Annotated in this window: 56 protein-coding genes and 2 riboswitches (1 of these 58 only partly in view); of the genes, 22 read left to right on the top strand and 34 right to left on the bottom strand. The window is 69.7% G+C overall.

Going from position 1 to position 57,069, the window contains the following annotated elements; translation table 11 throughout:
• From Aco03nite_RS44625 to Aco03nite_RS44610, 4 genes are all read right to left on the bottom strand, one after another.
• Window positions 1-232: the start of an AAA family ATPase gene (locus Aco03nite_RS44625; RefSeq protein ID WP_203807727.1), read on the bottom strand. Its footprint begins 866 nt before the window's first position; the window shows 232 of its 1,098 coding nt (coding positions 1-232); its start codon is at window positions 230-232; the stop codon falls past the left edge of the window.
• Complete coding sequence (pnuC, locus tag Aco03nite_RS44620; RefSeq protein WP_203807725.1) at window positions 229-855, bottom strand: nicotinamide riboside transporter PnuC; 627 nt, start codon at window positions 853-855, stop codon at window positions 229-231. The genes Aco03nite_RS44625 and pnuC overlap by 4 nt, the downstream gene beginning before the upstream one ends.
• Window positions 856-888: 33 nt before the next feature.
• Entirely contained in the window at window positions 889-1,245 is a 357-nt protein-coding gene (locus tag Aco03nite_RS44615) for an Atu4866 domain-containing protein (protein WP_203807723.1), read from the bottom strand.
• Window positions 1,246-1,362: 117 nt separating this feature from the next.
• The gene (locus Aco03nite_RS44610) at window positions 1,363-1,962 is read right to left on the bottom strand and encodes a TetR/AcrR family transcriptional regulator (protein ID WP_239145945.1); all 600 of its coding nucleotides are present in this window, start codon (window positions 1,960-1,962) and stop codon (window positions 1,363-1,365) included.
• 187 nt (window positions 1,963-2,149) lie between these two features.
• Here Aco03nite_RS44610 and Aco03nite_RS44605 point away from each other — a divergent pair, with 187 nt between their 5' ends.
• A complete protein-coding gene (locus Aco03nite_RS44605) occupies window positions 2,150-3,046 on the top strand; it encodes an ABC transporter permease (protein WP_203807722.1) in 897 nt (298 codons plus the stop codon).
• Between the two features lies 1 nt (window position 3,047).
• Window positions 3,048-3,815: an ABC transporter ATP-binding protein gene (locus tag Aco03nite_RS44600; protein ID WP_203807823.1), complete on the top strand. Its 768-nt coding sequence runs from the start codon at window positions 3,048-3,050 to the stop codon at window positions 3,813-3,815.
• 23 nt (window positions 3,816-3,838) lie between these two features.
• On the opposite strand, the gene Aco03nite_RS44595 is transcribed toward Aco03nite_RS44600, so the two are convergent.
• Complete coding sequence (locus tag Aco03nite_RS44595; protein WP_203807720.1) at window positions 3,839-4,879, bottom strand: coiled-coil domain-containing protein; 1,041 nt, start codon at window positions 4,877-4,879, stop codon at window positions 3,839-3,841.
• Window positions 4,878-5,014: riboswitch (cyclic di-AMP (ydaO/yuaA leader) on the bottom strand. It overlaps the preceding gene by 2 nt.
• 207 nt (window positions 5,015-5,221) lie before the next feature.
• A riboswitch (cyclic di-AMP (ydaO/yuaA leader) is annotated at window positions 5,222-5,354 on the top strand.
• A 154-nt stretch (window positions 5,355-5,508) separates the two neighbouring features.
• Here Aco03nite_RS44595 and Aco03nite_RS44590 point away from each other — a divergent pair.
• Window positions 5,509-6,402, top strand: coding sequence for a VldE C-terminal domain-containing protein (locus Aco03nite_RS44590; protein ID WP_373872688.1), 894 nt, complete (start codon window positions 5,509-5,511; stop codon window positions 6,400-6,402).
• A gap of 60 nt (window positions 6,403-6,462) precedes the next feature.
• Here the strand turns inward: Aco03nite_RS44590 and Aco03nite_RS44585 are convergent, their stop codons facing one another.
• From Aco03nite_RS44585 to Aco03nite_RS44565, 5 genes are all read right to left on the bottom strand, one after another.
• Window positions 6,463-8,826, bottom strand: a complete 2,364-nt coding sequence (locus Aco03nite_RS44585; protein WP_203807716.1) for a glycoside hydrolase family 65 protein — start codon at window positions 8,824-8,826, stop codon at window positions 6,463-6,465.
• A 52-nt stretch (window positions 8,827-8,878) separates the two neighbouring features.
• Complete coding sequence (locus Aco03nite_RS44580; protein ID WP_203807714.1) at window positions 8,879-9,619, bottom strand: beta-phosphoglucomutase family hydrolase; 741 nt, start codon at window positions 9,617-9,619, stop codon at window positions 8,879-8,881.
• A 67-nt stretch (window positions 9,620-9,686) separates the two neighbouring features.
• The gene (locus tag Aco03nite_RS44575) at window positions 9,687-10,148 is read right to left on the bottom strand and encodes an ATP-binding protein (RefSeq protein ID WP_239145944.1); all 462 of its coding nucleotides are present in this window, start codon (window positions 10,146-10,148) and stop codon (window positions 9,687-9,689) included.
• A 104-nt stretch (window positions 10,149-10,252) separates the two neighbouring features.
• Window positions 10,253-11,536, bottom strand: coding sequence for an ABC transporter ATP-binding protein (locus Aco03nite_RS44570; protein WP_203807710.1), 1,284 nt, complete (start codon window positions 11,534-11,536; stop codon window positions 10,253-10,255).
• Between the two features lie 404 nt (window positions 11,537-11,940).
• Complete coding sequence (locus Aco03nite_RS44565) at window positions 11,941-13,809, bottom strand: DUF5941 domain-containing protein (RefSeq protein WP_203807708.1); 1,869 nt, start codon at window positions 13,807-13,809, stop codon at window positions 11,941-11,943.
• Between the two features lie 378 nt (window positions 13,810-14,187).
• On the opposite strand from Aco03nite_RS44565, the gene Aco03nite_RS44560 reads away from it, so the two are divergent.
• The gene (locus Aco03nite_RS44560) at window positions 14,188-14,385 is read left to right on the top strand and encodes a PspC domain-containing protein (RefSeq protein ID WP_203807706.1); all 198 of its coding nucleotides are present in this window, start codon (window positions 14,188-14,190) and stop codon (window positions 14,383-14,385) included.
• A gap of 139 nt (window positions 14,386-14,524) precedes the next feature.
• On the opposite strand, the gene Aco03nite_RS44555 is transcribed toward Aco03nite_RS44560, so the two are convergent.
• Genes Aco03nite_RS44555 through pdxH form a run of 7 tightly spaced genes read right to left on the bottom strand, consistent with a single transcriptional unit; the run spans window position 14,525 to window position 20,353 of the window.
• Window positions 14,525-15,310: a DUF4230 domain-containing protein gene (locus Aco03nite_RS44555; RefSeq protein WP_203807704.1), complete on the bottom strand. Its 786-nt coding sequence runs from the start codon at window positions 15,308-15,310 to the stop codon at window positions 14,525-14,527.
• 50 nt (window positions 15,311-15,360) lie between these two features.
• Window positions 15,361-16,530 carry an acyl-CoA dehydrogenase family protein gene (locus Aco03nite_RS44550; RefSeq protein ID WP_203807821.1) on the bottom strand — a complete coding sequence of 390 codons (1,170 nt, stop codon included), beginning with the start codon at window positions 16,528-16,530 and terminating at the stop codon, window positions 15,361-15,363.
• A gap of 30 nt (window positions 16,531-16,560) precedes the next feature.
• Window positions 16,561-16,857, bottom strand: coding sequence for a type II toxin-antitoxin system VapB family antitoxin (locus Aco03nite_RS44545; protein WP_203807702.1), 297 nt, complete (start codon window positions 16,855-16,857; stop codon window positions 16,561-16,563).
• 35 nt (window positions 16,858-16,892) lie between these two features.
• Window positions 16,893-17,510 (bottom strand): nitroreductase family protein, encoded by a 618-nt coding sequence (locus tag Aco03nite_RS44540; protein WP_203807700.1) that lies wholly within the window; start codon window positions 17,508-17,510, stop codon window positions 16,893-16,895.
• A gap of 5 nt (window positions 17,511-17,515) precedes the next feature.
• The gene (locus Aco03nite_RS44535) at window positions 17,516-18,430 is read right to left on the bottom strand and encodes an aldose 1-epimerase family protein (protein WP_203807698.1); all 915 of its coding nucleotides are present in this window, start codon (window positions 18,428-18,430) and stop codon (window positions 17,516-17,518) included.
• Window positions 18,431-18,440: 10 nt separating this feature from the next.
• Entirely contained in the window at window positions 18,441-19,691 is a 1,251-nt protein-coding gene (locus Aco03nite_RS44530; RefSeq protein WP_203807696.1) for an MFS transporter, read from the bottom strand.
• A gap of 29 nt (window positions 19,692-19,720) precedes the next feature.
• Window positions 19,721-20,353 carry a pyridoxamine 5'-phosphate oxidase gene (gene pdxH, locus Aco03nite_RS44525; protein WP_203807819.1) on the bottom strand — a complete coding sequence of 211 codons (633 nt, stop codon included), beginning with the start codon at window positions 20,351-20,353 and terminating at the stop codon, window positions 19,721-19,723.
• Between the two features lie 215 nt (window positions 20,354-20,568).
• Here pdxH and Aco03nite_RS44520 point away from each other — a divergent pair, with 215 nt between their 5' ends.
• The 5 genes from Aco03nite_RS44520 (at window position 20,569) to Aco03nite_RS44500 (ending at window position 25,504) form a co-directional block, all read left to right on the top strand.
• Entirely contained in the window at window positions 20,569-21,675 is a 1,107-nt protein-coding gene (locus Aco03nite_RS44520; protein WP_203807694.1) for a citrate synthase 2, read from the top strand.
• Window positions 21,672-22,799: a phosphoserine transaminase gene (gene serC / locus Aco03nite_RS44515; RefSeq protein WP_203807692.1), complete on the top strand. Its 1,128-nt coding sequence runs from the start codon at window positions 21,672-21,674 to the stop codon at window positions 22,797-22,799. The genes Aco03nite_RS44520 and serC overlap by 4 nt, the downstream gene beginning before the upstream one ends.
• 218 nt (window positions 22,800-23,017) lie before the next feature.
• Window positions 23,018-24,070, top strand: a complete 1,053-nt coding sequence (sepH, locus tag Aco03nite_RS44510) for a septation protein SepH (protein ID WP_203807690.1) — start codon at window positions 23,018-23,020, stop codon at window positions 24,068-24,070.
• A complete protein-coding gene (gene thpR, locus Aco03nite_RS44505) occupies window positions 24,019-24,540 on the top strand; it encodes an RNA 2',3'-cyclic phosphodiesterase (RefSeq protein ID WP_203807817.1) in 522 nt (173 codons plus the stop codon). The genes sepH and thpR overlap by 52 nt, the downstream gene beginning before the upstream one ends.
• Before the next feature lie 25 nt (window positions 24,541-24,565).
• Window positions 24,566-25,504, top strand: a complete 939-nt coding sequence (locus Aco03nite_RS44500; protein ID WP_203807688.1) for a calcium-binding protein — start codon at window positions 24,566-24,568, stop codon at window positions 25,502-25,504.
• A gap of 240 nt (window positions 25,505-25,744) precedes the next feature.
• Here Aco03nite_RS44500 and Aco03nite_RS44495 read toward each other — a convergent pair whose 3' ends face one another.
• The 4 genes from Aco03nite_RS44495 to Aco03nite_RS44480 all read right to left on the bottom strand — a co-directional run bounded on the left by Aco03nite_RS44495 (window position 25,745) and on the right by Aco03nite_RS44480 (window position 29,820).
• Complete coding sequence (locus tag Aco03nite_RS44495; protein WP_203807686.1) at window positions 25,745-26,287, bottom strand: hypothetical protein; 543 nt, start codon at window positions 26,285-26,287, stop codon at window positions 25,745-25,747.
• Between the two features lie 120 nt (window positions 26,288-26,407).
• Window positions 26,408-27,802 carry an MFS transporter gene (locus Aco03nite_RS44490; RefSeq protein ID WP_203807684.1) on the bottom strand — a complete coding sequence of 465 codons (1,395 nt, stop codon included), beginning with the start codon at window positions 27,800-27,802 and terminating at the stop codon, window positions 26,408-26,410.
• Window positions 27,803-27,865: 63 nt separating this feature from the next.
• A complete protein-coding gene (locus Aco03nite_RS44485) occupies window positions 27,866-28,300 on the bottom strand; it encodes a MarR family winged helix-turn-helix transcriptional regulator (protein WP_203807682.1) in 435 nt (144 codons plus the stop codon).
• Window positions 28,301-28,425: 125 nt separating this feature from the next.
• Entirely contained in the window at window positions 28,426-29,820 is a 1,395-nt protein-coding gene (locus Aco03nite_RS44480) for an NCS2 family permease (RefSeq protein WP_203807680.1), read from the bottom strand.
• Between the two features lie 133 nt (window positions 29,821-29,953).
• On the opposite strand from Aco03nite_RS44480, the gene Aco03nite_RS44475 reads away from it, so the two are divergent.
• Window positions 29,954-30,262 carry a DUF2530 domain-containing protein gene (locus Aco03nite_RS44475; protein WP_373872687.1) on the top strand — a complete coding sequence of 103 codons (309 nt, stop codon included), beginning with the start codon at window positions 29,954-29,956 and terminating at the stop codon, window positions 30,260-30,262.
• A gap of 3 nt (window positions 30,263-30,265) precedes the next feature.
• Here the strand turns inward: Aco03nite_RS44475 and Aco03nite_RS44470 are convergent, their stop codons facing one another.
• The gene (locus Aco03nite_RS44470) at window positions 30,266-31,087 is read right to left on the bottom strand and encodes a DUF3027 domain-containing protein (protein ID WP_203807678.1); all 822 of its coding nucleotides are present in this window, start codon (window positions 31,085-31,087) and stop codon (window positions 30,266-30,268) included.
• 129 nt (window positions 31,088-31,216) lie between these two features.
• On the opposite strand from Aco03nite_RS44470, the gene Aco03nite_RS44465 reads away from it, so the two are divergent.
• From Aco03nite_RS44465 to Aco03nite_RS44450, 4 genes are all read left to right on the top strand, one after another.
• Window positions 31,217-33,286 (top strand): MFS transporter, encoded by a 2,070-nt coding sequence (locus Aco03nite_RS44465; protein ID WP_373872686.1) that lies wholly within the window; start codon window positions 31,217-31,219, stop codon window positions 33,284-33,286.
• The gene (locus tag Aco03nite_RS44460) at window positions 33,283-33,915 is read left to right on the top strand and encodes a futalosine hydrolase (RefSeq protein WP_203807676.1); all 633 of its coding nucleotides are present in this window, start codon (window positions 33,283-33,285) and stop codon (window positions 33,913-33,915) included. Before Aco03nite_RS44465 ends, Aco03nite_RS44460 begins: the two co-directional genes overlap by 4 nt.
• A 286-nt stretch (window positions 33,916-34,201) precedes the next feature.
• On the top strand, window positions 34,202-35,371 hold the full coding sequence (locus Aco03nite_RS44455) for an MFS transporter (protein ID WP_203807674.1): 1,170 nt from the start codon (window positions 34,202-34,204) through the stop codon (window positions 35,369-35,371).
• A 107-nt stretch (window positions 35,372-35,478) separates the two neighbouring features.
• Window positions 35,479-36,075: a TetR/AcrR family transcriptional regulator gene (locus Aco03nite_RS44450; protein WP_203807672.1), complete on the top strand. Its 597-nt coding sequence runs from the start codon at window positions 35,479-35,481 to the stop codon at window positions 36,073-36,075.
• A 4-nt stretch (window positions 36,076-36,079) separates the two neighbouring features.
• Here Aco03nite_RS44450 and Aco03nite_RS44445 read toward each other — a convergent pair whose 3' ends face one another.
• Genes Aco03nite_RS44445 through Aco03nite_RS44435 form a run of 3 tightly spaced genes read right to left on the bottom strand, consistent with a single transcriptional unit; the run spans window position 36,080 to window position 40,634 of the window.
• Window positions 36,080-37,423: a GH1 family beta-glucosidase gene (locus Aco03nite_RS44445; RefSeq protein ID WP_203807670.1), complete on the bottom strand. Its 1,344-nt coding sequence runs from the start codon at window positions 37,421-37,423 to the stop codon at window positions 36,080-36,082.
• 11 nt (window positions 37,424-37,434) lie between these two features.
• Complete coding sequence (locus Aco03nite_RS44440) at window positions 37,435-38,610, bottom strand: MFS transporter (protein WP_239145942.1); 1,176 nt, start codon at window positions 38,608-38,610, stop codon at window positions 37,435-37,437.
• Complete coding sequence (locus Aco03nite_RS44435) at window positions 38,607-40,634, bottom strand: amidohydrolase family protein (protein WP_203807668.1); 2,028 nt, start codon at window positions 40,632-40,634, stop codon at window positions 38,607-38,609. The genes Aco03nite_RS44440 and Aco03nite_RS44435 overlap by 4 nt, the downstream gene beginning before the upstream one ends.
• A 162-nt stretch (window positions 40,635-40,796) precedes the next feature.
• On the opposite strand from Aco03nite_RS44435, the gene Aco03nite_RS44430 reads away from it, so the two are divergent.
• Window positions 40,797-41,606 (top strand): 1,4-dihydroxy-6-naphtoate synthase, encoded by an 810-nt coding sequence (locus Aco03nite_RS44430; RefSeq protein WP_203807666.1) that lies wholly within the window; start codon window positions 40,797-40,799, stop codon window positions 41,604-41,606.
• Window positions 41,607-41,627: 21 nt separating this feature from the next.
• On the opposite strand, the gene Aco03nite_RS44425 is transcribed toward Aco03nite_RS44430, so the two are convergent.
• Window positions 41,628-42,014, bottom strand: coding sequence for a cold-shock protein (locus tag Aco03nite_RS44425; RefSeq protein WP_203807664.1), 387 nt, complete (start codon window positions 42,012-42,014; stop codon window positions 41,628-41,630).
• Window positions 42,015-42,147: 133 nt separating this feature from the next.
• Window positions 42,148-42,348: a hypothetical protein gene (locus Aco03nite_RS44420; RefSeq protein ID WP_203807662.1), complete on the bottom strand. Its 201-nt coding sequence runs from the start codon at window positions 42,346-42,348 to the stop codon at window positions 42,148-42,150.
• Between the two features lie 80 nt (window positions 42,349-42,428).
• On the opposite strand from Aco03nite_RS44420, the gene Aco03nite_RS44415 reads away from it, so the two are divergent.
• The 4 genes from Aco03nite_RS44415 (at window position 42,429) to Aco03nite_RS44400 (ending at window position 48,127) form a co-directional block, all read left to right on the top strand.
• Complete coding sequence (locus Aco03nite_RS44415; RefSeq protein WP_203807660.1) at window positions 42,429-44,798, top strand: helicase-associated domain-containing protein; 2,370 nt, start codon at window positions 42,429-42,431, stop codon at window positions 44,796-44,798.
• A gap of 139 nt (window positions 44,799-44,937) precedes the next feature.
• Entirely contained in the window at window positions 44,938-45,753 is an 816-nt protein-coding gene (locus Aco03nite_RS44410) for an RpnC/YadD family protein (protein ID WP_203807658.1), read from the top strand.
• Window positions 45,754-45,981: 228 nt separating this feature from the next.
• Window positions 45,982-47,646 (top strand): DNA repair helicase XPB, encoded by a 1,665-nt coding sequence (locus Aco03nite_RS44405; protein ID WP_203807656.1) that lies wholly within the window; start codon window positions 45,982-45,984, stop codon window positions 47,644-47,646.
• 19 nt (window positions 47,647-47,665) lie between these two features.
• Window positions 47,666-48,127: a YcxB family protein gene (locus Aco03nite_RS44400; protein WP_203807654.1), complete on the top strand. Its 462-nt coding sequence runs from the start codon at window positions 47,666-47,668 to the stop codon at window positions 48,125-48,127.
• Here the strand turns inward: Aco03nite_RS44400 and Aco03nite_RS44395 are convergent.
• The 6 genes from Aco03nite_RS44395 to ligD (Aco03nite_RS44370) all read right to left on the bottom strand — a co-directional run bounded on the left by Aco03nite_RS44395 (window position 48,117) and on the right by ligD (Aco03nite_RS44370) (window position 53,562).
• Complete coding sequence (locus Aco03nite_RS44395; protein WP_203807652.1) at window positions 48,117-48,986, bottom strand: Ig-like domain-containing protein; 870 nt, start codon at window positions 48,984-48,986, stop codon at window positions 48,117-48,119. The genes Aco03nite_RS44400 and Aco03nite_RS44395 overlap by 11 nt on opposite strands.
• 22 nt (window positions 48,987-49,008) lie before the next feature.
• The gene (locus Aco03nite_RS44390) at window positions 49,009-49,731 is read right to left on the bottom strand and encodes a GntR family transcriptional regulator (protein WP_203807650.1); all 723 of its coding nucleotides are present in this window, start codon (window positions 49,729-49,731) and stop codon (window positions 49,009-49,011) included.
• Window positions 49,694-50,524: a tryptophan synthase subunit alpha gene (gene trpA / locus Aco03nite_RS44385; RefSeq protein WP_307837678.1), complete on the bottom strand. Its 831-nt coding sequence runs from the start codon at window positions 50,522-50,524 to the stop codon at window positions 49,694-49,696. Before trpA ends, Aco03nite_RS44390 begins: the two co-directional genes overlap by 38 nt.
• A complete protein-coding gene (gene trpB, locus Aco03nite_RS44380) occupies window positions 50,521-51,660 on the bottom strand; it encodes a tryptophan synthase subunit beta (RefSeq protein WP_203807648.1) in 1,140 nt (379 codons plus the stop codon). Before trpB ends, trpA begins: the two co-directional genes overlap by 4 nt.
• A 65-nt stretch (window positions 51,661-51,725) precedes the next feature.
• Window positions 51,726-52,631, bottom strand: coding sequence for a non-homologous end-joining DNA ligase (gene ligD, locus Aco03nite_RS44375; protein WP_203807646.1), 906 nt, complete (start codon window positions 52,629-52,631; stop codon window positions 51,726-51,728).
• Window positions 52,621-53,562, bottom strand: coding sequence for a non-homologous end-joining DNA ligase (ligD, locus tag Aco03nite_RS44370; protein ID WP_203807645.1), 942 nt, complete (start codon window positions 53,560-53,562; stop codon window positions 52,621-52,623). The genes ligD (Aco03nite_RS44375) and ligD (Aco03nite_RS44370) overlap by 11 nt, the downstream gene beginning before the upstream one ends.
• A 63-nt stretch (window positions 53,563-53,625) precedes the next feature.
• On the opposite strand from ligD (Aco03nite_RS44370), the gene ku reads away from it, so the two are divergent.
• From ku to Aco03nite_RS44355, 3 genes are read left to right on the top strand one after another with little or no spacing between them, the layout of a single operon-like run.
• The gene (gene ku, locus Aco03nite_RS44365) at window positions 53,626-54,510 is read left to right on the top strand and encodes a non-homologous end joining protein Ku (RefSeq protein WP_203807643.1); all 885 of its coding nucleotides are present in this window, start codon (window positions 53,626-53,628) and stop codon (window positions 54,508-54,510) included.
• A gap of 60 nt (window positions 54,511-54,570) precedes the next feature.
• Window positions 54,571-55,056 (top strand): NUDIX domain-containing protein, encoded by a 486-nt coding sequence (locus tag Aco03nite_RS44360; protein ID WP_203807641.1) that lies wholly within the window; start codon window positions 54,571-54,573, stop codon window positions 55,054-55,056.
• A gap of 25 nt (window positions 55,057-55,081) precedes the next feature.
• On the top strand, window positions 55,082-56,380 hold the full coding sequence (locus Aco03nite_RS44355) for an MFS transporter (RefSeq protein WP_307837677.1): 1,299 nt from the start codon (window positions 55,082-55,084) through the stop codon (window positions 56,378-56,380).
• On the opposite strand, the gene Aco03nite_RS44350 is transcribed toward Aco03nite_RS44355, so the two are convergent.
• On the bottom strand, window positions 56,367-57,069 hold a 703-nt coding region (locus tag Aco03nite_RS44350; protein ID WP_203807638.1), incomplete at its 5' end, for a hypothetical protein. The genes Aco03nite_RS44355 and Aco03nite_RS44350 overlap by 14 nt on opposite strands.

The following is a 57,069-nucleotide window of genomic DNA, read 5'->3' as shown; positions in this document are numbered from 1 at the left end:
GATCGGCGTAGTCCACCGGATGGTCGTCGTGCACCCCCACGAACCGCACCGAGGGCCCGTGCGCGGCTCTCAGCCAGTCCAGCCGGGCCGCCAGCGGGATGCTCTCCCGGGACGACGGCGCCACCACGACGGTGACCCGTTCGCAGGCGGCCGCGGCGGTGTCGATCAGCGCGTGGTGACCCGTGTGCGGTGGATAGAACTTCCCGACGATCAGACCGTGCCGGTACGTCATGGGGTCACCGCCGCTCGTTGCGCGCGCCGGACGGCCCGCCAGGAACGCAGGCCGAGCACGCAGAGGATCAGGAAGGCCACGTAGAGGATCGCGGTGAGCCACAGGTCCTTGTAGCCGTACAGCGGGATGTAGATCACATCGGCGGCGATCCACAGCCACCAGTTCTCCACCAGCTTGCGGGTCTGGCCGTACGTCGCGAGCAGGGAGAGTGCCGTGGTCAGCGCGTCCGCCAGCGGCACCGTGGAGCCGGTCAGCCGGTCCAGGAAGAGCCACAGGCCACCGGTCAGCAGCACCCCGGCGCCGGCCAGGGCGAGCCATTCGCCCCGGGTGGTGGACCGGACCACCAGGCGGGTCCGGTTCTGCCCGCCGTAGAGCCAGGACCACCAGCCGTAGAAGCCCAGGATCACGTAGACGATCTGCAGGCCGGCGTCGGCGTACAGCCCGGCGGTCCAGAAGACCAGCATCAGCAGCAGGACGTTGAGGATGCCGAGCGGCCAGTTGAGGATGTGCCTGCGGACCAGCAGGCCGACGGTGAGCAGGCCGGTGCCGAAGCCCAGCGCCTCCGCCCACGAGGTGGGTGCCCCGAACGCCACCACGGCCGGGCTGTTCAGCCAATCGATCATCGGAACAGCATCCCGCGCGGCACGCTCCCGGGGCTATCCCGCCGGGCGCAGCCGGTGCCCGGCCATCTCCAGTTCGCCGTCGTGGACGTGCACCGGGGTGTGCAGGCCGGAGTCGTCGCGCAGCACGACCGACGCGCCGTCGACGTCGTAGGTGCCCCGGGCCGGACGCCGGCGGCCGGCCACCTCGCCGGCGAACGTGCCGTCGGTGTGCAGCCGGAGCCGTACCACCCCGTCCGGGCTGCGCCAGGTCCCGATCACGGACATGGCGCTCGCCGTCCGGGACCGGGCCGCGGCCGGACCGTGGTGGGCCGTCCCGCCCATCGCGATGGCGAGGAGCGAAGCGGCGTCCAGGACGGTGAAGTCGACGCGCGGGTCGAAGGCAGTCTGCATCAGGCTCGGCTTCCGGCTCGGGGCGTGGTTACGCCCTCTCCGGTCGGCACCGAACGGCCGGGTCGCTGGATTCCGCCGGTTGCGGACCGTAGCGATCCGGTGCTCGAACGGGACCCGTCAGGCCGTGGCGCGCAACGCCGCGGTGACCGCCGCGGTGAACTTCTCCAGGTAGTCCTCCTCGATCGGCTGCCGCGCCACGGCGAGACGCCAGTAGAGCGGGCCGAGGATCATGTCGACGGCGACGTCCGGGTCGGTGCCCCGGGGCAGCTCACCCCGGGTGATCGCCTGGCCGATCAACTTCTCGCCGACGGCTGTCTGGTGGGTGCGCAGGGCCCGCTGGAGGGTCTCGGCTATCTGCGGGTTGCGGGCCGCCTCGGCCATCAGGTCCGGGATGATCTGCGAGGCCATCCGGTGCCGAAGGGCCGTGCTGACGATCAGCAGGAGGAGCTGGAGGTCGCCGGCGAAACTCCCGGTGTCCGGAAGTGGAACTTTTCGTTCCGCGATTTCCGAGACGATCTCCATTACCATTTCGAGTTTGTTGCTCCACCGACGGTAGATCGCGGTCTTGCCGACGCCGGCGCGACGGGCCACGGCTTCGATGGACAACCTGCCGTAACCCACCTCCGCCAGCTCCGTCATGACCGCGTTGCGAATCGCCACGGTGATGTCGCCTCGGAGCACCGCCGCTCCGGCTGGTGCGCGCTTGTTTGTCGCCACCCGGCCACTATAGCGCTACGACGTAACGGTTGCGTTCCGCCGTTTGGTCGGCTACCGTCCACTTCACGTCGATACGAACCCGTTCCATCGACGTCGGCGGGAGCCTGTCATGCTGAATTCCGTGACCTCGCACCAGGCATCGGATTCCGCCGTCCCCAGCGGGCCGACCAGATCGGAGCACGACCCCATGCCAGAGACGGCGGTCGCCCCGGCCGACTCCGGGCTCTCTCTCAAGGAGCTGGCCCGGCGTAACGGCCTGAGTGCCTCCGGACGGCTCCCCAGCCTCCCGGAGTACACCCGGCAGCTTTTGGCCTACCGGCACTTCATCCAGGCGCACGCGAGCGCCAAGATGTCGTCGGCGCTCGGCAACACCAAGCTCGGCGCGGTGTGGCAGGTGCTCACGCCGATCTTCAACGCCGGGGTCTACTACGTGATCTTTGGGCTGGTGCTGCAGACGCACAAGTCGATGGACAACTTCGTCGCGTACCTGTGCATCGGCGTGTTCGTCTTCCAGTTCACCCAGTCGGTGGTGCAGAGCGGGACGAACGCGATCACCAGCAACCTCGGCATGATCCGGGCCCTGCACTTCCCCCGGGCCAGCCTGCCGCTCTCCGCGGCCCTGGTGGAGATCCGCAACTTCCTGGTCGCCACGGTGGTCCTGCTGGGCATCGTGCTGCTGACCGGTGAGCCGATCACCGTCAAGTGGCTCCTGCTCCTGCCGCTCCTGCTGCTCCACTCGTTCTTCAACGTCGGGCTGGGCATGTTCATGGCCCGCTACGGCTCCAAGGTGCGCGACGTCAAGCAGCTGATCCCGTTCATCATGCGGTTCTGGCTGTACGGCTCGGCCGTGCTCTACCCGGTCACCCAGTTCGAGAGCCTGCTCAGCGGCTGGCAGCTGCAGATCGTCGAGGCGAACCCGCTGCTCATCTTCATCGAGCTGGCCCGCAGCGCGCTGCTGGACAACGTGGTGCTCGCCAACCCGCCGGCCGTGCTGTGGATCCAGGCGACAGTCTGGAGCCTGGTCGTCGGCATCGGTGGTTTTGTGTACTTCTGGCGCGGAGAGAAGGGCTACGGCCGTGGTTGAGATCGACAATGACCGCACCCCCACGGTCGTCGCGGACGAGGCCCACATCATCTACCGGGTACAGCAGGGCGGCGGCACGAACTCCAGCCCGCTGGCCAGCTTCAAGCGGATGGTGACCGGCTCCAAGGGCGGCAACATCCGCGAGGTGCACGCGGTCAAGGGTGTGAGCTTCGTCGCCTACAAGGGCGAGGCGATCGGCCTGATCGGCACCAACGGCTCCGGCAAGTCGACCCTGCTGCGCGCGGTGGCCGGTCTGCTGCCGGTCTCCAAGGGCGCGATCTACGCGGCCGGGCAGCCGTCGCTGCTGGGTGTGAACGCGGCCCTGATGAACGAGCTGCCCGGCGACCGCAACGTCGAGCTGGGCTGCCTCGCGATGGGCATGTCGCCGGCCGAGGTGGCGGCGAAGAAGCAGGAGATCATCGACTTCTCCGGCATCAACGACAAGGGCGACTTCTCCTCGCTGCCGATGCGGACCTACTCCTCCGGCATGGGCGCCCGGCTGCGGTTCTCGATCGCCGCCGCCAAGGAGCACGACGTGCTGCTGATCGACGAGGCGCTGGCCACCGGTGACGCCAAGTTCCGCAAGCGCAGCGAGCAGCGGGTCCGGGAGCTGCGCGGCCAGGCCGGCACGGTCTTCCTGGTCAGCCACAGCGAGCAGTCGATCCGGGACACCTGCGACAGGTGCATCTGGCTGGAGGCCGGCACGATCCGCGCCGACGGCCCGACCGCCGACGTGATGAAAGAGTACGAGGCCTACACCCGCAGGTAGTAGGCCTCGCGCTCGTTGCTCTTCTAATTGACCGACAGGTGCACGTGGTTGGTGTGGTCGCTGGACGGGTCTCCGCCCGCCCCGCTGTACGACTTCCAGCCACTGCTCGGTAGCCAGATCCGCCGGTACCAGATCACGTAGAGCACATCCAGCGCGTCCGCGTTGTGGATGAAGTAGTTCGCCAGGTTGTTGCCGTAGGTCTTGTCGCCCCCGGTGGCGTCGCCGCCGAAGGTGCCCTTCTCGGCGGAGAAGTCACAGGCCCGGCCCTTGGGGTGCTCGCCGCTGTTCTGGGTGCGCCAGCACTTGGTGAAACGGGTGAAACCGGCGGCCTTGGCCTGCTTCAGCGCGTGCAGGGTGCGCGGGGTGAGGCAGCCGCCGGTGCCGGTCGGGTCGGTCTCGCTGCAGCCCGAGCCCGAGCCGCTGGGCGCCGGGGTGGCGTCCTCGCTGTCACCGCCGCCGGAGGAACCGCCCGCGTCGCTGCCCTGGTTGGCGGCCTTGAGCGCGGCCTCGGCGTTCTTCTTCTGCTTCTCCATCACGGTGACCTGCTTGGTCTGGTCCTTGATGGTGAGGTCGAGAGCGCTCTTGGCCTTGGTCTGGGTGTCCAGGGTGGACTTGAGTTCCTGGATCGCGGTGTTCTGGTCGGCCGCGACGAGCGCCAGGGTCTCGGCCCGGCCCAGGAAGCCCTCGGCCGATTCGGTGCTCAGCAGGGCGGTCATCGGGCCGGCCCGGCCGGCGGTGTACGCCTGGGTCGCGAGCAGGTCGAGGGTGTCCTGCTTGGGGCCGACCTCGGAGTCCAGTTTCTTGATCTCCGCGGTCAGTTTGACCTGCTGGTCCTTGGAGGTCTTGAGTTGCTTCTTGGCCTTCACGTAACCGCTGGAGGCCTTCTCGAGCTGTTCGATGAGGGTGCCGGAGCCACCCTCGCCGTCGTCCCCGGAGTCACCGGGCGCGGCCAGGAACGCGGGGGCCGCGGAGGCCGCCGTCGGGGCGACGACCAATCCGCACGCGGCAACGAGCAGCGCCAGCGTCGCCGCCCATCGTCGCGCAGTGATCTGCTGCACAGACATTTCCTTCCGTCGGCCGCCGACCGAGTTAGCTGACGGGTTCGGGACGAAGGAAATCCCTACCGCTGGATGCGGATTCACCCCGAGGAAATGTGGATCCCCGGCTCGTCATTGATGACGATTAGGCGGCGGCTCCCGCGCGGGAACCGCACCGACCATACCCACTGGATCCAAGTATCGACAGTTCTCGCACGCGACGCGTTTACGCTGACACAAACGGTGACAGCAATTACGGATAGTCATTGTCCGGTGACAGTTTTGACCCTTACTCGGGCCTGATCCACAGCGATATCTCGGGTAAAGTGGCCTCCGGTCCTGCCAGGACGGCACCGCCCCCGAGTTGCCGGCAGGCCGCCGCCCAATCGTCGACAGACGAACCGGGGAACCAGGTCACTGGGGTGTATCCGCATTTGCGGTAGGGATTGCTTCCGTCCCGAACCCGTCAGCTAACCCGGTCGGCGGAGTCACGGAAGGAACTGTTGATGACAGCAAGTCCCCGCCGGTGGCTGATACTTGCCCTGGCACCGCTGGTGGCTGCCGCGATGCTTCTGGCACCGGCCTCCCCGGCATCCGCCGCGCCCGGCGACGAAGAGAACCCGGCGCCTGCCTCGGAGACGGAGGCGGACGGGCTCATGTCGACTCTGATGGAGTCGACGAACCGCCGATTCGTCTCCGCGAAAGCGGCCGTCGCCGCTTCCACCAAGAACCAGAAGAAGCTCGCCGGCGACATCAAGGCCGCCACGGCCCGCCGCGACGTGTTGATTCCCGAGGTCAACTCGATCGCCCGGCAGCAGTACCTCACGGGCAACCTGAGCACTGTCACCTTCCTGCTCGACAGCAGCTCCTCGGACGACTTCCTGAGCAAGGCGGTCTCGCTCGAGGAGATCAACACGCTGCACGACCGGAAGCTGAGCGAGCTGAACGAGGTGATCGAAGAGATCACCACCAAGAAGACGGCTCTGGACGCCGAGCTCAAGAACGAGCAGCAGCAGCTCAATGTTCTGGCGAAGCAGAAGGAGTCCTCGGACAAGCAGCTCGACCTGGTCGGTGCCAGCACCGGCATCAACCCGACCGTCAACAACGGTCTGGTGGACGCGAAGTCGGACAAGGCGAAATCCGCGCCGCGCAACTCCAGCGGCGGTTTCTCGGCCGAGGGCTGCACCGAGGACGACCCGACCACGGGCGGCTGCATCACCAAGCGCACGCTGAACATGTACAAGGAAGTCAAGAAGGCCGGCTTCGACATGTTCGTCGGCTGTCACCGCACCGGTGGGCCCTTCGAGCACCCCAAGGGCCGGGCCTGTGACTGGTCGTTGCAGAAGAGCGGATTCTCCTCGGCGAGCCTCAGCGACACCAAGAAGATGAAGTACGGCAACAACCTCACGGCCTTCCTGGTCCGGAATGCCGACGAACTCGGGATCTACTACGTGATCTGGTACAAGCAGATCTGGTTCCCGGCTTCGGGCTGGAAGTCGTACCACGGGGTCAGTGATCACACCGACCACGTGCACGTCTCGATGCTTTAGCGGTACGTAGCGAAAAAGTGCCCCCGCCCTTCTCCAGGGCGGGGGCGCTTTTCTTGTGGCTCAGTGCACCGCGCGACGGACCGGAGCCCGCCCGTGCGGCTGGACCGGCGCCGGGCCGGCCGGCACCGCGGCGGGGATCGGCACGGTCACCGGGCGGACCTGGGTGACCTCGATCTCCTTGCCGTGGTGCTGCAGGGTCAGCCGGGCCTGGCCGCCCCCGTTGCGCAGCGAGTAGGTGACGTCGTCCGCGGTCACGCTCACCCGCAGCCGCAGCCCGCGCCAGAGCAGCGCGAACTCCAGGTTGTTGATCCGGCTGGGCAGCCGCGGCGCGAAGCTCAGCTGACCGTTGAAGTCGCGCATGCCGCCGAGCCCGGCGACCAGCGAGATCCAGGTGCCGGCCAGCGACGCCACGTGCACGCCGTCCCGCGCGTTCTGGTGCAGGTCGTGCAGGTCCATCAGGGCGGCCTCGCCCAGATAGTCGTGCGCCAGCTCCAGGTGCCCGGTCTCGGCCGCCAGCACCGCCTGGATGCAGGCGGACAGCGACGAGTCCCGGACGGTCCGCGCGTCGTAGTAGGCGAAGTTGCGCGCCTTCTCCTCCGGCGTGAACGCGTCACCGCGGATGTACATCGCCATCACCAGGTCGGCCTGCTTGATGACCTGCTTGCGGTACAGATCGAAGTACGGGTAGTTCAGCAGCAGCGGGTACCCCTCCGGTGGGGTGTTCTCGAAGTCCCACTCCTGGAGCCGGGTGAAGCCCTCGCTCTGCTGGTGGACACCGAGTTCCTTGTCGTACGGGAGATGCACGGCGGCCGCCGCGTCCCGCCACGACGCCGTCTCCTCGTCGTCCACGCCCAGCTTGCGGGCCAGGTCCGGATGCCGCTGACAGGACTCGACAGCCGTCATCAGGTTCTGCTGCGCCATCAGGTTGGTGTAGATGTTGTCGTCCACGATGGCGGTGTACTCGTCCGGCCCGGTCACGCCGTCGATGTGGAACCGCCCGTGCCGGTCGTGGTGCCCCAGCGAGCGCCACAGCCGCGCGGTCTCCACCAGCAGCTCCAGGCCGACCTCACGCTCGAAGTCGTAGTCGCCGGTGGCCTGCACGTACCGCCGGACCGCGTCGGCGATGTCGGCGCCGATGTGGAAGCCCGCGGTGCCGGCCGGCCAGTAACCGGAGCACTCCTGGCCGCGGATGGTCCGCCACGGGAAGGCGGCGCCCTGCAGCCCGAGGGTCTGCGCCCGCTCCCGGGCCAGATCCAGCGTCGAGTGCCGCCAGCGCAGCACGTCGGCCGCCGCGGACGGCTGGGTGTACGTCAGGGCGGGCAGCACGAAGGTCTCGGCGTCCCAGAAGGTGTGCCCGTCGTACCCCGGCCCGGTCAGGCCCTTGGAGCCGATCGGGCGCTGCTCGGCCCGGGCGCCGGCCTGCAGGGTGTGGAAGAGGCCGAACCGGACCGCCTGCTGGACCTCCGGGTCACCCTCGACCTTGACGTCGGAGTGGTCCCAGAACGCGTCCAGGTAGTCCTTCTGCTGCTGGACCAGACCCTCCCAGCCGTCCAGGCGGGCGCTGGCCAGTGCCGCGCCGACCTGGTCGCGCAGCGCGGGCAGCGAGCGCATGCTGGACCAGCCGTAGGCGGCCAGCTTGACCACCTGCAGCTTCTGGCCCGGCTCCAGCCGGCAGGCGACGGTGGTGCGCAGCCAGTCCGGGTGGCCCTCGGTGGTGATGGCGTGCCGGCCCGGCGTCTCCACCAGGTGCTCCATCGCCGCGGCCATCCGCAGGTCGCTGGCCTTGGTCTTGTGGATCAGGATGCCGCCGGTGCGCTGCTCCAGCATCTCCTCGGCCTGCAACGGGCGGTCCAGGACGGCGGCCACCCGCGGGTCCTTGCTCATCGGCGGCAGCTGCTCGTTGGCCACCAGCTCGGACTGCAGGATCAGCCGGGCCGCGGTGTCCAGCGGCTCCACCTCGTAGAGGAACGCCACCACGGCACGCTGGGTGAACGACACCAGTCGCACGGTCCGGACCCGGATGCCCTGGCCGGACGGGGACACCCACTCGACGACCCGCTCCAGGACACCGCCGCGCAGGTCCAGGCAACGCTCGTGCGAGCGGAGTTCGCCGTACCGCACGTCGAACGGCTCGTCGTTGACGAGCAGCCGCATCAGCTTGGCGTTCGTCACGTTGACCATGGTCTGGCCGGATTCGGGGAAACCGTACCCGCCCTCGGCGTGCGGCAGCGGCCGCAGCTCGTAGAACGAGTTCAGGTAGCTCCCGGGCAGGCCGTGCGGCTCGCCCTCGTCCAGGTTTCCGCGTATCCCGATGTGCCCGTTAGAGAGAGCGAACACCGATTCGGACTGGGCCAGCAGGTCCAGGTCGAGCCGGGTCTCCCGGATGTGCCATGGGTCGACGGGGTAAGCCCGTTCACGGATCACGGTCGTGCCTCTCGTAACTTTTCTGGAGGTCTTTATGAAGAGGGAAACGTAGTCAGCGGGGCAACAGTTCGGACAGGTCGGTGACCACCACGTCGGCGCCGTGTTCGCGCAGCTCGGCGGCCTGGCCGACCCGGTCCACGCCGACCACGATGCCGAACCCGCCGGCCCGCCCGGCGGCCACTCCGGCCTGGGCGTCCTCGAACACGGCACAGTTCGCCGGATCGATGCCGAGCAGTTTCGCACCGAGCAGGAAGGTGTCCGGCGCCGGTTTGCCGGGCAGGCCCTGCTCGCGTGCGACGACCCCGTCCACGCGGGCCTCCAGGAGGTCGGCGATGCCCGCCGCCTCCAGGACGTCTTTGCAGTTGGCGCTCGCCGACACGACCGCACGGCGTAGACCGGCGGCCTTGACGGCCTTCAGGTACTCCACCGATCCGGGGTAGACCTGGACGGCGCCTTCCTTGATCTTCTGTAGCACGAGGATGTTCTTGCGGTTCCCGACGCCGTTGACGGTCTCCCGATCGGGGGCGTCATCGGGGTCACCCTCGGGCAGGGTGATGCCACGGGAGGCGAGGAAGGTCCGCACCCCGTCGGCACGCTGCCGACCATCGACATATCGGTGATAGTCGGCGCCGGAATCGAATGGCACGAATGGCTGATCATGCCGTTCCGACCACGATTCCAAGAACGAATCGAACGTCTGTTTCCATGCGGCCCCGTGGACCAGAGCGGTGTCCGTGAGCACACCGTCGAGATCGAAGAGGCAAGCGGTCACATGTGAAGGAAGTCCGAGCACGCGCCCAATGTAGCCGGAGCCGATCCATGACGAGACCTGAAGGGCAGCTTCACATTTCCACGATGTTTCAGCGGCCGGAATGCCGGACCGTGTCCAGGCTGATCCGCAGGCCTATCGACGTGCCGATCGGGCCGGTGGCCGTGGTGACCTCGTCGCACAGCTGGTGCGCCAGCCACAGACCACGCCCGCCGAGCTCGAACGCCTCCGGAGTGTGCAGGCCGTCCAGATAGGCGCCCGGGATACCCGGGCCGGAGTCGGTCACCACACACCACACCGAACCGTCCTCGATCTTGAGAACGGTCCGCCCCTCGCCACCGGCGTGCAGCACGACGTTGGTGATCACCTCGTTGACCGCGAGAACGAAGCCGTCCAGCCGGTCCCCGCCCAGGCCGGCGGCCGTCATCACCCGGGTCGCCTCGTGCCGCAGAACGGTGATGTCATCGGGCCCGAACGCCCGGTCCAGCAGCACCGGCCACTCCCGTGACGGGGCGGCATCCACCTTCGGCTCCCCGTCGAGAGTCGAGCGCACGCTTTGGCCGATCCTGTCCTCCACCGTCGTGCAGCCTACGCGCTGTGGCCGTTCGGTGGCACTAGGCAGACGGGAACCTGCCCGGAAGTGGTGTGACTCTTTCATCAGCGCCACCCCACGTCGATACGGTCGCCACGTTCGCCGAAGAAGTGCAAGGCATCCATCCGAACCGCCACCGCAAGCGGGTGACCAGGGGAGACTTGTGGATAAGGGGCCAGCCGGACGGAGAGTTCGGCGGGTTTGCGATGGTGCCGGCCGGGATCGTTCAACACGTCGACCTGGCCCTCCGGGGCCGACTCGGTGTGCGAACCCGCACGGGAAAGTCGCTGCAGCGCACGCTTGAACGCTCCGCCGCCCGCCTGCGGCGAGACCGCCGGGGAACCCGCCTCGTCCACCACGATCGCGGTCGCGCCGATGTCGAGGTAGGCCAGCGACTCGTGCCCGTGGTGCTCCAGATAGCGGATCCGGCCCTGGAAGACCGGCCCCCGGGTGTCCGGGGTGACCGGAGTGAGCGCCTCGGCCCGGATGCCGACCACGATCCGCTCGCCGTGGTAGCGGGCCACCGCCCGGGCCCGCGGGTCGTTCCACGGCATGTAGAGCGCCTGCTCGCCGAACTTCAGCGCGATGTACTGGTCCAGGTGCACGTAGACCGCCGCCTCCAGCAGGTTCATCTTCGGCGAACCGAGGAAGGCGGCGACGTAGAGGGTGGCCGGGCGCCGATAGACCTCGGTCGGCGTGCCGAGGTCCTGCAGCACGCCCCGGCGCATGATCGCCACCCGGTCCGCCATGGTCAGCGCCTCGGACTGGTCGTGCGTCACGTACATCGTCGTCACGCCCAGCTCCCGGGTCATCCCGGTGATCTCCGCGCGCAGCTCGGCCCGCAGTCCGCTGTCCAGGTTGGACAGCGGCTCGTCCATCAGGAAGATGCCCGGCCGGCGCACCATCGCCCGGCCCATCGCCACCCGCTGCCGCTGCCCGCCGGAGAGCTGACCGGGACGCCGGGACAGCACCTCGCCGATGCCGAGCGCGCCGGCGATCGTGCCGACCCGGTCCTGCCGGGGCACCGGCTCCACACCGGACAGCTTCAGCGGGAAGCCGATGTTCTCCGCGACGGTCATGTGCGGATAGAGCGCGAAATCCTGAAACACCATGGCGATGCTGCGGTCCCGTGGCGGCAGCTCCAGCACCGGTTCGCCGTTGAGGAGGATGTCCCCCCGCGTGGGATCCTCCAGCCCGGCGATCATCCGCAGCACTGTCGACTTGCCGCACCCCGAGGGGCCCAGCAGGACCATGAACTCGCCGTCCTGCACCTCCAGGCTGACGTTGTCGACGGCATACGTGCCGTCCGGCCAGATCTTGGTGACGTCTTTGAGCGCGACGGTGGACACCGTCAACCTCCCGCATCGAGTGCGATCCCGAGACCCACGACGGTCGGCGATCGGGCCCTAACTGTGCGAGGGGTGTCGATGCTTCACCATCGGGCGAAAGTGCCATTTGCCCATAGTGATCAATCAATTACGCCAGGCTGAACGCCGCAGGTCATCCGTGTGCACGTGCACACCCAAAACCGTATGGATGTACGGTCGGGAACCTGACAAACGCAGTGGCAAATGCCCGCTTCGTCCGCGCGAGGCGGGCGGTCCCTCACGACCGACGACGCGGCCGCCGGGCCGGATGCGACCGTCACCGATCAACGGGCCTTTTCGGTCAGCGGCTTTCCGCGGCCGACTTCTTGGGCAGTCGTCCTCGGGCGGCCTCCTCGGCGACGGCTTCCCCGGGCGGGTTTCCTCGCTCAGCGGCGGCGGGATGCCTTCCAGTCCCGCAGCGCGGTCACCAGGAAGGAACCGGCCACCAGAGCCGCCAGCACCGCCGTGCCGGCCGAAGCCCAGCCGATCAGCCCGGCGAGCACCAGGAGCAGGATCCGCCCGTCCCACCCGAGCAGAGCCCCACCGGCACCGGTCGCCGGCGCGCCCTTCTCCATCCGGGCGGTCAGGTCGTAGTGCCGCAGGGTCAGCGTGAACAGCAGCAGGAAGGTCAGCGCCGGCGGCACCGAGCCGTAGAGCCCGACCGCGACCACCATCAGGTACTCGGCGGCCCGCAGCGCGGCCGGCACCAGCCAGTCCAGGGCGCCGGCGTGCCGGGTCCGCGCCGGGAAGCCGGTGACCAGCACCGGGATCACCACCAGCGCGAGCAGCCAGGGGTACCCGGCGACGTCACCGGTGGCCAGGACCACGACGGTGGCCAGGGCGTAAACCGTGAACAGGGCGGCGAACGGCAACGGCCGACCGGCGTCCACCCGGCTCAGCATGGCCCGCACCAGCGGCCCGTCGTCGCGGTGCCGCAGGGTGTCGACCGTGTTCAGCACCCCGACCCGCATCGACAGCGCCCGCAGCGAGCGCAGCGCCAGCGTGTAGGCCGCCGCCAGCAACCCGAAGCCGACCACCGCGGCCAGCGTGAACCGGCCGTTCGAGACCGCCGCCAGCACCGAGATCAGCGCCCAGCGTTCGCCGATCGGGAAGACCACGATCCGCTTGGCCCAGTAGATCAGCGAACCCCGCTGGCTCTGCGCCTTCACCGAGGCGGCGGTCAGCCGGGCGCCGACCCCACCCGCGGCGGCGGCCGGCGCCACACGGGACGCGGCCTCGTCGTGCAGCGCGCCGTACCAGGTGTCGGTCATGTGCCGGGCGGTCTGCAGCACGATCGCGGTGATCGCCAGCGGCCACGCGTAGGGCAGGCCCATCCGGTCGGCGCCGGCCGCCAGACCGGCGTAGACGGTGTACTCCTTGGCCCGGTCGGCCATGGTGTCCAGCCAGCCGCCGAACGCGTCGAAGTTGCGGGTGTACCGGGCCAGCTGCCCGTCCACACAGTCGAGCACGAACCCGAGGTAGAGCAGGATCCCGCCGAGGATCATCGCGGTCCGGGAGGCCTGCCAGAACAGCAGCGCCGCACCGACCGCGAACAGCACCGACAGCCCGGTGACCCCGGTCGGCGTGAGCCGGAGCCGGGCGGCCAGCTTGGTCACCAGGGGCGACCAGCTGCTCACCGTGTACGTCGTGAAGAAGTCGTCCTGTTCCTTGACCGCGAGCCGGAGCCGCGCGGCGTCCTCGTCCACCGCGGCGATCGCGTCCCGGGCGGCGGCGAGCCGTTCCGGCCCGTTGACCTGCTCGGCGTGCAGCAGCCGCACCCGGGTGGCCACCGGCACGAACCCGTCGGCGAGCATCTGGGCCAGCGGGTCCGGCTGGTCGGCGGCCTTCTCCAGCAGCGGCAGGTCGGCCGGGGCGATGCACATGGCGCCCAGGAACCGCACGGTCCCGCCACCCGGCGGCGCGGGGACCACCCGGCCCCGGTCCTCCTTGAGGTCACCGGCGGCGTCGGCGGCCACCAGCACCGTGCTGCGGCCGGCCGGCTCGGTGGCCAGCGTCCAGAGCAGGCTGCCGTGGGCGACCAGGTTGTCGGCGCAGATCAGCAGCGGCTCACCGGCGTCGCGGGCCCGGCGGGCCAGATCACGCAGGTGACCGCCCTCGTCGGTGCCGGGCACGAACCGGTCGATCGTGGTGATCCCGGCGGCGCGCAGGGCCCCGGTCAGGTCACCGGCGAGCCGGTCGGCCTCGCTGTCCGGTATGTCGCGGCCGGTCCGGGGAGTCAGCACGGCCAGCGTCACCCGATTGCCTCCTTGAACCCCGATCCCCGCACCACGGGTCACCGCTTGAAAAATCAACGAGCCAGCCGTGCCCGGTCCGGCTCGGCGTGACCTAAGCCATAGCCGACCCGGAGTCGATCGGGCTTGCCCCTGACCCGGTCGGGGTATCCCCCAACCGTCATCGGCCGGGCATATCGCCCAGCCGGAGCTGATGGACCCGGACCACTGGGCCCCGAAACCGCCTCAGGTTAACAGTGGGCGTCCAGCGGGTACGGGAGACCCTTACGGGAGCTTGCCCGCCGGCATCCACCCACAGGACGAGGGAAGGCCGGCTTCCCGTGCTTACCGTCGAAGTGGTCCGGGAGAAGACACCGGACCACCGCCGAAGGAGTGGATGAAATGACCAGCCCCCTCAAGAGCCGCTCGTTCTCCCGCCCCCGACACAACCGCAAGATCGCCGGTGTCTGCGCCGGCCTGGCTCAGCGCTTCGGCATGAGCGCCGGCATGGTCCGGGTGCTGTTCGTCGTCTCGTGTCTGCTGCCCGGCCCGCAGTTCCTGATCTACCTGGCGCTCTGGGCGCTGATGCCCAGCGAGTGACCCTGACTCACGCGGGGCCCCGGTGCGGTTCGCACCGGGGCCCCGCGTCGTCTCACCGGCCAGAGCGGCGTCTCACCGGGTCAAAGCGGCGTCTCACCGGCCAGAACAGCGTCTCACCGGGTCAAAGCGGCTCAGCCGGTCAGGGCGCGCTGAACTCGACGGTCACCGTGGTGTAGCCGAGCCGCGTGAACAGGCTCTGCAGCATGCGCTCGGTGTTCTCCCGGGCGCGCTCGTCGAGGCCACTGGACCGGGCCGCCTCGGTGATCCGCTGCTGGGCCAGCTGGTAGACCTGCTGCTCCTTGCCCGGATCCTTGCTGAAGGCGTCGCCGATCCGGTTGAACAGGCCGCGCTCCTCGGCGACCACGTAGCTGCGCTCCATGTCCAGCGCGGCGGTGGACTGCTGCGGTGCGGGCAGGGTCAGCTCGATCGTCTTCTTCTCCTCGTCGATCTTCAGCGCGTCACCGGAGAGGGCGCTGAAGTCGACATAGGTCTCGACGGTGCCGGAGCCGACGAACAGGGTGCGCCGGTTGACCAGGAAGTCGGGGATGTTGTCCTTGTTCTCCTGGAGATCGACGATGACCTGGAAGGTGCCGTCGGCCGCCACGAACCGCTCCAGATCGCGCACCGACTGCAGGAGCACCGGCTGGCTGCGGTCGGTGGTCTGGTTAGCGAACGGGTTGTCGAAGGTGGGCAGCACGTTGAGCGCGCGCAGCCCGAAACAGCTGAGCACCATCAGCGCGAAGACGAAGAAGACGAAGATCAGCAGCCGGGCGAAGGTGCTCGGCCTGTGCTCGACCGGCTCGGCGCCCGGCGTGACCGGCTCGGCGGGCGGAACCGGATCGGGCTCGCGCACGACCGGGAACTCGCTGGTCGGTTCCTGGGGAACGGGCGCCGCGGGGTCAGCGGGGGAAGGCGATTCGGCCATGCCCTAACGGTACGGAGGGGGTGCGACATTCCGCACCCCGAGCGCCGACGTCAGCGTGCGAACGCGTTCAAACCGGTCAATTTCTGCCCGATCGACAGCTGATGAATCTCCGATGTGCCCTCGTAGGTCAGGACACTCTCCAGATTGCTGGCGTGCCGCATCACCGGGTACGACGCGAGGATCCCGTTACCGCCCATGATCGACCGGCACTGCCGCGCGATCTTGAGGGCCTCCCGCACGTTGTTCAGCTTGCCGACGCTGATCTGCTCCGGCCGCAGCGGGCCGCTCATGGTGTCCCGCCGGCGCCCCAGGTGCAGCGCGAGCAGGAAACCCTTCTGCAGCTCGACGGCCATGTCGGCGAGCTTGGCCTGGGTGAGCTGGAAGCCGGCGATCGGCCGCCCGAACTGCTCCCGCGCGGCGGCGTAGTCCAGGGCGGTGTCCAGACAGTCCCGGGCCGCCCCGAGCACCCCGAAGATGATGCTGAGCCGCGCCTCGGTCAGGCAGGAGAGCGGCGCCATCAGACTGCGGGCGCCGGGCAGACGGGCGCTGTCCGGCAGGCGGACCCCGTCGAGGAGGATCTCGCCGGTGCTGGACGCCCGCAGCGACAGCTTGTCGCTGAGGTCCCGGGTGGTGAAGCCGGCCACACCGGTCGGGACCACGAACCCGACCACGCCCTTCTCGGCCTTCGCCCAGATGATCGCCACGTCCGCGATCGGCGCGTTGAAGATCCAGGTCTTCACCCCGTCGAGGATCCAGTCGTCGCCGTCCCGGCTGGCCCGGGTGGACATGCCGGTCGGGTCGGAGCCGTGGTCCGGCTCGGCCAGGCCGAAACAGCCGATCGACCGCCCGGCCGACAGCTCCGGCAGCCACTCGAGTTTCTGCTCCTCCGAGCCGTACCGCCAGATCGCGTACATCACCAGGGAGCCCTGCACCGACACCAGCGAGCGGACCCCGGAGTCGGCGGCCTCCAGCTCCATGCACGCCAGCCCGAGCGAGACGGCCGTCGAACCGCCCAGCCCGTAGCCGCTCAGATGCATCCCGAAGAGCCCGGCCTTGCCGAACTCGAGGGCCAGCTCCCGGATCGGGGCGGCGCCGCTCTCGTACCACCCGGCCACGGCCGGCCGGACGTGATCGTCGGCCACCCGGCGGGCCAGGGCGCGGGTGCCGCGCTCCTGGTCACTCAATAGATCGTCAAGATCAAGCAGGTCAAGAGGCCTCACACCCATGGATTCAAGCTATCGGGTGAGGCCTCAGTCCTCCACAACCAATACACGTGCGTGGATCTGATTCCGCTGTTGCAGGGCCGCGCGCAGCGCCCGGTGCAACCCGTCCTCCAGATAGAGATGCCCCTGGTACTCCACGACGTGCGGGAAGAGATCGCCGTAGAACGTCGAGTCCTCGGCGAGCAGTTTGTCCAGCGCCAGCTCACGCTTGGTGGTGATGAGATCGGCGAGCCGGATCGGGCGTGGCGGAATGTCCGCCCACGCCTTCAGCGTGGTCTGGTGATCGGGGTACGGTGCTCCGTCCCGGACCGCTTTGAAGATCACGGCGGTTGCCCTTTCCGTGAGAACCGTATGTCAGCCTACCCGCGGCCCGGTGAGGCCCATCGGCCATGATGCACCACGTCGGCCACCGGCCGGTGACCGCGCCGGAGTGACGGTGACCTCTTGTCGGTACCCCGATAGCCGATCGTGAGCGCCCCGATCGGGCGGAACTCGGCCGGCACCCCGAACGCTTCCTTGAACGATTCCACCCGGGCGGCGGGCAGACCGAAGAAGCAGGATCCGAGGTCCTCGTTGACCGCGGTCAGGTGCATGAGCAGGGCGGCGAAACCGGTGTCGATGTCCCAGAACGGGGCAGACCACCGGGACTCGTCCCGATCCGTCCAACCCTTGTCCGAATCCGCGTATCGATCAAGATAGGCGGATTTGTTGGCGAGCGCCACGATGATCAGCGGCGCGGTCCGCATCCGGGTCAGCCAGCCGTCGGCCGGGCCGTCGGAGAGCGCGGTGCTCTCCCAGTAGCGGGCCCGGTCGGCCGGTTCGGTCAGGACCAGGAAGCTCCAGCCCTGCGAGAAACCGGCCGACGGCGCGCGCAGCCCGTGCCGAACGATCTTGTCGACCAGCTCGGGCGGGATTGGGCGGTCCGGGTCGTACCCCCGGACCATCCGGCGCCGGCGGACGACCTCGTCGAATTCCATACAGGTCAGTACCGGATGCCCCAGGACGCCGTCCAGGTCTGCCCCGGCGCCAGGACGATCAGGTCCCGGCCGGTCCGGAACGAGTCCGGCGGGCAGGTCATCGGCTCGACCGCGATCGACCGGCGGTGCCGCTCGCCGTGCAGGGTGTCGGCGGTGAAGACCTGCCAGTAGCGGAACTTGTCGTCGGCCCACACGGTGACGGCCCGCTCGCCGCCGGAGAGGGTGAGCGTGCTGACCCCGTCGGCATCGAAGTCGATGTCACCGAAGGCCGCGTCGAGCACCAGGTCACCGATGCGGCGCGGCTCGGAGAAGTCGAACTCGGTGTCGGCGATCTTCTGCGCGCCGATCGGCAGCAGCCGGCTGTCCAGCAGCACCCGGGACTTGGCCGGCACGTGCAGGACGGTGTCGTCCACGGTCACGCCGGGCACCTGTAGGTACGGGTGGGCCGAGTAGCCCCACGGCGCGTTCGACTCGGCCGTGTTGACGACCTCCTGCTCGCACTTCAGCCCCGCCGCGGAGACCGACCAGTGGCTGCGCAGCGTCAGCGACCACGGGTAACCCGGCTGGGCCGGCAGGTCGAACTCCAGCGTCACCGCGTCGGCCGCCTGCGACACCAGCCGCCAGCGGGCCCAGTTGACCAGGCCGTGGATGGCGTTGCTGCGGGCCGCCTCGGTGAGCGCGAGCTGGTAGGCGGTGCCCTCGAACTCGTACTTCCCGTCCCGGATCCGGTTGGGCCACGGCGCGAGGATCTGCCCGGCCGAACCGGGGGAGAACTCGTCCGTGCCGAACCCGTCCACGATGTCGACGCCGTCGACGGAGTACGACCGGAGCGTCCCGCCGACCTCCACCAGGACGGCCCGGTGGCCGTCCGCCTCGATCGACCACTGGACGCCGGACTTGGCGGCTGACTCTGCGCTCATACCCACGACACTATCGGCCATCCGTTTCGCCCTGCTCAGGCCGGTAGCGGATCAGGGCCGGCGAGGCCAGCCCGAGCACCACGGCGAGCCCGGCGGCTACCAGTCCGCCACCCACCCAGGACGTCCCGACGCTGGTCAGGTCGGCTGTCGCCCCGGCTCGAAGATCACCCAGCCGCGGGCCGCCGGCCACCACCACGGTGAACACGCCCTGTAGCCGCCCGCGCAGGTGGTCGGGCGCGAACGTCTGCATGATCGTCTGCCGGTAGACCGCGCTGACCAGGTCGGCCAGCCCGGCCAGGGCCAGCAGCAGCACCATCAGCCACAGGCTGTGCGCCAGCCCGGCCAGGCCGATCGCCAGGCCCCAGCCGACCACCGCGACGATCAGCGCCAGCCCCTGCCGCTTGACCCGGGCGATCCAGCCCGAGGTGAGGCCGCCGACCATCGCGCCGATGGCGATCGCGCTGTACAGCCAGCCGACCGCCGCGCCGCCGCCGAACTGCTCCTCGGCGACCGCCGGGAACAGCGCCCGGGGCATCGCGAACACCATGGCGACCAGGTCGACAGCGAACGAGAGCAGCAGCACCGGCTGGGTGACCAGGAACTTCAGCCCGATCGCGATGCCGCGCAGGCCGACGCTCGGCTTGTCGGCCCCGGGCTCACGCAGCGCGGGCGGGATCGGCGGCAGCCGCCAGGTGGCCCAGAACGTCACGGTGAACAGCAGCGCGTCGAACGCGTAGGCGACGATCACCCCGTCGCTGGTCGACCAGATCCCCATGATCAGACCGGCGGCCAGCGGCCCGAGCACCCCGCCGGCCGTGTTCGCGGTGTAGTTCAGCGTGTTCGCCGACGGCACCAGCGCCTCCGGCACGATCCGCGGGACGATCGCCTGCCGGGCCGGGGAACTCACCGCGAACCCGGCCGCCTGGATCGCGGTCAGCACCAGCAGCAGGTGACCGCTGCGCACCCCGAGCACCGCCTGCACCAGCAGCAGCACGGTGGTCACCCAGGTCACCACCGAGCTGGTCAGTAGCAGTTTGCGGCGGTCGACCACGTCGGCGGCGGCGCCACCCCAGAGCCCGAATACCAGCAGCGGCACCAGCCCGGCCACACCCAGCAGGCCGACCCAGGTGGCCGAGCCGGTGATCGCGAACATCTGCACCGGCACGGCGACCGCGGTGAACTGGAAGCCGAAGAACGACGTGGCGTTCCCGATCCAGGTGCGCCGGAACGTCGGCACACTCAGCGGCCTGGTGTCGATCATCCAGGACCGCGGCTCCCGGGTGCCCTGGCTCAAGGCGCGAGCCGTTCGACGATCCAGCCGTCCCCGGCCGCCCCGGTGTCCCGGAAGCGCAGCCGGTCGTGCAGCCGGCTGCTGCGGCCCTGCCAGAACTCGACCGTCTCCGGGCGTACCCGAAAACCGCCCCAGTGCGGCGGAGCCGCGACCGGCCCGTCGGCGAACCTCGCCACGGCTGCCGCGAGGCCCTGATCCAGCGCCTCCGGCCCGGGCAGCACGGTCGACTGCGGGCTGGCCCACGCGCCCAGCTGCGATCCGCGTGGGCGGGCGGCGAAATACTTCTCGGTCTCGGCCCGGCTGACCCGTTCCACCGCCCCGGCCACGATCACCTGGCGTTGCATCGGAAACCACGGGAAGACCAGGCTGGCGTACGGGTTGAGCGTCGCCTCCCCGCCCTTGCGCGACTCATAATTCGTGAAAAAGACAAAACCCTGGTTGTCGTACGCCTTGAGCAGCACCGTCCGGGCCGACGGCCGCCCGGCCCGATCCGCGGTCGCCACGATCATCGCGTTCGGTTCCGGCAGACCGGCGGCTGTCGCGTCGGCGAACCAGCCGGCGAACTGCCCGGTCCAGTCGGCGGCCAGGGCGTCCTCGGTCAGCGGCGGCCACTCGGTGTAGTCGCGGCGCATGCCAGCAGGTGACGGCGGTTCGGTGACCACATCAGCTCCTTCGCTCACGTGTCGGCTCCGCCCGTGGGGCGAAAACGACGGTAAGTCTCGCGCCTTCAAACGTCAGGTGAATCAGGATGGGTGTCATCCAGAGCACAATCGCGACGGGTCGACCGTGCGGTTACTCGGCGGGCAAGATGAATCACCCACCGCAGTTCGGTTCCACAGGGAGTGCCGTGACCGACTTCAAGCCGGGGCTCGAGGGCGTCATCGCGTTCGAGACCGAGATAGCCGAGCCCGACCGTGACGGTGGCGCGCTGCGTTACCGGGGCGTCGACATCGAGGACCTGATCGGACAGGTCTCGTTCGGCAACGTCTGGGGCCTGCTGGTCGACGGCAAGTTCGGTCCCGGGCTGCCACCGGCCGAGCCGTTCCCGGTCCCGGTGCACTCCGGCGACATCCGGGTCGACGTGCAGTCCGCGGTGGCCATGCTGGCGCCCTACTGGGGGCTGTCCCAGATGTTCGACATCGACGACAAGCAGGCCCGCAAGGACCTGGCCCGGGTGTCGGTGACCGCGCTCTCCTTCGTCGCACAGGCGGCCCGCGGCCTGGGCCTGCCGGCCGTCCCGCAGAAGGACATCGACAAGGCCGAGACCATCGTGGAGCGGTTCATGCGCCGGTGGCGCGGTGAGCCCGACCCGCGGCACGTCAAGGCGGTCGACGCCTACTTCATCTCGGCCTGCGAGCACGGGCTGAACGCGTCCACCTTCACCGCCCGCATCGTCGCCTCCACCGGCGCCGACGCGGCGGCCTGCATCTCCTCCGGGATCGGCGCGCTCTCCGGCCCGCTGCACGGCGGGGCGCCCACCCGGGTGCTGAGCATGATCGAGGCGGTGGAGCGCAGCGGCGACGCCGAGGCGTACGTGAAGGACGTCCTGGACCGCGGCGACCGTCTGATGGGTTTCGGTCACCGGGTCTACCGCGCCGAGGACCCGCGGGCCCGCGTGCTGCGCCGGATCGCGAAGGAGCTGAGCGCCCCCCGTTACGAGGTGGCCGCCGCTCTGGAGACGGCCGCGCTGGCCGAGTTGCGCGAGCGCAAGCCCGGTCACGAGCTGTGGACGAACGTGGAGTTCTGGTCCGCCGTGGTGCTCGACTTCGCCGAGGTCCCGTCGCACATGTTCACGTCGATGTTCACCTGTGCCCGGGTCGCCGGGTGGAGCGCGCACATCCTGGAGCAGAAGCGCCTGGACCGGATCCTGCGCCCCGGCCTCCACTATGTGGGACCGGAACCGCGCAAGCCGCAGGAGGTCGAGGGCTGGGATCAGCTCCCGCATAATGTGTGACCGTGACTGCTGACATCCGGATTCCTGACGCGATCAAGCCCGTCGACGGACGGTTCGGCTCCGGGCCGAGCAAGGTCCGACCCGAAGGCGTCGAGGCGCTCTCCGCGGTGTCCCGCACGTTCATGGGCACGTCGCACCGGCAGAAGGTGGTCAAGGACCAGGTGGCCCGCCTGCGCCGGGGGCTGGCCGAGTTCTTCGCCGCGCCGGACGGCTACGAGGTGGTCCTGGCCAACGGCGGCACCAGCGCGTTCTGGGAGATCGCGACGTTCGGCCTGGTCCGGCAGAAGGCGCAGTTCGCCGAGTTCGGTGAGTTCGGCGCCAAGTTCGTGCAGGCGGTGACGTCCGCCCCGTTCCTGGCCGAGCCGACGGTGCACCGCGCGCCGGGCGGGCAGGCGGCGTTCCTGACCGCCGAGGCCGGTGTCGACGTCTACGCCACCGTGCAGAACGAGACGTCCACCGGTGTGGCCGTGCCGGTCCGCCGGGTCCAGGGCGCCGACCCGGGCGCCCTGCTGCTGACCGACGCCACCTCGGGCGGCGGCAGCCTCGACGTCGACCTGCGCGAGACCGACGTGTACTACCTGGCCCCGCAGAAGGCGCTCGGCTCCGACGGCGGCATCTGGCTGGCCGTGCTGTCGCCGGCCGCGATCGAGCGGGCCTTCGAGATCAAGGCGTCGCAGCGGTACATCCCGCAGTTCCTCGACCTGGTCACCGCGATCGAGCAGTCCCGTCTGGAGCAGACCTACAACACCCCGGCGCTGGCCACCGTCTTCCTCGCCGCCGAGCAGGTGGACTGGATGAACGCGCAGGGCGGTCTGGACTGGGCGGTCAAGCGCAGCGCGGAGAGCGCCGCCGCGATCTACGGCTGGGCCGACCGGTCGTCGTTCGCGACCCCGTTCGTGACCGATCCGGCCCTGCGGTCGGCGGCCGTCGCCACCATCGACTTCGCCGACGGGATCGACGCGGCGGCGATCGCCAGGATCCTGCGGGCCAACGACGTGGTGGACACCGAGCCGTACCGCAAGCTGGGCCGCAACCAGCTCCGGGTGGCGCTCTACCCGACCGTCGACCCGTCCGACGTGACAGCTCTCACCACCTGCATCGACTATGTGGTGGAGCGTCTGTAACCCTCCCGGTTCATTACGGTTGACTTGGGGGTATCCATCCGTCTAGAAGGGTTGGCGAGGAAAGCGGTGAACGACAGCGAAGATCATCTCCGCTGGTCAGCACTTTGACGGCGTGGCTTACCCCCATAGGGTGACCTGGCGGCGTACCGTGTTCCGAAACGCGTTCCCGTGAATGACTCTCGGGAGCACAGGCCAACGCGACGAGACGGAGGCAACGCATGCGGCCGGTACGCTTCGTCGCCCTCTCCGAGGACGGACAGGCTCTCGTGCTCGCCGATGAGGTCGGGCGCCTACTCGCACTCCCCATCGACGACCGGGTCTCCGGAGTCCTGACCGAGGGCCCCGCGGCTCCCGGCACGGCGGTCGCCGTGCTCACCGAGAACGCGACGCCCTCGCTCTCCCCGCGCGACATCCAGGCCCGCATCCGGTCCGGCGACTCCGCCGAGGAGGTCGCCCGGATCGCCGGGGTGCCCGTCGACCGGGTGCTCCGCTACGCCGGCCCGGTGCTGCAGGAGCGCGCCATGCTGGCCCAGCACGCCCGCCGCACCCGGCTGAAGACGTCCGATTCCGGTCAGCCGCTCGCCGAGGTGGTCGACAGCCGCCTCGCGCAGCACGGCATCGACACCGAGAAGATCTCCTGGGACGCCTTCCGCCGCGACGACGGCACCTGGCGCATCGTCGCCACCTGGCCGTCCGGCAAGGCCACCGCGCAGGCCATCTGGGATCTCGACAAGGGTCGTCAGGTGGTCGCGCCGCACGACGACATGGCGCAATATCTGTGCGCCGAGCGTCCCACCCAGATCCTCGGCCAGGAGCCGGCGCCCGAGCGCGGCGGCCACGGCCTGCCCGGCCCGGTCCGCAGCACCGAGCCGAGCCGCGGTGGGCACGGTCTGCCCAGCGCCGACCCGTCCAGCCGGGGCAACACCCGCGACTCGATCCGGGCCAGCCGTGACGCCCTGCTCGCCTCACTGGACCGGCCGCTCGAGGGTTCGTCCGGCCGCAGCCTGGAGAGCCCGTCCCGGCGTCCGGCGCCCGGTGGTGCCGCGGCCCTGCTCGGCGGCGGTTCCGGCTCGGCCTTCGACGACGACAGCGACCTGCCCAAGGAGGTCCCGGCCGTCCCGTCGCTGGCGGTTCTGCGCCCCCGGCGCACGGTCGGCCAGGCCCCCTCGAGCAGCACCGAGTCGGAGGAGAGCAGCAAGCCCCGCAAGCGCCTGCCGAGCTGGGACGACGTGCTCTTCGGCGGTGGCCCCGCGGCCCGCGAGTCCTCCTGAGCGGCCTGTTCGTCGCGGTCTTCCCGTCCGAGGAGGTCCGTGACCACCTGCGCCGCCGGTTGTCCGCGGTGTCCGTGCGCCGGGCCGAGAAGTGGCACGTCACGCTGGTCTTCCTCGGTGACGTGCCGGATCACGCGCCGGTGGCCGATGCTCTGCGCAAGCTGCCGGCGCCCGCGCCGTTCCGTCTGCGGCTGTCCGGTGCCGGGCGCTTCGGGGCGGTTCTCTGGGCCGGGCTGGACGGCGATCTGCCGGCCCTGCACGATTTCCGGGAGTCGGTCCGGTCGGTGCTGCCGCCGTCCGATCCACGGCCGTTCCAGCCCCACCTGACCGTCTCGTACCGGTTCGACCGCCGACTGGCCACCGCCCTCGACGGCTATGCCGGGCCGACCTGGACGGTCGACGAGTTCTGCCTGGTCAGCAGCGTGGACGGGGCATACCATCGGGTGTGGACCCGGGCTTTCGCGTCCTGACTCGTCCCCCTCCCGGGAGGTTCCGATGGCCGCACATCGCATCGGGGTGGCGCTGACCGGTGTCACGGCGGTCCTGGCCGTCGCCACACCCGCCCAGGCCGCGTCCACCGGCACCGCGCGGGTGGTGAGATCCGGCGCCACGCCTGTCATCGCGTTCAAGGCCGGCGCGGGTAAGCAGAACCGGGTGGTCGTCTCCCGCTCCGGGACCACGGTCACCATCGACGACCAGGTCCGGATCAAGGCCGGTGCGGGTTGTGCCGCCGTCAAAGGTGACGTGACGAAGGTCCGTTGCACGGTCGGCGGGTCACCGGTGCTAGACATCGGTCTCGGGGACCGGCACGACGTCTTCCTGAACAAGACCGCCATCACCGCCGTCATCCACGGCGGCACCGGCCCTGACACCCTCTACGGCGGCCTCGGTAAGGACTCGGTCTTCGGCGACGGCGGCACCGATCGGCTCTACGGCGGTGAGGGTGACGACCACCTGCAGGCCGGTCCGGGCGGCACCACCGAGGATTACCTGTCCGGTGGGATCGGCGACGACGTCCTGCTCGGAAGCCCCGGGAAGAACTACCTGAACGCCGGGGACGGCGACGACGTGGTCTATCCCGGGGCCGGTGACGACTGGACGTATGCCGGTTACGGCGACGACATCGTCCGCGACAGCACCGGCAACGACACGGTGGACGCCGGCATGGGCGACGACCGGGTCAGCGGAGGCCCCGGCAACGACAAGCTGTGGGGCGCCGAGGGCAACGACGTGATCTACGGAGGCCCCGGCACCGACCACCTGACCGGCGACGACGGCGACGACCTGCTGAACGCCTCGGCGGACGGCCCCGCGGCCCCCTACGACACCGCCCCCGACACCATCGACGGCGGAGCCCATGTACTCGGCGACCGGGCCTGGACCCGCCCCGAGGACACTCCGGTCAACTGCGAAACCATCACCCCCCTGCCCTGATCGCACCCGGCCTGTCGCCCCGGCACCGGCGGGCATCCTGGCCGGCTCCTGCCTTGGAGACCGCCGGGGTTCGCTTCTGCGGCTCGCGCGGTCGTTCGGCTCCGGGGTGGGGTGGTGAGTCGCGGGACCACCGGATCCGGCCCGGCGGTCGCCGGGCGGTCCGGTGGGAGGAGCGCCTCGCGGGTGGCCACGGGAGGGGTGGATCTGCGGGGAGGTGCTATTCGTACTATATGGGTGTCTTTAAGGGTTTTGCCGGAAGATCAAGCCCGCTGCGGCCAGCTCGTATTCGACTCGGCAGCGTTCTGCGTCTCGGTCCAGGCCGGTCAGCGGGTCCAGGAATTCCGTTATGCCCAGGCAGCGGCAGGCCAGGCTCAGGCGGGCGTCGTAGCTGCGCATGGTTGCCGCGTGCAGCACTTCGGAGTGGAGTGCCAGGTTGCGGCGCTGGCGGTCCAGGCGACGCAGGTCGAAGGCGATCTCCTCGATCGCCGGGAGGCGCAGCGTGGTCAAGCGGCCCTGGTCCCAGGAGCGCATGCCCCGCTCCAGGCGCCGCAGCGATCCGGGCCGGCGACGGCGGGCAGGTACGCGCCGAGGGAAGGGGCTCTCCGCCCGGGAGCGCGGGGCCCGGGAGCGCAGGGCTTGGGCGCGCAGTTCGCGACGGCCGGCTCGGGTGAACAGACGGCGCATGTCGGACGGTTTGCCGCTCAGAAGGATCGTTGCGGCACACGGAAATATCAGCAGCACGGAGAGCGCCGCCGAGAGCACAGCAATGTGCGCGATCGCCACGGGTTCGACGCTAGGCCCTGACCGGCCGGGTCGGAATACCCGTTCGGTGGAGCCGACTGTGCCAACATCACCCGTCCTGACCTCGACATACGCACTTCCCGGCTTTTCCCGGAATTGCTTTCAGACTTTGACGCCGGACCGTTCCCCGACCCGCTCGGCCGGACGCGACTTCGACTCGCCCGGACGCGACTGAGAATCGGCCGGACGCGGCTGAGGGAGATCGGTGGGCTCGGTCGGTGGGAGATCGGTGGGCTCGGTCGGCGGGCTGATCACCGTCAGGCGGGGGCGCCGGCCCATCCGGAGGCTGAGCCGGTCGCCGCTCGACCTCAGCTCCCAGATCAGGGCGCCGACCGCGGCCGCGAAGCTGACCATGCCGGCCGCCCAGATGCTCGACGGCACCCCGAAGTGCTCGCCCCACCAGCCGGACAGCGACGCCCCGATCGGTGTGGTGCCGAGGAAGACCAGCACGTACAGGGCCATCACGCGGCCCCGGTACTCCGGGTCGACACCCATCTGGACCCGGTGGTTGCAGCCCTGCGCGAGGTAGATCGAGAAGAATCCGGTCGGCACCAGCAGCAGTGCGGCGGTGACGAAGTTCGGTGCGAAACCGACGGCGATCTCGAAGACGCCGAAGAGCAGGGCGGCCCCGATGATCAGGTACGCGCTGGGCCGGGCGCTGCGGCGGGAACCGGCCAGCGCGCCACCCAGCGAACCGATGGCCAGAGCCGTGGTCAGCAGTCCGAACGTGGACGCTCCGGCGTTGAACTCGATCTTCGCGAGGGCGGCCAAAGTGACCGGGAAGTTGAAGCCGATCATGCCGATCACGAACATCATGCCGATCGGCAGCATCAGGTCGTGACGTTTGCCGACGTAGCGCAGGCCGTCGATGACCCGGGTGTCGCCGCCGCGCTTGCGTTCGGTCCGGTACAGGTCGGCGGGGCGCATCCGCAGGTAGGTGAAGACCGGCGCGATGGCCAGCACCGTCGAGATCAGGAACACGCCGGGGGTGGAGAGCAGCGCCAGCAGCACACCGGCCAGGGCGGGCCCGGCGATCCGGGCGACGTTGAAGGTGGCCGCGGAGAGCGCGAGCGCGTTCGGCAGCAGGTGCAGCTCGACCAGCTCGGAGACGAACGACTGCCGGACCGGGGTCTCGACCGCGTTCGCGATGCCCAGGAACAGGGCGGAGACGAAGACGTGCCAGAGCTCGACCACGCCGGAGGCGACCAGGATCGCGAAGACGATGGCGAAGAACGCGAAGGCGGCGTTGGCCGCGATCAGCAGCTTGCGCTTGTCGTAGCGGTCGGCGAGACGGCCGGACCAGAGCGTCAGGACCATCACCGGGACGAACTGGAGCGCGGTCACCACGCCCAGTGCGCCCGGGGAGTTGTCGGACAGCTCCAGGACCAGCCAGTCCTGCGCGGTGAACATCATCCACACGCCGAGCAGCTTCACCAGCTGACCGATCGTGAACAGCCGGTAGTTCGGTACCCCTAGGGATCGGAAAGTGGTGCCCAAGACAACCCCTCTTCGTCGTACGCGTCATCGCCACATGTGACGAAGCGGAACGACCGGGGTGTGTCAGCCCCGGGCGACGCGCTGCATGATCTCCGCGGCGCGCGCCAGGGTCTCCCGTTCCTCAGGGGTGAGCCGCTCGAGTTCCACGGCCAGCCACTCGTTGCGGGCCCGCTCGTTGAACGCGTAGACCGCCCGGCCCTCGTCGGTGGCGGCCAGGATCACCTGACGGCCATCGGTGGGGTGGGGGGTCCGCGCGACGAGCCCGCGCTCCTCCAGCTTGCCGACGATCTTCGTCATCGTCGGGGGCTGGACCCGCTCCATGTCGGCGAGCTCACGAGGAGTCAGCGCACCGGCCAGTTGGAGACTGGTCAGCGCGGAGAGCTGACTGAACGTCAGATCGCCGACGGGGCGGGCCTGCCGGACTCGCCGGCTGAACCGGATGATCGCATCCCGCAGCGTTTTGGCCAGCGTCTCGGCCGTGGTGCGCTCCGTCGTCATCACCCGCTCCATCACGGTCCTTAGCTTAGCTAATGAGCATGGCTAACGACATCTGTTGACTCGTATGACAGCCGTCACCGGGCTCGTATGGCCCGGTGACGGCTGGTTCTCTCAGGAAACGAAACTCAGAGGATCCAGGATTCCAGGGGGCCCCGGGCGAAGTACAGGACGAACAGGGCGGCGATGCCGTACATCAGGGGGTGGATCTCCTTGATCCGGCCGGTCGCCATCTTCAGGATCACGTAGGAGATGATCCCGGCGCCGATGCCGTTGGAGATCGAGTACGTGAACGGCATCAGCGTGACGGTCAGGAACGACGGCACCGCGATCGTGTAGTCCGACCAGTCGATCTGCCGGACCGTGGTGATCATCAGGAAGCCGACCACGACCAGCGCGGTCGACGCCGCCTCGAACGGCACCACCTTCACCAGCGGCGCGAAGAACATCGCCACCAGGAACAACGCACCGGTCACCAGGCTGGCGACACCGGTCCGGGCACCCTCGCCGACACCTGAGGCACTCTCCACGTACGACGTGTTGCTGGACACACTGGCCGCCCCACCGGCCACCGCGGCGACCGAGTCGACGAGCAGGATCTCCTTGGTACGCGGCGGCATGCCCTCCTCGTCGAGCATCTCGCCCTCCTGCCCGACCGCGACCATCGTGCCCATCGTGTCGAAGAAGTCCGCCACCAGCAGCGTGAAGACGAACATCAGCACGACCAGCGGACCGGCCGTCGACCAGGAGTCGAGCACGTTGAACTTGCCGATCAGCGACAGGTCCGGGACGTCGATGATCTGGTCCGGGATCGTCGGCGTGTTCAGCGACCAGCCACCGGGCTTCGCGATCGCCTCGACGATCATCGCGATCACCGTGGTGCCGAGGATGCCGATCAGGATCGCGCCCTTGACCTTGCGGACGAACAGCACCAGCGTGAGCAGCAGGCCGATCACGAAGACCAGAATCGGCCAGGTCATCAGCTTGCCACCGGTGCCCAGCTCGACCGGGACGGTGGTGTTGGCGGCGTCCGGGATGCGGTGCACGAAGCCCGCGTCGACCAGACCGATGATCATCAGGAAGAGGCCGATACCGACCCCGATGGCGGTCTTCAGCTGGGTCGGCACCGCCTTGAAGACGGCCGTGCGCAGGCCAGACAGCACCAGGATGGCGATCAGCACACCCTCGATGACGACCAGGCCCATCGCGTCGGCCCACGTCATCTGAGGCGCGATCTCGTAGGCGACCAGGGCGTTCACGCCGAGGCCGGCGGCCAGCGCCAGCGGGAACCGGCCCACCACGCCCATCAGGATCGTCATCAGGCCCGCGACCAGCGCGGTCCCGGCGGCCAGCGCCGCGATCGGCAGCTGCGCGCCGGACTTGTCGGTGCCACCGGCCAGGATCAGCGGGTTCAGCACCACGATGTACGCCATCGTGAAGAACGTGACGACACCGCCACGGATCTCGCGGCTCAGCGTCGAGCCGCGCTCGGTTATCTCGAAAAACCTGTCGAAGGCAGTCATGAGACCCTTTCGGGTAATACGCGAGGGAACGCGCGCATGTTGTCAGACCCGCGTTTCGGCGACAAAAACCGAGCGATGTTACAACTCTCACGTGCCGCTCGGATGCGATGCGTAGTGGCCGTACCCTGGCGGAGTGACTGACCTGTCTCCCGCCACGAAACCCGGCGATTCACTGCCGCCGGTCCTCGCCGTGGTGACCGGGACGAAACCACGGCCCGCGCCCCTCGACCCACCCATGGTCCCGATCGCGCTGACCGGCGTCGCCGCGTTCGCCATAGCCCTGCTGGCCACCTGGCTGGGCGGGGCGCCCGACTCGATCGTGCAGATCTGCCTGGCCGGCCTGCTCTGGGGCATCCCGGGCACGCTGACGATGGTCGTGCACGACCGGAACCGGAAGCGCCGCCGGGCGCTGACCCACCCGGAGTTCCAGACAGGCGACTAAGGCCTAGCTGTGGCCGTACTCTTCGGCCGGGTCGCCGGACTCCACCGAGCCGTGCCCGCGGCTGACCGCCACCGCCTCGACCTCGCTGTCGTCGTAAACCGTCGGCAGCTCGTCGACCGGCTGCTCGGACGTGCTCACCAGAGCCTCCGAGTGCGCGCCGCAGCCGTGGTCGGCGGCGACCGCGCGGCCGTCGTCGGGCGCGTAGAGGTTGCCGCAGACGCCGAACATGCGGCGCATCGAGCCCGCCAGCGGCAGGTAGAAGCCGCACGCGCCGCACCGGGCGTTACGCGGGGCCGCCGTCGAGATCGGGGCCTCCGGGCCGGCGTCGCCGTCGTACCACCGCTGGGCGGTCTCCATCCGGCCTTCCTGGGACATCACCCGGGACCGGCCCAGGCCCAGCTCCCAGGAGACCTCCTCGACCGCGGCGTCGTCACTGAGCACATAGCCCGGGGCGAGGCGATCGTCGTCCGGAGCGGTCGGCATCAGGTCGCCGACGCCCAGGTCGCCGGGCTGGACCCGCTCGTTCCACGGCACCCAGCCGGGGGCGAGCAGCGCGTCCGGACCCGGGAGCAGCACCGTCTCGCAGACCGTGACGTGCCGGCTGCGCGGGACACGGGTCACCGTGACCGCCCACCGCCAGCCCTGGTAACCGTCCAGATGACTTTCAAAGAAATGAGTGACCAGGCGATCACCCTCCGCGACGACTTCCAGATGGTCGCCGATCTCGGTGGGGTCCACTTCGGTGATGGCACCACGCGCCACCCCGACAGCATCGGCACAGACCTGGTCGAGTCGGGCGGCGCGGGAGACGGTCCTGGAGGTCACCCGCCCATTGTTGCCTACCGAACCCCGGAGCCCGCAACGACTCCCCAGATAACCCGGACAGCCAGGGCCTTGCGGATCGCCGGGCCCCGGAACGGGACGCGGGTCGCCCACATCAGTCAGGATGGTTCCATGCCGCTGCTTCCCACGCTCGGACGCACCGTCGGCACCGGCGTCAAGGCCGCCCGGCTGCTGGTGCGCGGATCGGTGCGCGGCGGTGCCTGGGCCACCCGCCGGGTCGGGTCCGCCCGCGCCCGCGGCGCCGCCAACGAGGTCGGCATGATCCGCCTCTTCGACCTGCACGCGGTCTCCTGCGCCGGCGACGCGCTGATCGCCATCGGGCTCGCCGGGACGATCTTCAGCGTTCCGCTCGGCGAGGCGCGCAGCAAGGTCGCGCTCTATCTGCTCATCACGATGGTGCCGTTCGCGCTGCTCGCGCCGGTGGTCGGCCCACTGCTGGACCACTTCCGGCACGGCCGCCGGTACGCGTTGGCCACCACGTTCCTGGGCCGGGCCTTCCTCGCCTACGTGATGGCCGACAACCTGCTCGGCTGGGGGCTCTACCCGGCGGCGTTCGGGGTGCTGGCCCTGTCCCGGGCGTACGGGGTGGCCCGCTCCGCCGCCGTCCCGCGACTGTTGCCCGAGGGTGTCGGACTGTCCCAGGTCGGCGCCCGCGCCAGCGTGTACGGCACCTTCGCCGGCGCGCTCCTCGCCCCGATCGGGTTGCTCGCGTTCAAATTCGGGCCACAGTGGCCGCTCCGTGTCGCCGCGCTGGTCTTCCTGGCCGGTGTGGTCGTCGCGTTGCGCCTGCCGCCGCGTGCCGACTCCGACCCGCCGGAAGCCCTGCCGCTGGCCTGGCGCACCGTGCTCGGCCTCGGCCGCGGCACCGAGCGCCCACTCTCCGGCAAACTCGTCGTCGCCACCCTGATCGGCAGCACCAGCCTGCGGCTTCTCTACGGGTTCCTGCTGCTCTTCCTCACGTTTGCGATCATGGGCGGCCAGCTGGACACCTCGATCGCCGGGTGGGAACTCGGCCGGGGCACCGCGGTCGGCCTGGTCGGCGGCGCCCTCGCCCTCGGCACGTTCCTGTCCACCGCGGCCGGCACCGGGCTGCGCATCCGCCGCCCGCTCGCCCTCCAGTCCAGCGGTCTCGCCGTCACCGCCGGCGCCGCCGTGCTCACCACGATCTTCTACAACCTGGCGATGGTGACGCTGCTCGCCCTGCTCACCGCGATCTTCAGCGGCATCGCCAAGATGGCCGTCGACGCCAGCATCCAGGAACGGGTCGGTGATCAGCAGCGGGCCACCGCGTTCTCCCACTCGGAAACCGCCCTGATGCTGGCGTGGGTGGCCGGCGGCGGGCTGGGCCTGATCCCGGTGACCGGGCGGCTCGGCATCGGCTTCGCGGCCTTGCTGGCGGTTCTCGCGGCCGCCCGGGCCGTCTGGTCCGCCACCCGCCTGCACAACGAGCGCCTGGCCGGCCGCCCCGGCGCGGCCCCCACCGACGACCTCCTCTCCGAGGACACTTCTTCCTTCTCCGGTACGCCTGACGAAGCCTCCCGCCCCTCCCCCACCGACCCGTGGCCCGACTCCGATCAGCCTGCCGACCCGTGGGCCGCCCGCCAGCGACCGTCCGATCCCTGGGCCGATTCTGATCACCCGGACGATCCGGATGGGCCGGACTTCGATCGCACCGCTCGCCGCTCCTCTTCATCCGCTTCATCTGCTTCATCTGCGAACCGCTCCTCGGGGTCCGGCGGGCAGCCCTCGGCGGGGCGGCAGGCTCCCGACCAGCGGGCCGGCGGTGACCGGGCGGGCTCCGGGCCCGAACCCACCACCCGGATGGACCCTGACGACGAGCCGACGAGCCGGCGCTGGTGGCAGAGCAGGCGCAGGAGCACGGCCACCTCGCGCCCGGCGACCGTCCGCCGCCGGCGCGCGGCAGCCGCCGAATCCGAGGAGCCGGCCACCCGCCCGGTCACCACCGACAACCGCGACGATTCCGGTCCACGACGCGGCTCCGGCAGCGGCCATGGCGAATCGGAGACCTGGCGCAGCTCCGGTGGCGGCCGTGACGGTAGCAGCCGCGATGGCGGCGGCGGGGCGGGCTCGGGGGCGCCTCCCGGGTACCACGTCTACCGGCCGTCCTCCGCTGGATCCGAGGACCGTGACTTCGACCGTTCGAATGGTGAGGACCTGTGAGCCCGTACCCGATCCTGGTCGTGACCGCGGTGAACGCCGAGGCCGAAGCCTTCCGGGAGAGCCTGGACCCGGAGAAGATCGTGGTCGAGGCGGTGGGCGTCGGTCCGGCCGCGGCCGCCGCGGGAACCGCGCGCCTGCTCACCTCCCGGCCCTACCGCGCGGTGATCAGCGCCGGGATCGCCGGTGGTTTCCCGGGCCGCGCGGACATCGGCGGTCTGGTGATCGCCACTCGCAGCATCGCCGCCGACCTGGGCGCGGAATCCCCCGGCGGGTTCCTCCCGGTCGAGGAGCTCGGGTTCGGCAGCAGCGTTCTGGAAGCCGACCCGGTCCTGGTCAAGGCCCTCCGCGACGCTCTGCCCACGGCGGTCCCCGGCGACGTCCTCACCCTGGCGACCGTCACCGGAACGGCAGCCACCACCGACCGGCTCGCCACCCGGTTCCCGCAGGCGGTGGCCGAGGCGATGGAGGGTTACGGGGTAGCGGTGGCCGCCGAGGGAGCCGGAGTCCCGTTCGCCGAACTGCGCGCGATCTCCAACCCGGTCGGCCCCCGCGATCGGGCCGCCTGGCGTCTGGCCGACGCCTTCGCCGCCCTGCGCACCGCGGCCCCCGCCCTGAACACCCTTCCCTGACGCCCTTCCCTGACGCCCTTCCCTGACGCCCTTCCCTGGCACTCACCCGAGCTTCCCTGACACTCATTGGCTGCTGGCGAGCCGCGGGCAGTGAGGGCGGGCGTGGTCATGGGGAGCGTCAATCCCTGATTTCCCACGCCGACCCGGCGGCCAGCGGGTGGGGAATCGCGGTTGGGGTGAGCGTTTACGCGGAAGTTATTGCTGTCCGCGATCTCGGGCGTCATGCTGCGCTGAACACGTGTGATCGGGAACACCCTGACACCGTCTACACCGGAGCGAGGCATCGATGAGTGACGTGAGCGCCGGCACCCGGGCCCGGCTGATCGGCGCCGGTTACGCGGCGCAGGGTCTGGGCTATGCGGCCGTGGTCACGGCGTTGCCGGCGTTCAAGGAGCGGCAGGGTATCGACGACACGTTCGTCTCGGTGATCCTGCTGATGGTGGTCGTGGCGGCGGCCGGCGGATCGGTGCTGGCCGATCGGGTGGCGGCCCGGTGGGGCAGCCGCTACGCGCTGGCGTCCGGGCTGTTCCTGGTCGGCGCGGGGCTGGCGGGCACCACGTTCTGGTCACCGAATGCGGTCTTCGCGACGATCTTCCTGGCGTACGGCGTGGGCCTGGGCGCGGTCGACGCCTCGCTGAGCATGCAGGGGGTGCTGGTGCAGGCCCGCCTGGGGCGCAGTGTGATGAGCCGGCTGTTCGCCGCCTACACGGCCGCCGCGATCGCCGCCGCCCTGCTGATGTCGGGTGCGCTGGAGACGGGTGCGGGCGCCGCGGTCGCGGTGGCGGTGGCGGCGGTGTTCGCGGTGCTGGTGGGGTTGGTGGGCTGGCGGTCGTTCGTGCCGGGGCGTACCGAACGGTCGCATGTGGCCCATGACGGCGGTGGTCGTGCCGTACGGCCAATTGTCCTGGTCTGCGGGATGTTGATCTTCACGGCTTTTCTGGTGGACTCGGCGATCAGCACGTGGAGTTCGGTCTACCTGCACGACTCGCTGTCGGCGGCGGCCTCGGTGGCGCCGCTGGGCTACGCCGCGTACCAGGGGGCCGTCCTGGTGAGCCGCCTGGTCGCCGACCATGTGGTGCCGCGGGCCGGCCGGCTGCCGGTCGCGATCGGCTCGCTGCTGGCCTGCGGGATCGGCTGCGCCCTGGTGGTCACGCTGCCGGTGGTGGGCGCCGCGATGGCCGGTTTCGCGATCGCCGGGATCGGGGTGGGTGTGCTGGTGCCGCTGGCGTTCAGTGCGGCCGGTGAGGCGGCGCTGGGCAGCAGCGACGAGGTGATCGCCAAGGTGAACCTGTTCAACTACGGCGGGGCGCTGCTCGGCGCGGTGCTGCTGGGCGCCCTGTCCGAGCCGGTCGGGCTGCGCTGGGCGTTCCTGATCCCGGTGGTGGCGGTGATCGTGACGGTGCCGCTGGCCCGTCGGTTGCGGCACCTGACCGTCCCCCAACCGGCCGTGAGCTGAGCCGCCATCGCAGAGACAGCCGGCCGTGAGCTGAGCCACCGCCTCCGTGAGCTGAGCCACCGTCGCAGGGACAGATCGGGATGGTGCCCGGTGACTAAGCTGTGGCCGTGCCGAAGCTGGTGGACCACGACCTGAGACGGGCGGAGCTGCTGGCGGCGGCCTGGCGGGTGGTCCGGTCCCGGGGTGTCGAGGGCACCACGACCAGGGCGATCGCCGACGAGGCCGGCTGTTCGCTGAGTGTGCTGGCGCACTTCCTGGGCGGCAAGGACGACATCCTGGTGGCCGCGCAGAAGGCGGTCTACGACCGGATCGTGGAGCGGGCCTTCGAGATCGGCGGCGACCTGTTCGGCCTGGACGGCCTGCGGGCGGCCCTGGAGGCGGTGCTCCCGCTGGACGAGGAGCGGGCCGCGGACGCCCATGTGAACGTGGCGTTCGCCGGCGCGGCCCTGTCCCATCCGCGTCTCGCCGAGTCCCGCCGGGATTCCCACCGGGCGATAAGAGTCCACCTGCTGAACTGCCTGCGCGAGGCCCGCGAGCTGGGCGAGCTGCGCCCCGGCGTGGACGACGAGGTGGTGATCGACGATTTCATCATCCTGGTCGAGGGCAGCACCCTGCTGAGCCTGGTCGACGGCTGGGCCGAGGAGGGCCGTTCGGAGCGCCTGTCCCGGCTGGCCGACCAGTTCGTCGACCAGCTCCGCGGCTGACCGGTCAGCCGGCCTGCGCGGCGATCAGGTCGCGGTACCAGAAGTAGGAGTCCTTGGGGGTTCGTTTCTGGGTGTCGAAGTCGACGTGGATCAGGCCGAAGCGTTCGTCGAAGCCGGCCGCCCACTCGAAGTTGTCCAGGGCCGACCACACGTAGTAGCCGTCCACCCGTACCCCGGCGGCAATGGCGTCGGCCACCGCCCGCAGGTGGGCGTCCAGGTAGGCGATCCGCCGCTCGTCGTGGACCCGGCCGTCGGCGCCGGGATCCGCGTCGTGGAAGGAGGCGCCGTTCTCCGTGATGATCACCGGCGGCAGCGCGGGGTATCTGTCGCGCAGCGTCACCAGGATCTCGGTCAGGCCGGCCGGGACGATGGCCCAGCCGAAGTCGGTGCGCTCGGCGCTCTTCACCGGCACCGGCGAGAACGGCATCCCGTCCGGAATGTCCACTTCGAGCACGCCATGGTAATCCTTGCCCACACGAGGCGCCTCGATCATCGTCGGCTCGTAGTAGTTGACCCCGTAGAAGTCCAGGCGTGCCCGGATCAGCTCCAGGTCCCGGTCCAGCTGGGCGCCGGACGTGCCGACCCCGGCCCGGATCATCTCGTTCGGGTAGTCGCCGAGCAGGATCGGATCGGAGAAGGTCCAGTTCGTCAGTTCGGAGAAGAGCGTCGCCGCGGCGACGTCCTCCGGTGCGTCGGTGGCCGGGGAGACCGGGAAGTGCTGGCTGGCGACCCCCACGGTTCTTGCTCCGTGGGTACGCAGGACCTGCACCGCCAACCCGTGGGCCAGCAGCTGGTGATGCCCCGCCGGGAGAGCGCCGAGCCCCAGGCCACGGGCCGGGGCGTGATCGGCGAGCGCGTACCCGTACAGGGTGTGCACGTTCATCTCGTTCATGGTGATCCAGTCCCGCACCCGGTCGCCGAGCCGGAGCACCAGCGTGCTGGTGTAGTCGGCGAGCCGGTGGGCGGTGTCCCGGTTCATCCAGCCGCCGGTGTCCTCCAGCTCCTGGGGCAGGTCCCAGTGGTAGAGGGTCGGCACCGGCCGCAGCCCGTGCGCGACGATGGTGTCGACGAGCCGGTCGTAGAACCCGACGTCCCCGGCGAGCACCCGGGGCCACGAGAAGGAGAACCGGTAGTCCTGCACCCCGGCCTCGGCGATGAGCCGGACGTCCTCGGCGAACCGGTGGTAGTGGTCGATCGCCACCGACCCGTCCTGACCGTTCCTGATCGTGCCGCCGGTGCCCGTGAAGGTGTCCCAGATGCTCGGGCCCTTGAGCGCGGCCGCGCCTTCGATCTGGTAAGCCGAGGTCGACATGCCGAAGCGGAAGCCGGATGGGAACTGGGGGTACACGGTGGTTCCTTTCAGGACAGTGTCTTGAGCCGTGGCAGGAGGGCCAGCGCGATCAGCGCGAAACCCGCCGTGACCAGGTAGAGCGTCCGGTACCCGCCGAGCATGGTGACGATCGGCGCGGCGAGCACGGGGGCGAGCAGCTGGGGCAGGGTGCCGGCGATGTTGGCGACGCCGAGCATGGTGGCCCGGGTCTCGGCGTCCGGCAGCACCTGAGTGATGACGGCCATGTCGACCGCGATGTAGGCGCCCCAGCCCATCCCGATCAGCACCGACGCCACCAGAGCCATCGACACCGTCGGGACCAGGGCCATCAGGGCGGTGCCGAGCGCCAGCACGAGCGCACCGGCCACCACGAAGATCCGGCGGCGTTCCCAGCGGTCCGACAGCATGCCGCCGGCGAAGCCGACGATGCCGGCGCAAAGAACATTCACCACTGTCAGTACGAGGACCCAGGTCGCCGCGTCGTCGACCCGTACCCGATCCGACAGGTAGTAGAGCAGGTAGACCAGGACCAGGGCGTTCACCAGGTTGAGCAGGAACCGGATGATCCAGGCCCAGGCGAACTGCCCGCCCGGCCGGCGCCAGTGGAACGAAGACGACCTGGCGATGACCCCCTCCCGATTGATGATCAGGAGGGTCGCGCCGAGGGCCGGAACCGCGACGGCCACCGCGATGTAGCCGATGGTCTCGTCCCCGGCCGCCACCGCGACCGCGGTGCCGAGGATGACGCCGACGATCTGGGCGACCCCGAACAGCGCCCCGACCGTGCCGCGCTGTTGCTCCGGCACCCGGTCGCCGATCATCGCGGCCAGGGCGGCGAGCGGCCCGTTCAGCCCGGCCTGCACCAGCATCCAGCCGGCCACCATCACCGGTGTGCTGTTCGCCGCGGAGAGGGTGAGCAGGCCGGCGATGCCGACCGCGGTGCCGGCCAGGAAGATCGGCCGGCGTGCGCCCAGACGGTCCGACAGCATGCCCCACAGCGGATTGGCCACCATGGACGCGGCCGCGCCCCACGCGGTGACCAGGGCGAGCAGCGCTTCCTTGCCGCCGTCACCGGCCAGCCGGGCCGCCTGCTCGGGGAGCAGGATCTGAATCGGCCCGAACCAGCCGGCGGCGACGCCGATCATGGCCAGCGCGTAAGCGGTCATCCACTTCCGGCGGACCGGCGCCGGGGCGACGGTTGTCACCCACGCGCCCCTTCCCACATCACGGTGTACGCCTCAGCCCCGCTGAGCAGCTGCTTCTTCAGTGCCGGGCCGTCGGTGCCGGCCTGGTTGACCAGGTCGGTGATCCAGTCGGGGTAGAGCCCGTACTGGGCGACGCCGTCGGTGTTGAGGTCGAAGGTCCGGGTGCCCATCACCTGCTTGGCGACGATGGTCCCGTTGATCGCGGTGAACGGGTAGGTGAGCGGGCTGGACCCGGCGTTCAGGCGGGGGGCTGCCTGCGGGCCCAGCCCGTTCACGTCGGTACCGACCCCGTACCCGGTGATCTTCGAGCCGTTGGCCAGGGCCCGGTGGGTCCGCCACTCGTCCAGGAAGGTCGGCGTGTCCTGGCCGTCGTCACTGGCCGCGAACGCGTAGCTGGCGACAAAACCGCCGACCCCGAGCGTCCGGTTGATCAGCGCCGGGTCGGCCCAGGTGTGCACCGAGGCGATGCCCGGGTAGTTCTTCTGCTCGGCGATGTCGAGGACCGCGGACGCGGTCTTCACCCCCATGTGGTCGATGTGGATGATCATGCCGCGGTCGATCATGCGATTGATCAGGTACGAACCGAGTGAGGTCAGGCCCCGGGTGTTGCAGATCGGCCCGCTCGGGTAGACCGGCAGGATCGTGCCCGCGGGCAGGTTCACACCGAGCTGCAGCAGCCGGGCGATGTCGTCGTTGACCAGCGGCTGCTCGTTGTCGGACGGGCCGGTGCAGCTGGTCGCCCGCCACCAGTGCCCGGTGGAGATCAGGTTGCCGACGTTGATCGCGGCGCCGGTGACGCCCTCGTCGAAGCGGGTGCCGCCGAACGCGTTGTCGAACTTGTGCACCGGGTACATCCCGCTGACCCCGAGGGCCTGCAACTCGTCCAGTCCGGCGTCGATGTCGGCGGTGGTGCACTGCGCCACGTTGTTGATCTCGCGACAGCCGAACAGCTCGGAGTTCTCCACGCCGATGGTGACCGCGAGTTTGCCCTGGGCCGCGATCGAGCGTACGTCCGCGGGGGTCTTGGCCAGGCGGAAGAAGCCCTTGCCCGGACCACCGCTGCGGGCGTCGATGTAGTCCTGCATCTTCTGCAGGTAGACGGCCTGCGCGCGGATCTGGTCCATCTCGTTGCAGGAGGTGTGCTCGGGCGTCAGCTCGCAGATCACCCGGTTGGCGACCAGCAGCACGTTGAGCACTCGCTGCCCGGACTTCCAGGTCCGTTCCAGGCTGCGGAAGTACGACGCCTGGTGCAGCAACGTGTCGTGCTGCGGCCAGTCGGTGAAGGTGGGCCAGCCGTCCTCGGCCGAGTTGATCGGGTCGGTCCCGGCGATGATGGCTTCCAGCAGCGCGCCCCAGCCCAGGGTTCCGTGCGAGGCACAACCCTTCAAGGCAACGGCGACACCACCACTGGCGTACGCGTCACCACAGCTCAGTGCCCCGCCGAAGGCCTCACCCGCGGTCACGTGGGCGTGCGCGTCGATCCAGCCGGCCAGTTTGCCACTGGAGTCCACACCGGGTGCCGGGGTGCCGCTGACACCGGTGGCGACGTCCGGGATCGCGGCACAGCCGGTGGCCGGCGCGAGTTTGAAGGTGGCGCTGCCGGTGCCGAGTCCACCCAGGTAGGAGCCCGCCTGCTGGCCGGTCTCGGTGTTGACGAACTTGTAGGAGGTGCCGTCGGTGCTGACCGTCCAGTCGGCGCGGGCGCCGTACTCGTTGCCGGCCCAGATCCAGTTGACCACGCTCTGGTACGGCGGGGCGCCGTCTCCGTCGCGGAGCAGGTACCGGCCGAGCTGGGTGGCCTCCAGCCGGAACGGCTCGGCGCTGGCGACGGCGCTCTTGAAGCCGTACCCGACCGAGTCCTTCCAGACGTAGCCGAGCGAGGTCGATCCGTGGAAAGCCTGGAGGGTGACGCAAGCGCCCTCCAGGTCGTAGGCGGGCGCCCAGCTCGCGGCGGCACTGGCGGGCGCGGACAGCCCACCGGCGACACCGATCACCAGGACGCCCGCGACCAGCGAACGCGGCACGAGGCACCCCCTTTGGTCGATCACTTGATCCAACAAAACGGAGTGTAAGAAGCGCCACACCTTTTCAGCCAGAGGTGAATGTAAATATTTTTTGAACCAGTTGTGTGCGGCGTGCGCCACGCACCCGGGCGGCCTGGACCGACACGGACTAGCGTGGAGGTCGTGGCGCTCTCCCTGGCGGTCTCCCCCTGCCCCAACGACACGTTCGTCTTCCATGCGCTCGTGCACGGGCTGGTGCCCGGCGCACCGCCTGTCGACCTGACGTTCGCCGACGTCGACGTCACCAACACGGCCGCCCTCGACGGCCGGTTCGACCTGGTCAAAGTGAGTTACGCAGCGCTGCCGTGGCTGCTGGACGACTACGAGCTGCTGCATTGCGGGGGCGCGCTCGGGCGGGGCTGTGGTCCGCTCGTACTGACGAAGGACCGCACCGACCTGAACGGCGCGACCGTGGCCGTGCCCGGCGACCGCACCACCGCATATCTGCTCTTCCGGCTCTGGGCCGCCGATCAGCGACCGGCCAAAATCGAGGTGGTGCCGTTCCACCAGATCATGCCCGGGGTGGCCGACGGCCGCTTCGACGCCGGCCTGGTCATCCACGAGGCCCGGTTCACCTATCCGAGGTATGGGCTGAACGCTCTCGTCGACCTCGGCGAGTGGTGGGAGAGCGACACCGGCCTGCCGATCCCGCTCGGCGCGATCCTCGCCAAGCGCGGCGCCGTCGACCCGGCCGCCGCCACCGAGTGGATCCGCGAGTCACTGCGCCAGGGCTGGCTCGACCCGTCCGCCAGCCAGGACTTCATCCTCGCCAACGCGCAGGAGATGGAGCCCGCCGTGGTCCGGCAGCACATCGAGCTCTACGTCAACGAATTCACCCTGGAGCTGGGCAAAGACGGACTCGCCGCCGCCGACGCCCTTCTGGGGCGAGCAGCGGCGGCGGGTTTGACGCCTGCGGTGCCGTCGTTTCTGTAACTACTCAGATCTAATAACTACTCAGACCTCGAACTCCCTGGCGACCGCGTGCACCAGCTGCGCGATCTTCAGTGAGGTCTTCTTGTCCGGGTAGCGCCCGCGCTGCAGCGACGGCTGCACCGAGCTCTCCAGGACCTTGATCATGTCTTCGATCATGCTGGCCAACTCGTCCGCCGGACGGCGGCGCAACTCGGCCAGGGACGGTGGGGCGTCCAGGAGCTTCACACCCATGGCCTGCGCGCCCTTCCGGCTGTCCACGACGCCGAACTCGACCCGCTGGCCCGTTTTCAGTTCCGTGACCCCCGCCGGCAGCGCACCCTTGGGAAGGAAAACGTCTCCGCCCTCGTCACTGGTGACGAATCCGAACCCCTTCGTAGCGTCGTACCACTTCACTCGACCCGTGGGCACCGCTGACCTCAACTTCACTCAATGGACACAACCGCTTACGCCCAGGCTATCCAGCGGACGGCCCGGACCCAACTGCAATCTCATCGAGTTATGTGGCGGACAGCGGTCCGATCCCGGTGATCAGGTCCGGTTTTCAGGGGTGCCGGCTGGCCGCCCGGTAGCTCAGGCTCTCCACCGGAAGAGGGAACGTCAGGTCGTCTCCGAAGGGGGACGGGGCGGCGGCACGGTCGGACAGGAGCTCCGAGACCTCGAGGTGCCCCTTCATGTCCACTCCGCGCAGCCCGGGTTGCTCATTCGACGGCGTCGAGCTGCCGGCGGTCTTGGGCTTCGCCACTTTCGGTCCTCCTCGTGAAGTGAGGTCCGGCCACGCCCGGACCCGACACCATGGTCCCATGAACGTTAGCGTTGAAGACGATGGCCACCACATTTGCCGATCAACTCCGGTCGCTGCCCGACGAGGCGCTGGGCGCGCTCATACAGTTGCGCCCCGACCTCGTCGTCCCGGTGCCCGCCGACATCTCGGCCCTCGCCGTACGCGCCCAGTCCCGTAACTCCGTCGCCCGCTGTCTCGACGGCCTCGACGAGTTCACTCTCACCGTCCTCGACGCGGCCCGCCTGAGCCGGGCCGCCGACACCGCCCTGACCTCGGTCGACGACATCCTGCAGCTCGCCGGCGAGGACGTCGCCGAGGACGCGCGGGCCGCGATCGACCGCCTGCGGGTCCGGTTCCTGCTGCACGGGCCGCCCGAGGCGCTGCACGTCGTCGGCGCCGTCGACGAGGTCACCTCGCCGTACCCCGCCGGGCTCGGCCGGCCCGCCGACTTCCTGGACCCGCAGGCCGCCGCCCTCTGTGCGGACCGGGCCAAGCTCCGGCGCACCGTGCTGGCCGCGCCACCCGGCGCCCGCGCGGTCCTGGACCGGCTCGCCGCCGGTCCCCCGGTCGGCGCCCTCAACCGGGACAGCGTCGCCGAGCCGGTCCGCTGGCTCGTCGACCAGCACGTCCTCGTCCCGGTCTCGGAAGCCGGGCGGGCCCCGCGCCCCGACGGCGAACTCGTCGAACTCCCCCGCGAGGTCGGCATGCTGCTGCGCCGGGACACCGGCCCGCTCGGGGTGCTGCGCCCGGTCGCGCCGGTCCTCGACGGCCCGGCCCGCGACCCGCGGTCCGCCGACTCCGCCGGGGCCGGGCAGACCATGGAGGCGGTACGCGCCACCGAGGCGCTGCTGGAGGCCCTGGCCACCGAGCCGGCCCCGGTGCTGCGTACCGGCGGACTCGGCGTCCGTGACCTGAAACGGCTGGCCAAAGCGGCGGGCATCGACGAAGCCGGCGCGGCTCTGCTGGTGGAGACGACGTACGCGGCCGGGCTGCTCGGCGAATCCGAGAACGGCACCGGGGCCGACAACTTCCTGCCGACCGGGCAGTACGACCTGTGGCGCTCGACCGGGATCGCCCACCGCTGGGCGGCCCTCGCCCGCGCCTGGCTCGCCATGACCCGCCAGCCCGGCCTGATCGGCAGACGTGACGAACGGGACCGCCCGATCAACGCGCTCGCCCCCGACGCCGAACGGGCCGGAGCGCCCCAGGCCCGCCGGGAGGCCCTGGCCGTCCTCGGTGACCTCGACCCCGGCACCGCGCCACCCGTCGACGCGCTGCTCGGCCTGCTCACCTGGCAGGCGCCCCGCCGATCCCGCGGCCGGGAGGCGGCACACCGGGACGCGTGGGCCGGCGCCGCGATGCTGGGCATCACCGGGCTCGGGGCTCTCACCTCGTACAGCCGCGTGCTCTTGACCGGCCCCGGCGACGACGGCGACGACCCGCTCGGGGTGCTGCACCCGGAGGACAGCCACGCCGACGCGGTCCGCACCCTGGACCAGCTGCTGCCGGAACCCGTCGACCACATCCTGGTGCAGGCCGACCTGACGGTGGTCGTGCCCGGCCCGCCCGAGCCGGAGCTGGCCGGCGAACTGGACGTGCTCGCCGAACCCGAGTCGGCCGGCGGCGCCAGCGTCTTCCGGGTCACCCCCGCCAGCGTCCGGCGCGCCTTCGACGTCGGCTATCAGGCCGCCGACCTGCACGATCTGTTCCGCAGACGGTCCCGCACCCCGGTACCGCAGACCCTCACCTACCTGATCGACGACGCCGCCCGGCGACACGGCGGCCTGCGCAGCGGCTCGGCCGGTTCCTACCTGCGCAGCGACGACGAGGCGCTGCTGGCGGAGGTGGTGGCCGACAAGCGGCTGGGCACCCTGGAGATGCGCCGGATCGCCCCGACCGTGCTGGTCAGCCCCCGCCCGGTGGCCAGGTTGCTGGGCGCGCTGCGGGAGGTGGGGTACGCCCCGGTGGCCGAGGACGCCGGCGGCGCCACCGTCCTGACCAGGCCCAAGACCCGCCGCGCCCCGAGCCGTTCGGCCCGGATCGCCGAGCCCGCGGCCCCGCTGCTGACCGGCCCACGCCTGGCCGGAGTGGTCGAACAGCTACGCCGGGGCGACGTGGCCACCCGGGCGGCCCGGCGCGCCCCGGTGACGGTCCGGGCGGCCCACGGCCAGGCCATCCCCGGTTTGACGGCGGTGCAGCAGCACACCCAGGCGATGGCGGTCCTCCAGCAGGCGGTCCGCGACAAGGCCCGGGTGTGGGTCGGTTACGTCGACTCCCACGGAGCCACCCTGTCCCGCCTGGTACGCCCGGTGTCGATGAGCGCCGGTTACCTGAGAGCAGAAGACGAACGGGGCGAGTCCCTGCACACGTTCGCCCTGCACAGAATCACCGCAGCAGTCACGGAAGAGTAGTCCCGAACCTAGTAGCTTGCGACTACCTGACCCGAATCTATATGTTCGAGTCAGGTAGTCGCATGCTTTCAATGGGGAGGGCAGCACCATCGCACTCGCAACAAATCAATACGACGTCAGCTCCAAACGGATCGCCAACATGGATCCTGTCCGGTTCGGCCAGGTCTTCGGCATCGATGTACCGGCCAGAACCGGGCATGGAGCCACCGAGCTGAACTTGACCGCGATCCATGTCGATCGCCGAAACGCCGACCTGGTCCTGACCGGCGACGATCAGGTCCTTCACTTCGAGTTCCAGCGCCGAGCCGATCCGACGATGGCGGATCGGATGCTGATCTACCGCAGCCTTCTACGGGTTGAACCGGATTACGCGGACAAGAAGATCCACCAACATGTCATCGTTCTGGGCGAGGGGACGTCCCCGTCACGGATCGATGAGCCACCCGACCTGTACTTCGAATTCGAGACCCACTATGCCCGCGACCTCGACCCCGAAGAGGCGCTCAGTGATCCAGTGAAGGCCCCCTGGTCCATGCTCGCCCCCGTCGGCGACGGCGAGTCTCATGGACAGCGCCTGGTGAAAGTCATGCACATCGTGACATCGGTTGAACCGGGATTCCGAGCTCAGGACTTGGTCAACACGACGCTGACCTTTGCCTCCGTGGTGATGAAGCGGGAAGATATCGAGAGAGCCTTGAGGGAGGCCAACATGTCGCAGGACAGCATCAGCGAACTCACGTGGGCAGAGGAGTTCGTCGAGGAAGGCCGCACAAAGGGCCTCGCCGAGTCGGCTCACACCAACACTGTGAAGAATCTCGAACATCGAGGTCTCAACCGGCGCCAAGCGGAGCTGATCGCCAAGGCACTCCTCGAAGCGGATTCTGAGACGTCGGTCCAGCGGGCCGCCTTCGACGATCTGGACCAGCTGAAGGCCCTCGCCGGCCGAGACGCCTGACCAAACGGGGCGGCGGGCGGTGCACCCCCGATAAGTGGCACCGCCCGCACCTCGTCGCCTGATACACGCTCCAGGGGATCTTCAGGTTGCATGAGACCTCGGTCACACAGCGACCTCGCGGTGGCCTGGTCCCCTCCCCCATACCGACACCGGTTGGAGGGGAACGGTTGTCGGCGGGATTCGTGGCACACTTGAGGGTCGACTTTTGGCTTCTCGGAGGGTGTGCGCGTGAGCGGCGGCGGACCACTGATCGTGCAGTCGGACAAGACTCTGCTCCTGGAGGTTGATCACCCGGATTCGCAGGCCTGCCGGATGGCCATTGCGCCGTTCGCGGAGCTGGAGCGGTCTCCGGAGCATGTGCACACCTATCGGCTGACGCCGTTGGGGTTGTGGAATTCACGGGCGGCGGGGCACGACGCGGAGAGCGTCGTCGACTCGCTGATCAAGTTCTCGCGGTACCCGGTGCCGCACGCGTTGCTGGTGGACGTGGCCGAGACGATGGACCGGTACGGGCGGCTGCAGCTGCTGAACGACCCGGTGCACGGCCTGGTCCTGCGTGGTCTGGACCGGATCGTGCTGGTCGAGGTGGCGAAGTCGAAGAAGCTGGCGGGCATGCTCGGCGCCAAGGTCGACGACGACACGATCCTGGTGCACGGTTCGGAGCGGGGGCGTCTCAAGCAGGCGCTGTTGAAGCTGGGCTGGCCGGCCGAGGACCTGGCGGGTTACGTCGACGGGGAGGCCCACCCGATCGAGTTGAGGGAGGACGGCTGGACTCTCCGGTCGTACCAGCAAGAGGCCGTCGATGGTTTCTGGGCCGGCGGGTCCGGGGTCGTGGTGCTGCCATGTGGCGCGGGAAAGACCCTGGTCGGGGCGGCGGCCATGGCGACGGCGAAGGCGACGACGCTGATCCTGGTGACGAACACGGTGGCCGGCCGGCAGTGGAAGCGGGAGCTGCTGGCGCGCACGACGCTGACCGAGGACGAGATCGGCGAGTACAGCGGCGAGCGTAAGGAGATCCGTCCGGTCACGATCGCGACGTACCAGGTGCTGACGTCGCGGCGGGGTGGCGCGTTCACCCATCTGGACCTGTTCGGGGCGCGGGACTGGGGTCTGGTCGTCTACGACGAGGTACACCTGCTGCCGGCGCCGATCTTCCGGTTCACCGCCGATCTGCAGGCGCGGCGGCGGCTGGGGCTGACGGCGACGCTGGTCCGGGAGGACGGCCGGGAGGGTGACGTCTTCTCGCTGATCGGCCCGAAGCGTTACGACGCCCCGTGGAAGGACATCGAGGCGCAGGGCTGGATCGCCCCGGCGGAGTGTGTCGAGGTCCGGGTCACCCTGACCGATACCGAGCGGATGTCGTACGCGGTGACCGAGGCCGAGGAGCGGTACCGGGTGGCGGCCACCGCCCGGACGAAACTGCCTGTGGTGAAGGCGCTGGTGGACAAGCACCCGGACGAGCAGGTGCTGGTGATCGGGGGGTTCCTGGACCAGTTGCACGAGCTGGGCGAGTTCCTGGATGCGCCGATCGTGCAGGGTTCGACGACGAACAAGGAGCGGGAGCGGCTGTTCGACGCGTTCCGGGACGGTTCGTTGCGGACGCTGGTGCTGTCGAAGGTGGGCAACTTCTCGATCGATCTGCCGGAGGCGGCGGTGGCGGTCCAGGTGTCGGGCACGTTCGGTTCCCGGCAGGAGGAGGCGCAGCGGCTGGGCCGGGTGCTGCGGCCGAAGGGTGACGGGCGGCAGGCGCACTTCTACACGGTGGTGTCGCGGGACACGATCGACACCGATTACGCCGCGCACCGGCAGCGGTTCCTGGCCGAGCAGGGCTACGCGTACAAGATCGTCGATGCGGATGACGTGCTCGGCCCGCCCCTGCCCAAGATCGACTAACTGCCCTACTCTTCGTGCGGTGAACATCACGGGGACCTTCCAGCACACCTATTCGACATTCCGCCGGCTCACTATGGCGGCACTCGGTAAGGCCCGCTTCGCGATGTGGGTCAGCGGCAGCGGGATCCTTCTGCTGCTGCTGACCACCGACACGGGCAAGGACAGCCCCTGGATGTACGCCATGCCGCTGGTGATCGTCTTCCCGGAGCTGATCGCGTTCCTGACCTGGCGGCAGCAGCAGCAGATCCTGGCCGAGCCGGTGCACTACGTGCTCAACGAGACGGAGCTGCACACCCGGGCGGCGCAGGCCGAGTCGCGGCTGGCCTGGGCCGGTCTGACCTGGGTGAAGGTCACCAAGCACGGCTGGCTGCTGAAGACCGGCGCGATGCAGGCGGTGCTGCCCCGGGCCGCGTTCAGCCCGGAGGATCAGGCCACCATCGACGCGTTCCTGGCGACGGCCCCGGTGAAGGTCAAATCCTGACCCAGTTGCGGGCAGCGGTGGTGCGGACGTTGCCTGCCCGGTCGTACGCCCGCAACTGGAATTTGATCTTCTTGCCGAACTTCCTGGTGTTGATCGAGAACGAGTAGGCCGCCTTGGTGTCGGTGGCGACCACCTTGCCGTTGATCAGCAGTTCGACCCGGGCGATCCCGTTCTTGTCCGTGGCCGACGCGGTGACCTTGAGCGTGCCCTTGACCTTCGCCTTGTTCTTCGGCGCCTTGGTCACGGTCAGTGCCGGTTTGGTGGTGTCGACGATCACGCTGCGCTTGACCGTGCGCTCGTTGCCCCGGGAGTCCCACACGCCCCAGAGCAGTTCGGCCCGGCCGTCCCGGTCGACTTTCAGGGTGGATCGCAGGGTGCCGTTCCCGGCCTGGACCGGGCTGCCGCCGAACAGGAACCCGTCTGCCCCGGCGGGGTCGGCAACCCGGATCACGCTGGTGATCTGCCGGCTCCTGACCAGCGCACCGGCGGCCGGGCTGACCCCTGTCACGGTCGGCGCGGCGGCATCGACGGTGACGATGAACCGGAGCGTCGTCACGTTGCCCGCCGCGTCCCAGGCCTTGACCTGAACGGTCAGGTTGCGGCTGCGGGTGCCGAAGTCGTAGTAGAACCGGGTTGCGGTCGACCGCACCGCCCCGTCGATGAACCACTCGATCCGGGTGACGGCGGTGTCGTCACTGATCGTGGCGACCAGCTCGTTGCGGCCCGGCCCGAACAGGGTGCTCGAGGTGATGCCGATCTTCGGCGCCTGTTCGTCGGCGGCGGCCGCGGCCGGGATCGCGTTCGCCAGGATCAGCGATGTGGATAGTGCCGCGACGGCAGCAACGTGCTTGAGGCCCATGTGGACACGCTAACGGCCATGATCATTCCGCGGATCCTTCGTTCGGACGATCCCGTACCGTCCCCCACTGCACGGATACCCGGGTCGCCGCCCGTTCGGCACGGATCTCCATCAGGTCGCCGAGGATCACCGCACGGTCGGTGACCACCGGCTCGTCGTCCATGGCGTAGGTGGTCCGCTCACTCACGAAGACCGCACTGCCCGCCGGGCGCCTCAGCCGGGCGGCACTCACCGGGTCGAGCAGCCCCGGAACGATCCGCTCCGAGGCCCGCACGATCGTCACGCCGGTCTCGGCCAGCGCCACGTAGAGCGACATCCGCCGGAAGTCCTCGTCGCTCACCCGGGAGCCGTGTGGTTCCGGCACCCACGAGATCTGGTGGATCACCGGCTGGTCACCGAGGTACCGCACCCGCTCCAGCCGCAGACCGTTCTCGGCGGCCACCGACACCACCTCGGTCGTCACGTCCTGGCCCTGCTCGCGCAGATCCTCGACAAAACTGCGCAACGTGTCGACGCGATAGGTGGCCTGGACCGGCGCGACGAACGTGCCCCGGCCGGCCTGCTGCACGATCAGCCCGTCGTCGCGCAACGACGACAGCGCCTGGCGCAGGGTCATCAGCGTCACGCCGTACTGCGCGCTGAGATCCCGCTGGGCCGGCAGCGCCTCGCCGGGCCGGAACACGCCCGTGCGGATCTTGTCGGTCAGATCAAGAGCGATCTGCCGGTACGCGGGAACCCTGCTCACGGGTCATCACGCTATCGTCCAGCGCCCGCCGGAACGACGCCAGGACGTCCCCGAGCTGTTCCGGTGTCCCGCCGTCCAGGATCCGGCGCATCAGCGCGGCCCCGATCACCACCCCGTCGGCGTGCCCGGCGGCGGTGACCGCGTGCCCGGTGGTGGAGATGCCGAAGGCGAGCAGCACCGGCCGGTCGGTGAGTGCCCGCACCGACGCCGCGATCCGCCCGCCGGACTCGGCGAACTCCGTCCCGGTGGTGCCCATCACCGACACCGTGTAGACGAAGCCGCGGGACACCCGGGCGATCTCGGCGAGCCGGTCCGCGGGCGTGGACGGCGCCGCCAGCAGTGTCAACGCGACACCCGCCGCCTCCGCCGCCGCCACCAGGGGCGCCGCCTCGTCGACCGGCAGGTCCGGCACGATCAGCCCGGTGATCCCGGCCGCGGCCAGGCCCCGGCAGAAGTCCGGGCTCTGCGCGACCAGGTTGTAGTAGGTCATCGCGATCAGCGGCACCCCCACGTCGACCGCGGCCACCTCGGCGAGCAGGTCACGGACCGTGACACCCCGCCGTAACGCACGGTCGGAGGCCTCCTGGATCACCGGCCCGTCCAGGATCGGGTCGGAGAACGGCAGTCCGATCTCGATCGCGTCGGCGCCGGCCCGGGCGTACTCGGTCAGGTACCGGGTCCAGTCCGCGCTGATCCCGCCGGTCAGATAGGGCACCAGCAGCGGCCGCCCCTCGTCCCGGCGCCGGCGCAGGTGTTCCTCGACGTTCACGTTGTCCCCCACCGAGAGAGTCACGCTGCTCCCATCAGAGTCGCCATGTCCTTGTCGCCGCGCCCGGAGACCGTCACCAGCACGGTCGAGCCGGCCGGCAGTTCCCCGGTCCCGGCCGCCCGGATCACCCAGGCGATCGCGTGTGCGGATTCCAGAGCGCAGAGGATTCCTTCGGTACGGGCCAGCCGGTGCACCGCCGGGACGACCTCGTCGTCGGAGACCACCGTGTACCGGGCCCGGCCGATGTCGTTGAGGTGTGCGTGTTCCGGCCCGATCCCCGGGTAGTCGAGCCCGGGCGCGATCGAGTGCGCCTCGCTGACCTGCCCGAACTCGTCCTGCAGCAGGTACGACCGGAACCCGTGCAGCACCCCGGCCCGCCCGAACGCGATCGCCGCGCCACCCTCCGCCTCGACCCCGACCAGCGTCGCCCCGGTGTCGGCGAACCCGGCGAAGGTCCCGGCCGCGTTCGAGCCGCCGCCGACACAGGCGACCACGTAGTCGGGGGTGCCGGCGCACTGCTCCCGGGCCTCGTCCCCGATGACCCGCTGAAATTCCCGGACCATCCACGGGTACGGGTGCGGGCCCATCACCGAGCCCAGGCAGTAGTGGGCATGGTCGACGCAGGTCACCCACTGCCGCATGGCCTCGCTGGTGGCGTCCTTGAGGGTGCGGGTGCCGCCGGTGACCGGGACGACCTCGGCGCCGAGCATCCGCATCCGGAAGACGTTGAGGGCCTGCCGCTCGATGTCGACCTCGCCCATGAAGACGGTGGCGTCCAGCCCGAGCAGGGCGGCGGCGGTGGCGGTGGCGACGCCGTGCTGGCCGGCGCCGGTCTCGGCGAGCAGCCGGGTCTTACCCATCCGCTTGGCGAGCAGCGCCTGCCCCAGCACGTTGTTGATCTTGTGGGAGCCGGTGTGCGCCAAATCCTCCCGCTTGAGCAGCACGGTCACCCCGAGCTCGGCGGAGAGCCGCAGCGCCGGGGTGAGCGCGGTGGGCCGCCCGGCGTACACGGCGAGGAGTCTTTTTAGCTCAGACCGGAACTCCGGGTCGCCCCACGCCTCCCGAAACGCACTCTCGACCGCCGCGCAGGCCGGGATCAGCGACTCGGGCACGAACCGGCCCCCGTAGTCACCGAACCGCCCGTTCTGAGGCTCACGCATGACACCCCCACTGTTCTAGAACTGAGTTCTATAACAGTTATACACATGGGGTGTGGACGGAACAACTACGGGAGGGGCGGGCCGGGCTCCAGCAGGGCGGCGAGCAGATCACCGTGCCGTTCGACCCGGTCCAGGACGGCGGCCGGGGCGAACTGTCTCGCCGGCTGCCGGCCGGTGGCCATTTTCAGAACCTCGTCCCAGGTCAGCGGGGTGGAGGCGGTCGGGGAATCGCCGGCCCGCAGCGAGTACGGGGTGACCGTCGTCTTGGCCGCCGCGTTCTGGCTCCAGTCGATGAAGACCTTGCCGGGGCGGATCTGCTTGGCCATCTTCGCGGTGATCGAGGCGGGCACCATCGTGGCCAGTTCGTCGGCGACCCGGTGGGCGTACTCCGCGACCACCGCCGACGACTGGGTGCCGGAGATCGGGCAGCACAGCTGCATGCCCTTGCGGCCGGAGGTCTTCGGGAACGCGGTGATCCCGTCGGCGGCCAGCCGGTCGCGCATCAGGACCGCCACCGCGCAGCACTCCTTCAGGCCGGCCGGCGCGCCCGGGTCCAAGTCGACGACCAGCAGGTCCGGGTCGGCGCCGATCCGCCACTGCGGGGTGTGCAGCTCGATCGCCGCCAGGTTGGCCAGCCAGACCAGGGTGGCCAGCTCGTCGACGACCACGAAGTCGATGGCCTCCCGGCTCTTCGTGGACCCGGGCACGGGCAGCATCTCCAGGCGTACCCAGGCGGGGGTTCCTCCGGGTTTGTTCTTCTCGAAGAAGTGCGGCTCGCCGACCCCGTTCGGATAGCGGATCCGGGTCACCGGACGCCCGGTGAGGTGCGGCAGCATCACCGGGGCGATCCGGGTGTAGTAGTCGATCACCTCGCCCTTGGTGAAGCCGGCCGCCGGGTACATCAGCTTGTCCAGGTTGGAGAGCTCGACGTCGCGGCCCTCGATGGTCACCGGGATCCGGTCACGAGGCATCGTCGGCGCACTCCTCCGGCGGTTTGTCGTCACGCAGGCGCAGGAAGCGTGGGAAACGCAGCCTCAGATCGGGGGTCTGATTGCCGTACCGGATCTCGGCGACCAGCTCCGGGCGTACCCAATGAACTCCCCGGGCGTCCTCACGGGGCACGGCACCGGGAGCGAACGGCGAATCCGGGGTGGCGAGCGGCGCCAGCCGCGAGAGAAGGTCACGCTCAGCAACCGCCCCGATTCCACCACCGACCCGCCCCCGAAAGGCCAGGCCACCCTTTTCCGGTACGCCCACCAGCAGGCCGCCGAGCTTGCGCGCCCCCGGCCGCCAGCCACCGATCACGTAGTCCCCGGTCCGGTCGAACTTGATCTTCACCCAGTCCGCAGATCGACGTCCGGGCAGGTAGACCGAGTCGGAGCGTTTGGCCATCACGCCTTCGAGGTGGTTCTCCCGGGCGGCCGCCTCGGTGGCCGCCCCGTCCCCGAACGACGGCGGCACCATCCAGTGCGTACCGGCCAGTTCGAGTTCCTCCAGCCGCTCCCGCCGAGCGAGGTACGGTAACCCGGTGTAATCGATCCCGTCGAGGAAGAGCAGGTCGAAGATCAGGTAGGTGACCGGCAGCGCCGCGGCCAGCTGGGCGGCCCGCCGCTTGTCCCGGACGTGCATCCGCTCGGCGAGCGCGGTGAACGACGGCCGCCCCGAGGCGTCCAGCACCACCATCTCCCCGTCCAGCAGCGTGCCCTCGGGCATGTGCAGCCCGGCGATCTCCGGGTAGGCGGCGGTGATCACCGCGCCGGACCGGGCGAACAGGTCGGGCGGCCCGCCGCTGAACAGCGCGAGCGCCCGGACCCCGTCCCACTTGAACTCGAAGCTCCAGTCCGGGCCCACCGGCAACCCGCCCGCGGTCGCGAGCATGGGAGACAGGGGTGATCCCGGCACTCGATCACCATAGGCAAAATCGTTCACCTGACGCAGGCGTCTCAGTAATGCCATTCTGAGGTCATGCGAGCGATCTGGAAGGGCGCGGTCTCGTTCGGCCTGGTGTCGATCGCCGTCAAGCTCTATTCGGCCACCGAGGAAAAGGACATCCGCTTCCACCAGGTGCACCGCACCGACGGCGGGCGCATCAAGTACCAGCGCACCTGCTCGGTCGACGGCGAGGTGGTCAGCTACGACGACATCGCCAAGGGGTACGACATCGGCGGCGGCGAAATGGTGATACTCACCGATGAGGATTTCGCCGAACTTCCGCTCAGTACGTCAAGGGCTATTGACGTACTCGAATTTGTTCCATCTGAACAGATCGACCCTATTCTCTTCGCCAAGTCGTACTATCTGGAACCCGAGGGGCAGGCCGCGAAGCCCTACGTGCTGTTGCGGGACGCTCTGCGCGACGCCGAGCGGGTGGCCATCGTCAAGATCGCGATCCGGCAGCGGGAGCAGCTCGCCACCCTGCGGGTCCGCGACGACGTGCTCGTCCTCAATACCATGCTCTGGCCGGACGAGGTGCGCGCGCCCGAGTTCGGGTTCCTCGACGACGACATCGAGACCCGGCCCGCCGAGTTGGCTATGGCCAGCTCCCTGATCGACTCGATGGCCGGCAGTTTCGAGCCGGCCGACTTCACCGACAACTACCGGACCGCGCTGCAGGAGGTCATCGACGCCAAGGTCGAGGGCCGCGAGGTGGTCCAGGCCGAGGAGCCGGAGGAGGCCGCGCCCGCCGCGATCGACCTGATGGCCGCGTTGAAGGCGTCCGTGGAGCGGGCGCAGAAGGCCCGGAGCGGTTCCTCGTCAGCGCCGCCTAAGAAGAAAGCCGCCCGCGCCCCGGCGAAGAAGGCCACAGGCGCGCCTGCGAAGAAGGCCACACGCGCGAAGAAGTCCGCGTGACTACTCTTCTCCCATGGGCGTGGGACATTCTCCCATGGGCGTGGGATATGGGGTGGCGCGATGGCACTGACGTGGGCGGAGTCGTATCTGGGGAAGGTCCGCGCGAGTGTCGGTGACGGCGACACGATCTTCTTCGTCGGGGCCCGCACGGTGGTGCTCGACGAACAGAACCGGCTGCTGCTGATCCAGCGCTCCGACAACCGGCGGTGGGCGATCCCGGCCGGGGCGATGGAGCTGGGCGAGAGCATGCAGGAGTGTGCGGTCCGGGAGCTGTGGGAGGAGACCGGGCTCAAGGCCACCTCCCTGACGCCGTACGCGTTCTACACCGCGTACACGTACACGAACGAGTATCGGCACACGTACCAGCAGGTCCTGATGACCTTCGTGGTGCACTCCTGGGAGGGCGAGCTGCTGCGCGAGACCGACGAGAGTGTCGACGCCGGTTTCTTCGCACTGGACGCGCTGCCGCAGGAGTCGTTCGTGATCGACGAGGCCCTCGCCGACCTCGCGCAGTTCCGGGAGACGGGAATTCTGGTGATGAAATAGGGGCGAACTGGCAGGATGGCGGTTCGTGATCAAGAACCGTCGATTCGGGCTGGACCTGTCCCCGTTACGCACCTCCCGGGATTTCCGGCTCGTCTTCATCGGCGGCGTGGTCACCGCGTTCGGGTCGTTCATCAGCTACGTCACCATCCCGTACCAGGTGGCGAAGCTGACCGACGACCCGCTGATGGTCGGCCTGATCGGTGTCTGCGAGCTGCTCCCGCTGCTGATCATGTCGTTCGTCGGCGGCGCGCTCGCCGACTACATCGACAGGCGGCTGCTGGTCCGGGGCAGTGAGCTGGCGCTCGCCGCGATCTGCGGGATCCTGCTGGTCAACTCGCTCTCCGACGAGCCGCACCTGTGGCTGTTGTACGTCGCCGCGTTCCTCACCGCCGGTGTCGCCGGTCTGCAGCGCCCCGCCCTGGAGGCGATGATCCCGCGGCTGGTGAAACCGGAACAGGTGCCGGCCACCATGGCGGTCCAGTCGGTCGGCATGCAGTTCGCCCAGTTGCTCGGCATGCCGCTGGCCGGGGTTCTGCTGGCCACCTTCGACCTGCACTGGGTGTACCTGTTCGACCTCGGCACCTTCGTGGTCTCGCTGATCTGCCTGACCCTGGTGAAGGCGATCCCGCCGCCGGTGGCCGCCGACCGGCCGTCGCTGAACAGCGTGGTCACCGGCCTGAAGTACGCCCGGTCCCGCCCCGAACTGCTCGGCACCTACCTGGTCGACATCAACGCGATGTTCTTCGGCATGCCGGCCGCGCTCTACCCGTTCCTCGCCGAGGATCTGGGCGGCCCGAAGGTGCTGGGCCTGCTCTACGCCGCGCCCGCGGTCGGCTCACTGCTGGCCACACTCGGTTCCGGGTGGACCGCGAGGGTGCACCGGCACGGCCTGATGGTCCTGGTGGCGGCCGGACTGTGGGGTGTCGGCATCATCGGCGTGGGCCTGTCCGGCACCCTCTGGCTCACCCTGTTCTGCCTGGCCTTCGCGGGCGCCGCGGACATGATCTCCGGCCTGTTCCGCATGATCATCTGGAATCAGACGATCCCCGACCATCTGCGCGGGCGCCTGGCCGGCATCGAGATGCTGTCCTACACGACCGGCCCGCTGCTCGGCCAGCTCCGTTCCGGCGCGATGGCCCGCACCGGCCTCGGCATCACCGGCGCCATCTGGGCCGGCGGTGTGCTCTGCGTGGTCGGCACCGTGGCGCTGGCCGCCGCCCTGCCGAAGCTGGTCTCCTACAACGGCAAGAACGGCATGGCCCTGAAGAAGGCCGCCGACGACGAGTGGAACGCCACGGCGGCCGACCGCACTACTTCACCTTGACGGCGTCGTACTTCGTCTGCGGCTGCCGGGTGCCACTGCCCGCGTAGACGACCTTCCACGTACCGGACCTGGTGGCCTTGATCTTCTTGCTGTACTTGCCGCCGGTGCCGGTGGTGGTCTGCCCCTTGTACACGTAGGTCTTGGCGCCGTCGGCCTTGAACCAGAACTTCAGAACCGCACCCTTCACACCCTTCTTCGGTCCGTACGACACCGGATCGGCCTTGAGCACCCCGCGATGGGTGAGAGCGCTGTTCTTCTTCACCGGCTCCGGAGTCGCGTCGTAGGTCAGCGAGGTGGGCCGCTTCACCGAGAACCGGTCGACCCGCTCCACGACGTAGTCGTCGTAGTTCTCGTCCCACCACTTCAGCTCGGTGTGCACCCGGTACGTGCCCGGATCGTCGAGACTTCCACAGAGCATGATCCAGTCGGTGTAGTACGCGTAGTCACCACTGCGGGACGCCTGCGACGGGAACACGAAGTCGACGATGTCCCCGTCCGGCCCGGTGATGTCGGCACTCAGCCCGAACAGCTCGTCCTCATCGTTGCGGGGGTCATGAACCTTGAACGTGACCTTGACCCGGTTCGCACATCCGGCGTCCCCGTCCAGCACCACGGTCTGGGTGGACAACGAGACCCCGGCAAGCCGCACGTCGGCCCGGGCAGGCGAGGCCCCCACCACAAGCGTGCGG

This window comes from Actinoplanes couchii, assembly GCF_016862075.1.
GTDB classification, from domain to species: Bacteria; Actinomycetota; Actinomycetes; order Mycobacteriales; family Micromonosporaceae; genus Actinoplanes; species Actinoplanes couchii.
The sequence above is the reverse complement of the archived record's forward strand: the minus strand, read 5'-3'. Positions and strand labels throughout refer to the sequence as shown.

Coding starts and splice junctions, on each gene's coding strand:
- Aco03nite_RS44555 (WP_203807704.1), bottom strand. CDS start 15,310: ATGGCCGAATCGCCTTCCCCCGCTGACCCCGCGGCGCCCGTTCCCCAG.
- ku (WP_203807643.1), top strand. CDS start 53,626: ATGCGAGCGATCTGGAAGGGCGCGGTCTCGTTCGGCCTGGTGTCGATC.
- Aco03nite_RS44560 (WP_203807706.1), top strand. CDS start 14,188: ATGACCAGCCCCCTCAAGAGCCGCTCGTTCTCCCGCCCCCGACACAAC.
- Aco03nite_RS44500 (WP_203807688.1), top strand. CDS start 24,566: ATGGCCGCACATCGCATCGGGGTGGCGCTGACCGGTGTCACGGCGGTC.
- Aco03nite_RS44485 (WP_203807682.1), bottom strand. CDS start 28,300: ATGACGACGGAGCGCACCACGGCCGAGACGCTGGCCAAAACGCTGCGG.
- Aco03nite_RS44415 (WP_203807660.1), top strand. CDS start 42,429: ATGGCCACCACATTTGCCGATCAACTCCGGTCGCTGCCCGACGAGGCG.
- Aco03nite_RS44465 (WP_373872686.1), top strand. CDS start 31,217: ATGCCGCTGCTTCCCACGCTCGGACGCACCGTCGGCACCGGCGTCAAG.
- Aco03nite_RS44410 (WP_203807658.1), top strand. CDS start 44,938: ATGGATCCTGTCCGGTTCGGCCAGGTCTTCGGCATCGATGTACCGGCC.
- Aco03nite_RS44480 (WP_203807680.1), bottom strand. CDS start 29,820: ATGACTGCCTTCGACAGGTTTTTCGAGATAACCGAGCGCGGCTCGACG.
- sepH (WP_203807690.1), top strand. CDS start 23,018: ATGCGGCCGGTACGCTTCGTCGCCCTCTCCGAGGACGGACAGGCTCTC.
- Aco03nite_RS44590 (WP_373872688.1), top strand. CDS start 5,509: ATGTCGACTCTGATGGAGTCGACGAACCGCCGATTCGTCTCCGCGAAA.
- ligD (WP_203807646.1), bottom strand. CDS start 52,631: ATGCCTCGTGACCGGATCCCGGTGACCATCGAGGGCCGCGACGTCGAG.
- Aco03nite_RS44530 (WP_203807696.1), bottom strand. CDS start 19,691: ATGATCGACACCAGGCCGCTGAGTGTGCCGACGTTCCGGCGCACCTGG.
- Aco03nite_RS44360 (WP_203807641.1), top strand. CDS start 54,571: ATGGCACTGACGTGGGCGGAGTCGTATCTGGGGAAGGTCCGCGCGAGT.
- pdxH (WP_203807819.1), bottom strand. CDS start 20,353: ATGCGCCGCGACTACACCGAGTGGCCGCCGCTGACCGAGGACGCCCTG.
- Aco03nite_RS44535 (WP_203807698.1), bottom strand. CDS start 18,430: ATGAGCGCAGAGTCAGCCGCCAAGTCCGGCGTCCAGTGGTCGATCGAG.
- trpB (WP_203807648.1), bottom strand. CDS start 51,660: ATGCGTGAGCCTCAGAACGGGCGGTTCGGTGACTACGGGGGCCGGTTC.
- pnuC (WP_203807725.1), bottom strand. CDS start 855: ATGATCGATTGGCTGAACAGCCCGGCCGTGGTGGCGTTCGGGGCACCC.
- Aco03nite_RS44540 (WP_203807700.1), bottom strand. CDS start 17,510: ATGGAATTCGACGAGGTCGTCCGCCGGCGCCGGATGGTCCGGGGGTAC.
- Aco03nite_RS44455 (WP_203807674.1), top strand. CDS start 34,202: ATGAGTGACGTGAGCGCCGGCACCCGGGCCCGGCTGATCGGCGCCGGT.
- Aco03nite_RS44615 (WP_203807723.1), bottom strand. CDS start 1,245: ATGCAGACTGCCTTCGACCCGCGCGTCGACTTCACCGTCCTGGACGCC.
- Aco03nite_RS44605 (WP_203807722.1), top strand. CDS start 2,150: ATGCCAGAGACGGCGGTCGCCCCGGCCGACTCCGGGCTCTCTCTCAAG.
- Aco03nite_RS44595 (WP_203807720.1), bottom strand. CDS start 4,879: ATGTCTGTGCAGCAGATCACTGCGCGACGATGGGCGGCGACGCTGGCG.
- Aco03nite_RS44395 (WP_203807652.1), bottom strand. CDS start 48,986: ATGGGCCTCAAGCACGTTGCTGCCGTCGCGGCACTATCCACATCGCTG.